Source organism: Algoriphagus sp. (assembly GCF_039969895.1).
Taxonomy (GTDB): domain Bacteria; phylum Bacteroidota; class Bacteroidia; order Cytophagales; family Cyclobacteriaceae; genus Algoriphagus.
In genome coordinates this window covers 1-57671 of the sequence record NZ_JBDVMZ010000014.1, presented here as the reverse complement: position 1 = coordinate 57671, position 57671 = coordinate 1, and the positions used below count along the sequence as shown (strand labels likewise).

Annotated in this window: 43 protein-coding genes and 2 tRNA genes (1 of these 45 running past the window's edge); 26 read left to right on the top strand and 19 right to left on the bottom strand. The window is 42.2% G+C overall.

Annotated features, from left to right (window positions below):
• The 11 genes from ABJH64_RS11655 to ABJH64_RS11605 form a co-directional block, all read right to left on the bottom strand.
• Positions 1–80 carry the 5' portion of an SDR family oxidoreductase gene (locus ABJH64_RS11655; RefSeq protein WP_348276605.1) on the bottom strand. 685 nt of this gene lie to the left of the window's left edge, so 80 of the gene's 765 nt are visible here — the first part of the coding sequence; the start codon lies at positions 78–80; the stop codon falls past the left edge of the window.
• A gap of 120 nt (positions 81–200) precedes the next feature.
• The gene (locus ABJH64_RS11650) at positions 201–1025 is read right to left on the bottom strand and encodes an amidohydrolase family protein (RefSeq protein WP_348276606.1); all 825 of its coding nucleotides are present in this window, start codon (positions 1023–1025) and stop codon (positions 201–203) included.
• The gene (locus ABJH64_RS11645) at positions 1022–1882 is read right to left on the bottom strand and encodes a fumarylacetoacetate hydrolase family protein (RefSeq protein WP_348276607.1); all 861 of its coding nucleotides are present in this window, start codon (positions 1880–1882) and stop codon (positions 1022–1024) included. Before ABJH64_RS11645 ends, ABJH64_RS11650 begins: the two co-directional genes overlap by 4 nt.
• A gap of 184 nt (positions 1883–2066) precedes the next feature.
• Positions 2067–2825 (bottom strand): SDR family oxidoreductase, encoded by a 759-nt coding sequence (locus ABJH64_RS11640; protein WP_348276608.1) that lies wholly within the window; start codon positions 2823–2825, stop codon positions 2067–2069.
• Positions 2826–3021: 196 nt separating this feature from the next.
• On the bottom strand, positions 3022–4101 hold the full coding sequence (locus ABJH64_RS11635; protein ID WP_348276609.1) for a Gfo/Idh/MocA family oxidoreductase: 1080 nt from the start codon (positions 4099–4101) through the stop codon (positions 3022–3024).
• 18 nt (positions 4102–4119) lie between these two features.
• A complete protein-coding gene (locus ABJH64_RS11630) occupies positions 4120–4707 on the bottom strand; it encodes a peptidylprolyl isomerase (RefSeq protein ID WP_348276610.1) in 588 nt (195 codons plus the stop codon).
• Positions 4704–5846, bottom strand: a complete 1143-nt coding sequence (locus ABJH64_RS11625; protein ID WP_348276611.1) for a 1-acyl-sn-glycerol-3-phosphate acyltransferase — start codon at positions 5844–5846, stop codon at positions 4704–4706. Before ABJH64_RS11625 ends, ABJH64_RS11630 begins: the two co-directional genes overlap by 4 nt.
• An 88-nt stretch (positions 5847–5934) precedes the next feature.
• Positions 5935–6780, bottom strand: coding sequence for an alpha/beta hydrolase family protein (locus ABJH64_RS11620; protein ID WP_348276612.1), 846 nt, complete (start codon positions 6778–6780; stop codon positions 5935–5937).
• 135 nt (positions 6781–6915) lie between these two features.
• Positions 6916–6997: transfer RNA gene (locus ABJH64_RS11615), tRNA-Leu, on the bottom strand.
• Between the two features lie 334 nt (positions 6998–7331).
• Positions 7332–8138: an SDR family oxidoreductase gene (locus tag ABJH64_RS11610; protein ID WP_348276613.1), complete on the bottom strand. Its 807-nt coding sequence runs from the start codon at positions 8136–8138 to the stop codon at positions 7332–7334.
• Positions 8139–8652: 514 nt separating this feature from the next.
• The gene (locus tag ABJH64_RS11605) at positions 8653–10536 is read right to left on the bottom strand and encodes a cystathionine beta-synthase (RefSeq protein WP_348276614.1); all 1884 of its coding nucleotides are present in this window, start codon (positions 10534–10536) and stop codon (positions 8653–8655) included.
• A gap of 340 nt (positions 10537–10876) precedes the next feature.
• Between ABJH64_RS11605 and ABJH64_RS11600 the strand changes: the two genes are divergently transcribed.
• From ABJH64_RS11600 to arsB, 4 genes are read left to right on the top strand one after another with little or no spacing between them, the layout of a single operon-like run.
• Positions 10877–11209: a metalloregulator ArsR/SmtB family transcription factor gene (locus ABJH64_RS11600; protein WP_348276615.1), complete on the top strand. Its 333-nt coding sequence runs from the start codon at positions 10877–10879 to the stop codon at positions 11207–11209.
• Between the two features lie 49 nt (positions 11210–11258).
• On the top strand, positions 11259–11729 hold the full coding sequence (locus ABJH64_RS11595) for a DUF6428 family protein (RefSeq protein ID WP_348276616.1): 471 nt from the start codon (positions 11259–11261) through the stop codon (positions 11727–11729).
• 21 nt (positions 11730–11750) lie between these two features.
• Positions 11751–12383: a protein-tyrosine-phosphatase gene (locus ABJH64_RS11590; RefSeq protein ID WP_348276617.1), complete on the top strand. Its 633-nt coding sequence runs from the start codon at positions 11751–11753 to the stop codon at positions 12381–12383.
• 2 nt (positions 12384–12385) lie between these two features.
• Positions 12386–13438 carry an ACR3 family arsenite efflux transporter gene (gene arsB, locus ABJH64_RS11585; protein ID WP_348334475.1) on the top strand — a complete coding sequence of 351 codons (1053 nt, stop codon included), beginning with the start codon at positions 12386–12388 and terminating at the stop codon, positions 13436–13438.
• A 43-nt stretch (positions 13439–13481) separates the two neighbouring features.
• On the opposite strand, the gene ABJH64_RS11580 is transcribed toward arsB, so the two are convergent.
• The 3 genes from ABJH64_RS11580 to ABJH64_RS11570 form a co-directional block, all read right to left on the bottom strand.
• Entirely contained in the window at positions 13482–13994 is a 513-nt protein-coding gene (locus ABJH64_RS11580) for a DUF4943 family protein (protein WP_348276050.1), read from the bottom strand.
• 40 nt (positions 13995–14034) lie between these two features.
• The gene (locus ABJH64_RS11575) at positions 14035–14280 is read right to left on the bottom strand and encodes a hypothetical protein (protein WP_348276051.1); all 246 of its coding nucleotides are present in this window, start codon (positions 14278–14280) and stop codon (positions 14035–14037) included.
• A gap of 175 nt (positions 14281–14455) precedes the next feature.
• Entirely contained in the window at positions 14456–15886 is a 1431-nt protein-coding gene (locus tag ABJH64_RS11570; protein WP_348276052.1) for an alanine/glycine:cation symporter family protein, read from the bottom strand.
• 243 nt (positions 15887–16129) lie between these two features.
• On the opposite strand from ABJH64_RS11570, the gene ABJH64_RS11565 reads away from it, so the two are divergent.
• Positions 16130–17392, top strand: a complete 1263-nt coding sequence (locus ABJH64_RS11565; RefSeq protein ID WP_348276053.1) for a hypothetical protein — start codon at positions 16130–16132, stop codon at positions 17390–17392.
• A gap of 89 nt (positions 17393–17481) precedes the next feature.
• Here ABJH64_RS11565 and ABJH64_RS11560 read toward each other — a convergent pair whose 3' ends face one another.
• Positions 17482–17838, bottom strand: a complete 357-nt coding sequence (locus ABJH64_RS11560; RefSeq protein ID WP_348276054.1) for a VOC family protein — start codon at positions 17836–17838, stop codon at positions 17482–17484.
• 258 nt (positions 17839–18096) lie between these two features.
• Here ABJH64_RS11560 and ABJH64_RS11555 point away from each other — a divergent pair, with 258 nt between their 5' ends.
• From ABJH64_RS11555 to ABJH64_RS11540, 4 genes are all read left to right on the top strand, one after another.
• On the top strand, positions 18097–19440 hold the full coding sequence (locus ABJH64_RS11555; RefSeq protein WP_348276055.1) for a Gfo/Idh/MocA family oxidoreductase: 1344 nt from the start codon (positions 18097–18099) through the stop codon (positions 19438–19440).
• A gap of 379 nt (positions 19441–19819) precedes the next feature.
• Positions 19820–21169: a DUF3748 domain-containing protein gene (locus tag ABJH64_RS11550; protein WP_348276056.1), complete on the top strand. Its 1350-nt coding sequence runs from the start codon at positions 19820–19822 to the stop codon at positions 21167–21169.
• Between the two features lies 1 nt (position 21170).
• The gene (locus ABJH64_RS11545) at positions 21171–22115 is read left to right on the top strand and encodes a dihydrodipicolinate synthase family protein (protein ID WP_348276057.1); all 945 of its coding nucleotides are present in this window, start codon (positions 21171–21173) and stop codon (positions 22113–22115) included.
• 105 nt (positions 22116–22220) lie between these two features.
• Entirely contained in the window at positions 22221–23705 is a 1485-nt protein-coding gene (locus tag ABJH64_RS11540; protein ID WP_348276058.1) for a sodium:solute symporter, read from the top strand.
• A 636-nt stretch (positions 23706–24341) separates the two neighbouring features.
• Here ABJH64_RS11540 and ABJH64_RS11535 read toward each other — a convergent pair.
• The 3 genes from ABJH64_RS11535 to ABJH64_RS11525 form a co-directional block, all read right to left on the bottom strand.
• Positions 24342–24415: transfer RNA gene (locus ABJH64_RS11535), tRNA-Pro, on the bottom strand.
• A gap of 164 nt (positions 24416–24579) precedes the next feature.
• A complete protein-coding gene (locus tag ABJH64_RS11530; RefSeq protein ID WP_348276059.1) occupies positions 24580–24960 on the bottom strand; it encodes a hypothetical protein in 381 nt (126 codons plus the stop codon).
• Positions 24961–25026: 66 nt separating this feature from the next.
• Complete coding sequence (locus ABJH64_RS11525; protein ID WP_348276060.1) at positions 25027–27489, bottom strand: TonB-dependent receptor; 2463 nt, start codon at positions 27487–27489, stop codon at positions 25027–25029.
• Between the two features lie 528 nt (positions 27490–28017).
• On the opposite strand from ABJH64_RS11525, the gene ABJH64_RS11520 reads away from it, so the two are divergent.
• The 6 genes from ABJH64_RS11520 to ABJH64_RS11495 all read left to right on the top strand — a co-directional run bounded on the left by ABJH64_RS11520 (position 28018) and on the right by ABJH64_RS11495 (position 38323).
• On the top strand, positions 28018–29760 hold the full coding sequence (locus ABJH64_RS11520; RefSeq protein ID WP_348276061.1) for a GMC family oxidoreductase: 1743 nt from the start codon (positions 28018–28020) through the stop codon (positions 29758–29760).
• Positions 29761–29763: 3 nt separating this feature from the next.
• Positions 29764–30471 (top strand): gluconate 2-dehydrogenase subunit 3 family protein, encoded by a 708-nt coding sequence (locus ABJH64_RS11515; protein ID WP_348276062.1) that lies wholly within the window; start codon positions 29764–29766, stop codon positions 30469–30471.
• A gap of 230 nt (positions 30472–30701) precedes the next feature.
• Entirely contained in the window at positions 30702–33305 is a 2604-nt protein-coding gene (locus ABJH64_RS11510; RefSeq protein ID WP_348276063.1) for an alkaline phosphatase D family protein, read from the top strand.
• 125 nt (positions 33306–33430) lie between these two features.
• Positions 33431–34975 (top strand): sulfatase-like hydrolase/transferase, encoded by a 1545-nt coding sequence (locus ABJH64_RS11505; RefSeq protein ID WP_348276064.1) that lies wholly within the window; start codon positions 33431–33433, stop codon positions 34973–34975.
• A gap of 78 nt (positions 34976–35053) precedes the next feature.
• Positions 35054–36463, top strand: coding sequence for a sulfatase (locus ABJH64_RS11500; RefSeq protein WP_348276065.1), 1410 nt, complete (start codon positions 35054–35056; stop codon positions 36461–36463).
• A 75-nt stretch (positions 36464–36538) separates the two neighbouring features.
• Positions 36539–38323, top strand: coding sequence for an arylsulfatase (locus ABJH64_RS11495; protein WP_348276066.1), 1785 nt, complete (start codon positions 36539–36541; stop codon positions 38321–38323).
• Positions 38324–38416: 93 nt separating this feature from the next.
• Here ABJH64_RS11495 and ABJH64_RS11490 read toward each other — a convergent pair whose 3' ends face one another.
• Entirely contained in the window at positions 38417–39037 is a 621-nt protein-coding gene (locus tag ABJH64_RS11490) for a phosphoribosylanthranilate isomerase (protein WP_348276067.1), read from the bottom strand.
• A gap of 128 nt (positions 39038–39165) precedes the next feature.
• Between ABJH64_RS11490 and ABJH64_RS11485 the strand changes: the two genes are divergently transcribed.
• From ABJH64_RS11485 to ABJH64_RS11435, 11 genes are all read left to right on the top strand, one after another.
• Positions 39166–39825, top strand: coding sequence for a hypothetical protein (locus ABJH64_RS11485; RefSeq protein WP_348276068.1), 660 nt, complete (start codon positions 39166–39168; stop codon positions 39823–39825).
• Complete coding sequence (locus ABJH64_RS11480) at positions 39812–41476, top strand: S8 family serine peptidase (RefSeq protein ID WP_348276069.1); 1665 nt, start codon at positions 39812–39814, stop codon at positions 41474–41476. Before ABJH64_RS11485 ends, ABJH64_RS11480 begins: the two co-directional genes overlap by 14 nt.
• A gap of 50 nt (positions 41477–41526) precedes the next feature.
• Positions 41527–42186, top strand: a complete 660-nt coding sequence (rpe, locus tag ABJH64_RS11475) for a ribulose-phosphate 3-epimerase (RefSeq protein WP_348276070.1) — start codon at positions 41527–41529, stop codon at positions 42184–42186.
• Between the two features lie 113 nt (positions 42187–42299).
• Positions 42300–42809, top strand: a complete 510-nt coding sequence (locus ABJH64_RS11470) for a hypothetical protein (protein ID WP_348276071.1) — start codon at positions 42300–42302, stop codon at positions 42807–42809.
• 94 nt (positions 42810–42903) lie between these two features.
• Entirely contained in the window at positions 42904–43926 is a 1023-nt protein-coding gene (locus ABJH64_RS11465; protein ID WP_348276072.1) for a hypothetical protein, read from the top strand.
• A 96-nt stretch (positions 43927–44022) separates the two neighbouring features.
• Positions 44023–46584 (top strand): DNA gyrase subunit A, encoded by a 2562-nt coding sequence (gene gyrA / locus ABJH64_RS11460; protein ID WP_348276073.1) that lies wholly within the window; start codon positions 44023–44025, stop codon positions 46582–46584.
• Positions 46585–46611: 27 nt separating this feature from the next.
• The gene (locus ABJH64_RS11455) at positions 46612–47823 is read left to right on the top strand and encodes a tetratricopeptide repeat protein (protein ID WP_348276074.1); all 1212 of its coding nucleotides are present in this window, start codon (positions 46612–46614) and stop codon (positions 47821–47823) included.
• A 157-nt stretch (positions 47824–47980) separates the two neighbouring features.
• Positions 47981–49111: an acyloxyacyl hydrolase gene (locus tag ABJH64_RS11450; RefSeq protein ID WP_348299591.1), complete on the top strand. Its 1131-nt coding sequence runs from the start codon at positions 47981–47983 to the stop codon at positions 49109–49111.
• Positions 49112–49193: 82 nt separating this feature from the next.
• Entirely contained in the window at positions 49194–51650 is a 2457-nt protein-coding gene (locus ABJH64_RS11445) for a PIG-L family deacetylase (protein WP_348276076.1), read from the top strand.
• Between the two features lie 103 nt (positions 51651–51753).
• Positions 51754–53469, top strand: coding sequence for a sodium:solute symporter (locus tag ABJH64_RS11440; protein WP_348276077.1), 1716 nt, complete (start codon positions 51754–51756; stop codon positions 53467–53469).
• 267 nt (positions 53470–53736) lie between these two features.
• A complete protein-coding gene (locus ABJH64_RS11435; RefSeq protein WP_348276078.1) occupies positions 53737–57282 on the top strand; it encodes a PAS domain S-box protein in 3546 nt (1181 codons plus the stop codon).
• Positions 57283–57671: the final 389 nt, after the last annotated feature.

Here is a 57671-nt window from a genome sequence, read left to right as displayed (position 1 = left end):
AGTCCTCTGGAAATAGCTCCTCCAATTCCTTTGGCCCCGCCAGAAATTAGGATGACTTTATTAGTTAGGTTGAGGTTCATTGTTTATTTATTTGTCCACGATCCACGGTCCACTGACAACAGAAGACAGAAGAATATTCTAAAATTTTAATTTGTCCTTCAATAGCTGTCGTCTGAGGACTGTGGAGAGTTGACTACCTTTCAAATCCCATAAAACTCCGCCGCGGTATTCCCCATGATTGCTTCTTTCTCGGCTTTGGAAAGCCTATCGGTGAATCGTTCCATGACTTCTAAAACTTGTTCATATTCTCCAGCAATCTTACAAACCGGCCAATCGCTACCAAACATCAGTCGTTTCGGACGGAATAGCTCTAGAACCACATCTAAATAAACTTGTAGCTCTTTAGCATTCCAATTTTTCCAATCTGCCTCGGTGATCATTCCCGACACTTTGCAGAAAATGTAATCCCGCTCTGCCAGAGGTGCCATCTCTTTTTTCCATTCTCTCCAGATTCCCAACTTGATATTAGGCTTTGCGATATGATCGATTACAAAAGGCTGTTCTGGAGCTTTTTTGATGAAATGATAGGTGGCTTCCAGTTGGTTGTGAAAAATTAAAATATCGTAGGTGTAGCCTCGCTTTCCGAGTTTCTCTATTCCTCGGATGAAATTTTTTCGAAGCATGTACTCCACAGGTTTGGATTGCAGGATCTCCCGATAGCCTTTGAGTTTTTTTTGGGAAGCAAACTGATCCAAATCCTTATCCAAGTCATCTGATGCCAAATCTGCCCATCCCACCACGCCCTTGATTTGCTCGTGTTCTTCTGCTAGATCACAGAGAAAGGCTGTTTCTCGAATGCTTTCATCTGCCTGAACAGCGACACAGCCATCGATAGCATGCTCTTTCAAAATAGGCATGAGGTCATCGGGCAAAAAATTTCGCTGGATCACCTTCATTTCGTCGGTGATCCAGGAATGTTTTTCAGGATTGTATTTCCAAAAGTGCTGGTGCGAATCCAGTCTCATGCTTCGGGATCGTTTACTGCCGTTTGCTTGGCTTCACCAAGTCCTTCGATACCTAGCTCGACCACATCGCCTTCTTTGAGGTAGGTAGGAGGGGTCAAGCCCAGCCCAACACCTGCTGGAGTTCCGGTAGAAATCACGTCCCCAGGCAATAAAGTCATGTATTGGCTCAAGTGAGCTATTAGGTAAGGAATGTCAAAAACAAGGTCAGAAGTGTTGCTGTCCTGAAGCATTTTGCCGTTCAATTTCAGCCATAGTCTCAGGTTATGTGGATCTTGTATTTCAGTTTTGGTGACCAAAACCGGCCCAAGAGGTGCGAAGTTGTCTGCACTTTTGCCTTTCACCCACTGACCACCATGATGGAGTTGGAAGTCCCTCTCGCTGACATCGTTGTGAACGCAGTAGCCCGCCACGTAGTCCATCGCATCTTCCTGACTTACATATTTAGCCCGCTTGCCGATGACTACAGCTAATTCCACTTCCCAGTCAGTTTTAACTGAGTTTTTTGGGATTAATATATTGTCAAATGGTCCGCATAGTGAGGAGGTTGCTTTCATGAAAATGATAGGAATCTCCGGCACTGGCATGCCGGATTCCAGGGCATGTTTGCGGTAGTTCAAGCCTATGCAGATGATCTTGGAAGGTCTGGCGATGGGCGAACCCAATCTTGTGCCTTCAGGGATTTCGTTGAGGTTTTCCTCGTTTGCTTCCAGCCATTCCTGAAGTCTGGCCAAACCATTATTGGCAAAAAAATCCTCATTCCAATCTTCTTGAAATCCTGAGCAGTCCAGGTATTTGCCTGCTGCATTTTGGATTCCTGGTTGTTCTTTACCGGCTTCGCCAAATCGTATTAGTTTCATATAAGTATCAAGTAGTTAGTGTTAAGTATCAAACAGTTAGATTTTAGTATCAAGAATCAAGAGTTATGAGTCTGGAACAGATTAGGAATTGGGGTGCTTTAATGTCATTCCTCTATTTCTCCATTACGTTGCGATTAAAATTCAAACAATCAACAACGGACATCAGCAACCCTCACCCAATATCTTACATTTTCAGACCCAAGAATCCTCCGTCAATTGGAATGTTGGTTCCGGTGATGAAGCTGCCGGCATCTGAACTCACAAAATACGCGAGTTCTGCAATCTCCGAAGGACTAGCCATTCTTCCTATGGGCTGAGTTGCGGCTAGTTTGTCAAACATTTCCTTTTCTTGCCCGGGATAGTTTTTTGCCAAAAAGCCATCCACAAAAGGTGTATGAACTCTTCCCGGCGAAAGGCAATTGCAGCGAATACCTTCTGCCACATAATCTCTTGCAATGCTCAGCGTCATTGAGAGTGCAGCTCCCTTGGTCATGCTGTAGGCAAATCGATCCGGAATTCCGATCGTCGCTGCGACAGAAGCCATATTCAAGATGGATCCGCCACCCTGTTCCTTCAGCTTCGGAAGTGCTGCTTTGGTGCAGTTGAACATACCTTTCACATTCACTTGGAACACTCGATCGAAATCTTCTAAGGAAGTATTTTCTACTTTTCCTATGTGAGATACTCCTGCGTTATTGATCAGCGTATCTAGTTTCCCTTCGATAGAATTGACCAAGGCTTCTGTTTCGGCAAAATCCGCTACACTTCCACATAGAAAAGTCACGTCAAAACCCTTGTCACGCTCGGTTTGAGCTACTTTTTCTCCTACCTCTGGATTTAGATCTATGAAATAAACCTTGGTCTTCTTGCTAGCAAAAAGCTGAACCATAGCCAGGCCTATTCCTGAAGCTCCACCCGTAATAAGTACTGTTTTGTTATTCATGTGATTTTATGTTGACATTCAGCAGCATCCCAAAACATGAGGAATAAGCTCGCTTGTTTTTCTTTCAGCTATCGGTAAACTCCAGAGATTTAGGCCAAAAAAATCCTTTTTCTAGTTCAAATTGATTCGATTTAATAAGGTTTTCAAAATGAAAAATAGGGTGTATGGCCTAAATTCCCAAAATAAATTCAATGGATTATAGCTTAACTGTGTTTCCGGTCTTGACTGATTCATCGCAGGCAAAAGCTATTTTCAAGCTGTTCACAGCATCTTCCAAATGATCATCTAGGTTGATATTTTCCTGGATGGCTTTCAGAAAATAGGCTTGTTCCCGATTACAAAGTTCTTGATGTCCAGGCTCGTCCTTCAGATCTATCCACTCATCAGTTCTGGTAAACTTATTTTGTGCGTCTATCTCTGCATGGTGAACCCGGATGGATTCGGTCTTGGTATGAGCATCTACATTATCAGATTGTCCACTCGCTCCAGCGTCTTTGGCGGTGATGGAAACGGCTCCTTTAGGTCCAAAAACATCCTTTACAAAGAAAGCTGTTTCGCTCACCATCGGTCCCCAGCCTGCCTCGTACCAACCTACAGATCCATCTTCAAAGCGAATCTGGAGTTGTCCATAATTGTAATTGTCTTCAGAAATATCCTCTGTAAGTCGCGCCCCAATCGCTGAAACAGAGACTGGTTTTGACCTCGTCATCTGACACATCACGTCTATATAATGCACGCCACAATCCACAATGGGACTGAGGCTTTTCATGAGATTCCTGTGGACGTCCCACATATAGCCCTGGCTTTGCTGATTGAGGTTCATGCGCATCACGAGGGGTTTGCCGAGTTTTTCTGCCTCTTCTATAAATCGAATCCAAGAAGGATGATGCCTCAAAATATAGCCTACGACCACTTTTTTGCCTGTTTCTTTTGCTTTGGCAATAATCCGCTCACAACCAAGAATGGTATCAGCCAGCGGCTTTTCTATGAATATATCACAGCCTGCTTCCAGAGATTTCACGGCAAATTCTTCGTGGGTGTCGGGATACGTGGAAATGCAGACGGCATCTGGTTTTGAATTGCTTAACGCTTCGTCAAAATCTGCATAGAGTGGGTAGTTAGCTTGGAGTTTATCGTTCAGTTTTTGGTTTGAATCTCCACGGGACACGAGGCCGCAGATTTCAAATTCCGGGAAATTGTGGTATGCTGTAGCATGGGAAATTCCCATATTTCCACAACCGACTACAAGGATTTTGATAGGTTTTAGGGTATTCATTTTAGGTCTTTTAGCTTTTTAATTTTTATTAAGTTGGCTTGTAGCGAGGGCTGTCACATCAGAAGCTTTCATTTCAATTATTTCCACTTTCATAGTTATTTGTTTAATCGGTTCGTCTAGACTGTCCCTTTTTACTCGCACGATTTGCTCGATCACGCTCATGCCTTTGATCACCTGTCCAAAGATGGTATAATCTCCATCCAGCCTAGGAAGTCCCTCGGGCTTTTGGACAATGTAAAACTGACACCTTGCAGATAATTTCCCGGGATTATCGTCTCGACCAGCTCCTACAGCCCCATAGACATGCTTTAATTCAGGGATAAATTCCGGCTCCAACAAGTATTCCGGATCTTTGAAGCCTTCTTCGGTGTCTGGACATCCGCCTTGCGCTACGAAATTTGGGATGACTCGATTGAAAGTCAGCGAATCCCAATAGCCAGCATTTGCCAACTCTATAAAACTTTCCTTGTGGTTAGGCGTGCGGTCATCCAGAGCGATCAGAATATCTCCGTATGGGGTGGTGATTTGTCCCACGGGGACGGTTTCCTGTGCTGCTGCATAGCCTATGAAAAGAAAAACGAAGGCACAGGAGATGAAGCTTTTCATGAAATAGAAGACTTGAGCGCGTTTTTTTGATTGTTTACCGGATTGGCGTACATGGCCAAAAAGCTTTTGATTAAGAATTCATTGCTGGTATTCACTTTTTCATTCATTCGTGTTTCGAAGGAATTTTTCTCCTCAGCTGTGTAGAAATTCACATATTCCTCATCTCCGTAGAGCAGATCATGAGCGATGTAGTTGCTAGGCCATAGTTTATATCCTGCCCATATTTTGTGATCTATGGTTTCGGCGAGTTTACTTAGTTTGTCGGGTTGAGTAAGATCCAATGCTGAGATTTCCTTGATTTCTTGGTTAAGGATTCCATTGGCCTGAAGGTGAATGCGTTTTTTAGTTCCCATGATTCCTCTGAGTAGATTGACGAAATCCTCATGTTCACCTTTCACGTATTTTTCGTCCCTAGATTTGGCTAGCCATTCTGGCATTTTCAATACGTCAGTTGGGTCATACTCATAAGAAATGGAGATAGGTACTACTTTGATTTTCTCGAAATAGCCAAAAGGATTATTACCTTCTTCGGAAAGGGTCAGCATTTTCAACACTCCCCGATGGGTGGCGTCATTGCCATCCTTTGTTCTTCCCTCTCGCTGTGCAGTCCAGACAGACCTATTTTCGGAAAGGAGCGACTTCTTGATATAGGCTGAGGCCATTTGAGAACTTTCAAGTAGGGCCCGACCTTGCAATCCTCGTTTGATAGCGAAGTTTCGATTCAATCTAGAAAGGGTATGCAAAAAGGGTTTCTGAATCAAATTATCACCGATAGCTGAAGTCGTGAGGACGAGGCCATTTTCGTACAGTACAGCATTCAACAACGAAGTGTCCAAGATGATGTCCCTATGATTGGATATAAAAAGGTAAGCGGTATTTGGTTCTAATTGGTCAAAACCACCCGTGGTCAATCCATCGGAGCTTTTCTCCAAAATCTTTTGAATTCCTGGATAAATGAAGTTGATCTGAAAATCTCTCAGCGAATGAGTGTGAACCATCAGATCTTTCCAATGTTCCTTTGAATCAGTTGGAAACGTAAATCCCATCATTGCTTCCATCATGGGGTCATCTACAATTTTGCGGATGGCAGCATTGGCTTCGGAGTCGTATAAAGGCCTGATTGAGTCAAATTGAGACATAATTTACTATTGGATGAACTGCAAAAAGCAAATTTTAGCTTAGAATTCTAAGCTAATTTACATAGAGCGAAGTTAATAAAACTATATTTCAACGAGTGAGATGCTGATCTATGAAGAGCAAATGGAAGGGGAGCGCATCCGTCCAATAGCTCCATGTGTGAGCGCCAGGCCGCTCGGTATAATCGTGCGGCGTACCATTCTCCAGGAGTAATTGATGGATCAATCGGTTTGTTTCCAACAAGAAATCATCAACGCCACAATCGATAAGCAAAGCAAGCTTATTGGATTTCATTTTGTCCACCAGACCTACAGCAGTATAGGCGCTGAATGGTGCGTCATAGATTAGATCGTCGCCAAGCATGGCTTTTTGCTGAGCTTGACGCGTAGAAGCTAATTCACCCGCAACGTTCCAGGTTCTGGTATCTATGTTCATCACTCCGCTCATACTCGTGGCAGCTGCGAAAAGCTCCGGATGCTTGGCAGAAAGTGTTATCGCACCATGACCGCCCATCGATAGGCCGGTGATAGCTCTTGATTCCTTGCGAGCCAGCGTGCGGTAAGTTTTATCTATATGAGGGATCAGCTCTGAGGTGATGTAGGTTTCATATTTCACCGAATCCATCAGCGGGCTGTCAAAGTAGTAGCTAGAAGGCCCTACTCCAGGTGTGACGATGATCAAGTCGTACTGTTCGGCCAGGCGATTGACGAGCCCTGGCTCAGTGACTTTCTGATGCCAATCACTAAAAGCTCCACTGCCGCCATGTAATAAATAGAGGGTGGGAAACTGTTTGTTTCTATCATAACTCGACGGCGTGGTGACTGCAGCTTTGAGGCTTTTGTTCATTGCCTTGCTATAGACTTCTATGGTATCGACTTTGGCTTGCGCAAAAAGTAGGGTAGGGGCAAAGAAAACCAGGAGTAGGAATTTTTTCATAAGTATAGGTAGGTAGGGTAAATTGATCCCACAAAATAAGGATTCTGATCCAAGAATAGGACAGATCTAGGAATAGTGGAAAAATTGTGAGGAGAGAGGAATAAAAAAACCTTCCGATTTCTCGGAAGGTTGCTGTGCGGATAGAGGGACTCGAACCCCCATGCCTCGCGGCGCTAGATCCTAAGTCTAGTGCGTCTACCAATTTCGCCACATCCGCAGCTGTTTTCAATTGGGATGCAATTTTAGTGATTTTAAGTGTGAAATACCGCATCAAATCCGAGAAAGTAATTGGCAGGAGTGGAACCCATTCATTCTCAAGGGAATTGTTTTTCCTCCTCCATCCTTGATGATGTCCGTCAATGTAGATTCTTTGCTTATTGGGAAGGTGGGCCTGTGAAAGTTGGCGAATGTTCTACAATTTTTGCCTGAGACTTATTCTAAATTGTTTGTCTTAAGTTACTGGCAAAAAACCGACAATTTATTTTATCAAATGTGTGGAATGAAAAGTAGTTCATCGTTTTGAAACTCAACTTTTCCACTGAGATGAAACCTTACTTCTTTCTTCCCACGAAATTCTCCATGGTCTTGTAGATTCCCAGCACTGAGCCAGCAAACCAATCAAAGGCATTAATTGACAATAAGCCCTGGCCGAGGCGAGTTAGTCGGTAGATATAGCCAGGCATGGTCAGCATTCTGGTATTTTTCTCTATAGCCTGCACTATGGTAAGTGCAGCTGCTTCGGGTTTTAGTATGGGTAACCTTGATTTTACGCCATCAAACATGCCGGTATTGATGTAGTAAGGCATAATGGTCGTGATGGTTATATTTCTTTCGAGTTGTTTCATTTCCAACCGCAAACTATCCGACCAGCCTATCATCGCCCACTTACTCGCAGCATAGATGGACATTTTTGGATTGGAGATGAGCCCTCCTGAAGAAGCGATATTGCAAATGTGACCTGCGTTTTTGGTGATCATTCCACCTAGAAATTCCCGGGTGACCTGCATAGGTGCGCTGGCGTTGATATCCATCGTTTGGGAGATGTCATCTGCTGAATGCTCATGAAAATACTTACCTACCACTATTCCTGCATTGTTAATCAGCACATCTACCACGCCGATTTCCTGCTTCACCCTCTTCCCGGTTTCACTTACCTGATCTACCTTAGACACATCGATTTGGTAACCAGCGATTGAACCTTTGCTGGAAAATTCAGCGATAGTGGCATCTATGGCCTCTTGACTAATGTCCCAGATCACCACTCTCGCCTGCCGCTCAAGCATCAGCCGAGCCATTATTTTGCCGATTCCAGAAGCTCCTCCAGTGATTAAAACTATTTTCTTTGCTAGATCTTTCATGTAGTTATTAGATTGACTGTGCCGAGCTAAGGAATTTTTTCCTGAGTTCATACCCCATCATTTACTGTAGAACTCTGATTAACTGTCCAAAATACTTCAAAATTAGTTGCTACGCTGCAATTGGCTTAGTTACCGGAATGCTACTATGGACCGCTTGCTATTTACCTGGTTTTTAGTTGTTTTTGATGTTCAGGACTAATCCCAATGCAAAGCCTTGGTTAAAATACCAGATTAAAGTTCCGCGGGCAATATTTAACAGGAAGTCTGAGATAAGTAAACAAGCTAAGTTGAAGCTGGTTTGAAATACCTTGAATTTGGGTAAGAAACTTCGGGCATGCTATCTAAAGGACTTTTTAACTTGTCTGGTTTTATATCAGGAAAGAACCATCACTTCGTAAGAGTTGATTACCTATAGAATTCATGCCGCGTAGTTTTTCTAGGCATTTAGAGGGTAGATGATTGGCTGAGCAAGGGACTTTTACCATCTGGAAAAAAATCCCCAAACTCACCTTCTTTAAAGCTCCTCTACGAATTCTCGAAATACTTTTTTGTGAAGCTCCAGATCCAATTTTGGTGAAAGCGCAGCCCGTATGATGTAATCCTTGTCCCCTTCCTTAGTCGTGCCCTGAGTAGAAGTGGCGGGGATAGTCCAATAGCATCCTTTCAGCTGTCCGTAGCTCACACAGTATTTGCTTTCATCGGGAATCTCAGTGATCATCTTATTGATCAATTTTAGATTGAGCGCTCTTTTGTAAGCTTCTTGTTCTTGAGCAGTTTCTCCTTTGGTAGGTAGATCGAGGGAAAAAACAGAAGGTTTGAAACCCAGCTCTGCCAGTTCTTCGGACACAAAGTTGATTTTGGCAGCAGGTAAGCTTTCACGGATGAAATTCACAAACTCTCTGGTATTGACGTAGGCGTCCTCGATTCGCTGATTCATGGATGGTAATTGCTCAGCCAAATGGGCATATTGCAGTGATGTGGCTTCATTGTCGCAGAGGTTTAGGTGAGTTTCTATTTTTGGCAATAGCTCCTCCGCAAGCGAATTTGCCACACAATAGCCTGCGGTGCATTTTCCTCCAGAGGGGAATTTGGATCCGCTGGCATAGGAAATAGCCTTTACAGTAGAGAGGATTTTTCCCTCTCCCAGAAAGCTGAAATCCGGGCAAAACGTCTGATCCAAAATGAAAACCGGGGCCACTGCATTTTCACCTGTCTCTGTTTTGCGCGAAGCACTAAGCGCTTCCTTCAAACTGAAAAGATCCGGAACTTCCACCCTTGGGTTGGTTGGGATTTCGGCGATGATAAAAGGAACTGCATCCTCAGTGGCCAGCTGTGCTAATACGCTATTTATGCTTTGCACCATGTCATTTTCCCCATCTACTAACAAATCAACGATTTCCACATCGGGCAGGCAAGCAGCCACCCGACGTGCTTGATCGTTGGTTCCTCCGTAGCAATTAGGAGGTACAATAAACCTAATTTTCTTGGAGGGGTGCTTTTGCTGAGCCTCGTCAATGAGTCCCATCATAATCGCATACTGCATGGAAAGTCCGCTCGAAGCCACCAGAGGAGTGGCGGTGGTTCCAGTTATCTGTTTGATAGATTCGAGAACCGCTTTTTTGTCAGTTTCAGAATCAGTTTCTAGGTGCTTTTGGTCGTTCTGACCTATCAGCATATGCAGAGCACTGAGGCAGTTGGAAGGCGTCATGGCTATGGTCTCCCGTCTTCTGACATGCTGTATTTCTGAAATATAACCTTGGTTTTGATCTCCATTTACCAGCATTACACTCCCCTTATCTGGGTAGATATTGAGGAAAAAATCAATTCCAGTTGGTAGCTTATTTTCCTGAGAAACTGAATTTTCGGAAATGAAAATTGTGCTTTTCGTAGCCGATGTATCTTGTGAAGCAGCCATGATTTTATGGAGCTCTTCCTCATTTTCTACCCAAGTCATTTGGAACTGATACCCGTAAACTTTTCTTACAAGCTCCTCATCAAATGATGCCGGTAACTGATAAGAATAGAAGATTTCGGTAGCTTTTTTCCCAAGTAGATTTTTTCTCAATACTGCCATCAGAGGCATGGTGTAAGAAGAAAAACTGATGACATGATCGGCAGGAAGGGAGGCAGATTTGGCTAGTGCCCACTCCAAAATACAGGAGAGGGGATGTCCCAGTCTGATGTAATCGTATGCCGTGGGCATGTCACTTAATGTCTTGTTGATTTGATCCTGTGCTGGAAAACCAGACGTAAAAAAGTTTTCTATTTGAGCGAGAAACTCAGTTTTGGCCAGTTGTTCATCGTAAATGTCCAGCCTATGAGTGGTCAGTTTCAACCAGTCATCAGGCATATTTTCTAGTACTAATTTGATGAAGTCTGTGAGTTTCTTGTTTTGCATAGGATGGTTCTGAATGAATTTGTTGTTGAAGTTTTCTTGGGTAGAATTCTGATTTAGTTGTGTAGGGTAACACCTTTTTCTTTACCTGGATTTTAAGGATGGGTAATCCCAATCGCTAAAGTAAAGATCATTCATTTCTATAGCCAAGGATTCAGGATTGATATTTTTCCAATGATAAAATCAGCCTTGGGATCGGGGAGAAAACCGATTTTTGGCAGGGATCGTTCGCACTGATAAGTTGATTTAGATCATACAATTGGAGTCAAGCAGAAGTTTTTCTAGGAGAAAGTTGAAATTAGAAGTCTTGTATCGTAATATTGCAATGAAACAATGGTTAATCATGGGACTTACTAAATCTGAGTTATTTACTGAAAGGCAAAATGAGATAGCTCTTTTTGCAAAAGCATTTTCTCACCCAGCTCGAGTGGCTATTCTGGAGCATTTATTTCAGATGGACACCTGCGTATGTGGGGACCTGGTCACACAGATCGGTTTGGCGCAGCCCACTATTTCTCAGCATCTCAAGGAGTTAAAGCAACTCGGACTGATCAAAGGAAATATAGAAGGAACGAGCGTCTGCTACTGTATTCACAGGGAAAACTGGAACAAAATGAAGCAAATTCTCAATGATTTTTTTGACCATGAAGTAACAACAAAGGGAGAGTGCTGCTAAAAAAATGTACCCATTTAAAGCTTATAATCACATTAAACCTAATAGAACTATGAAAATATCTGAAGTAAAATCAGCCCTGAACCAATTGGACAATATAGCTTTCCAACTTCCTAATGGAGACTTGGTTCCAACTCACTTTCACGTCACTGAAGTAGGCAAAATCACCAAACATTTTATTGATTGTGGTGGGACAGTGAGAACTGAGAATGTTGCGAACTTCCAACTTTGGAATGCGGATGACTACAATCACAGGCTTCATCCTGAGAAGCTGGTTCACATTATAGAGCTTTCTGAAAAAGTGCTGGAACTGGAAGATCTGGAAGTAGAAGTGGAGTATCAGGCAGAAACAATTGGGAAGTTTGGGTTGGACTTTGATGGCAAAAACTTCCTTTTGACTAACAAGCAAACAGATTGTTTGGCCAAGGAGAAATGTGGAATTCCCGAGCACAAGCCAAAAGTTAGGCTTTCTGTTTTGAAAGCTTCTGAGGAATCTTGTGTCCCTGGTTCTGGCTGTTGTTAATTCATTTCCACCCCATCTCGTATGAACACGGAAAAAATTGAATTGCTGCCAGCATTGGCAGAAACTATGGAGAAAGCGCGGCAGCTTCCCATTTCAGATGAAAGAAAAGAAATCTTGCGCGTGCTTATCGACTACATTCAGCAAAAAGTGGATGCTCACGAAGCGCTTAATCTGAACTTCATCTGCACTCATAATTCTAGGAGAAGTCAGTTTTCTCAGATCTGGGCGCAGACTGCTGCCGATTATTTTGGAGTACCTGCCCACTGTTTTTCAGGTGGGGTAGAAGTGACAGCTTTCAATGAGCGAGCGGTTGAATCCATCAAAAGAAGCGGATTTAGAGTAAGTAAAAAAGGTGAAGAAAACCCAAAGTATTTCGTGTTTCACTCAAATGAAGCTGATCCGATCGTGGCTTTTTCTAAGCTTTTTGATGATCCTATCAATCGCTCCACCCAATTTGCTGCGGTGATGACTTGCTTGCATGCCGATGAAAACTGTCCTTTTATACCTGGCACAGAATGTCGGATTCCGGTGCGTTTTGAAGATCCAAAAGCATTTGACGATACGCCGGAAGAGGCAGACAAATACGACGAACGTTCCATGCAAATCGCGTCTGAAATGTGCTACGTTTTTGCTAGTATTTCCATTGCTCACTAATCATGGCTCATAAAAAATTAAGCTTCTTAGATCAATACCTGACCGTATGGATTTTCCTTGCGATGATCGTAGGAGTGGGGATTGGTTATTTCTTTCCATCCAGCTCTACATATATCAATTCATTCAGCGTAGGATCTACGAATATTCCCATCGCTATAGGGTTGATTTTGATGATGTATCCGCCATTGGCAAAGGTAGATTACCGGCTATTGCCCAAAGTTTTTAAGAATGTTAAAATTCTTTCTATCTCGTTGGTTTTGAACTGGATAGTCGGCCCGGTTTTGATGTTTAGCTTAGCCCTCATTTTCTTACATGACTATCCAGAATACATGGTGGGATTGATTTTGATTGGCTTGGCGAGGTGTATTGCGATGGTGTTGGTGTGGAATGATCTGGCGGAAGGAAGCAGTGAATATGGAGCAGGGCTGGTGGCTCTGAACAGTATTTTTCAGGTGTTTGCGTATAGCTTTTATGCCTGGATATTTATTACAATTCTTCCTCCGTATTTCGGTTTTGATGGAGCGATAGTCGATATATCAATTGGGACTATAGCAGAAAGTGTAGCGATTTACCTGGGGATTCCATTTTTGATGGGGATTTTGAGTCGAGTTATTTTGGTGAAATCAAAAGGTGAGAAATGGTACAATAACACCTTTATTCCGGCGATTTCACCCATGACTTTGGTGGCTTTGCTTTTCACGATTGTGGTGATGTTCTCGTTGAAGGGTGAGCTCATTGTGGAGATTCCTATGGATGTAGTGAGAATCGCGCTTCCGCTACTGATCTACTTTGCGTTGATGTTTGTGATTGGATTCTTCTTGACAAAAGCCATGGGAGGAACTTACGATAAGTCTGCTGCGGTGGCATTTACAGCAGCTGGAAATAACTTTGAACTGGCGATAGCTGTGGCGATAGCAGTTTTTGGATTGAATTCAGGCCAAGCATTTACCGGAGTTATTGGGCCATTGGTGGAGGTTCCCGCGCTGATTCTGCTAGTTCGAGTGTCGTTTTGGTTGAAGGAAAAGTATTTTGATTCAGCTACCCGGGAATTATGACAGATTTCGAAATTCAAACTACATGGTTGATAGGGTAGTCAAATTAATGCCAGCGATATTCAGTAGAAAGTAAGGGATCAATTGCTTTGAAATTTTCGAAGCCTTTATCTTGGTTGTTCTCCCACCAGTCAAAGTAGGATTGAGCTACTGTTGCACGAACAGCATCGCTTTGTTCTATCCATCCAAAATCTACCTTAGTTTCTACAACTGGATTTTGGGATGGGAAGGTTTGAAAGAGGAATTGAGAGTTTGTAGCGCGAGCTCGGACAGATTCGATGGTCCATAGAACATACATGCCTAATGAGCATTCTAAAGTCAATGAGGATGAAAGCGTATTGACAGGAAAGTCTTTGATTGGTTGGCTTTCATTTCTATAAGCTAGAAGTGCTGGTATGTCACTAGAAGAAAAATCTGGCAACTGGTCAGCAGTGTACTTTCCTTGCTTTAATAACTCTACATATTTTTCCACTGAAATAACGGAGGGATCAGAATCATCCTCACATCCTAGAATTGTGAGCAGAAAGAGGCAGGTGAGGAGGGTTTTTAGAGTTTTCATAGTTTTAATTCATTACTTGACAGAAAATTCTCATTTTATTCTAGATTGAAATATGAAGATTTCTACCTGACTTCATTGCACTGATATTTCTCTTGATTTCCAGCCATATACGAGTTTTGAGGATCAAGCGCTTGAACCAATTTTTCTCCAATGACAATTCAGGCTTGTATTTATCCTGTATCTGTCTCTTCAGTTGATGGATTTTTTTTCTGAATTCGCCTGAACTTTCCCAACCTTCTTTACCTCCCTCAAAAATGCTGACTGTTCGTTCGCTGTTAATTTTCATTTCTTTGATACCTTAGTGCTCAATGTCTTACGGGTAATACTTCAAAACAAATTACTGCTATTGGTTAAATAAATTCAAAAAAAGCCGACAAATTAGTTTGCCGGCTTTATATGTTCTTTTGAGAAATTGATTGTGTCCTCCGCGTTGTCCTCTGCGAACACTGCGGTTAAATTATCTAATTCTTTTTCACCCAGAAATCAGCATTATCAATCCCTGCATCCTTGGAAATAAACACAGGATCCTTGCCTTCTTTTTTCTGACGCTGGTAATCTTTCAGCGCTTTGAAAGCTGGCTTTCGAAGCAGGATAATTGCAATAATATTCAGCCAGGCCATCAAGCCCACGCCTATATCACCCATGGTCCAAGCCATCTGTGCAGTTTTGATCGTTCCGTAGAAAGTGGCTACCAATATTGCAAGTCTAAGGACCCATATAGCCCATTTATTAGTGGTGTTTCTGATCAAATAGCTAAGGTTGGTTTCAGCGATGTAATAATATGCCATGATCGTGGTGAAGGCGAAAAACAATAGAGAAACTGCAATGAAACCTGCTCCAAGAGATGGAAACTGAGATGCCACAGCAAACTGTGTGTACTCTGGCCCGAATGCCACGCCCGGAAGATTCTCGACTATAAAGCCACCTTCGGGATTCACTACATTGTATTGCCCAGTGAAGAGAATCATCAAAGCTGTAGCAGTACAGACAAACAAAGTGTCCACATACACAGAAAAAGACTGTACCAATCCTTGTTTCACAGGGTGGCTCACTTCAGCTGCAGCTGCTGCATGCGGAGCAGTTCCTTGACCTGCCTCGTTGGAGTAAATACCTCTTTTGACTCCCCATGCGATAGCCATACCAAAGACGCCACTAAATGCTGCCTCTAGGTTGAAGGCAGATTTGACGATCAAAGCAAAAACAGCTGGCACTTCAGTGATATTGATTGAAATAATGATCAGCGCCATCAGGATATAGGCTCCAGCCATAAATGGAATAACTACCTCAGCTACTTTGCTGATTCTTTTTACCCCTCCAAGGATAATCAACCCCATCAAGGCTGTAATGACAATCCCGGTGTACATCACTGGAATTCCGAAGGCATTGTCCACGCTTAAGGCGATACTGTTACTCTGTACACCTGGCATGAAAACCGCCGTAGCCAGGATGGTAGCAAAGGCAAACAACATGGCATACCACTTTTTGCCAATGCCTTTTTCTATGTAATAGGCAGGACCACCACGGTATTCTCCGTCGTTTACTTCTTTGTAGATCTGACCCAACGTAGATTCCACAAATGCCGAAGATGCGCCCAAAAAGGCAATCACCCACATCCAAAAGATGGCTCCAGGGCCACCCATAGCGATAGCAGTAGCTACGCCTGCGATGTTTCCGGTTCCTACTCTTCCTGAGATCGCTATGGCAAATGCCTGAAAGGAGGATACTCCCTTCTCGGATGATTCTCCATTGAAAAGGAGCGTGACCATTTCTTTCAAATAAGTGACTTGAAGAAATTTAGTAGCAAATGAAAAATAAACTCCGGCAGCCAGGCAAAGAAAAATTAGTGCGTTACTCCAAACGACCGCATTTATTGATTCTATAATTTCGTTCATAGTGTGTTTTTAAACTAACAGTTTTTAATTATTAGTGAGATTTGGGCTTTTTTAGATCTTCGAAGAAAGTAAAAATTATGCGAAGTAAGCAGAACATTCGTTTTAAACGGGTGTATTTTTTGATTGATAGCCTTTGAAAATTAGGCGATATTAGAAAAAGCTTACTTTTTATCTAGCTTATTTACTCAAGGTTTTTCACGTGATAAAGTTAGTTTTGCTTTCTCAAGTAATTACTCTTCATCCATGAATTCGGTAAAAACTTCTGCTCAATTTCCAACACCTGAAAAAAGTTATGTACGCTGGGGGCTTTGGCTCTTTTTGATCTCAGCGCTGTTGGGAGCAAGTATGCGGTTGTTTTGGGTGGTCGAGTTACCCTTTTACGAATATACCCATGTGCTTCATGCGCATTCTCATCTTGCCATGCTCGGGTGGGGATTTACGGTCATTTGTACACTTTTCATCTTTTTTCTATCTCCGCATCTCCGCCACCCAAAAGCTTATCGCAGGCTTTTGTTGACCAATGTCCTGGTAAGTTTATTAATGACAGCTGCCTTTGTGGTGAATGGGTACACGATTTTGAGTATTTCATTGCTTACCGCACACCTGTTGATTGCTTACAGAATTGCCTATTTGCTATTCTATGATCTCAATAAACTTCCGAACAAAACGGCTTATGTATTTGGGAAATGGGCGATTTTTTGGATGATTATCTCTACGATTGGCGTCTGGTTTTTGCCCGTGGTGATTGTGAATTTCGGCAAACTCGATCCCTTGTATTTCGCCAGCATAGAGTTTTTCCTACACCTACAGTTCAATGGTTGGTTTGTATATTCGGTGTTGGTATTTCTGTTTTTGACCCTAGAGAGAAAAGGGATTCTGCTGATTGTCCGGAACGCTGAGTTCTGGTTATTGCAACTTTCCCTTGTGCTCACCTATGGTTTGCCTGCGTATTGGTCCTATCCAATTCCCATACTTAACTACCTCAATGGAATAGGTGTGGTGATTCAGCTGTTAGTTTTTGGGAAAATATTTCTTCCAGTCGTGAAAAAATGGATGAATTTAAAACATGAAAAAGCAGACCTGAGCGATGTCTTGATAAACGTAGGTTTGCTGTCTCTATTGATCAAAACGGGAATTCAATTCACGCTAATACTTCCTTCTTTTTTAGCTGCCTCGGCTGAAATCCGCCAGTTTTTTATCGGTTTTATTCATTTAATAATGCTGGGTGTATTTACCTTAACCTGCTTAGGTGTATGCCTGCGGTTTGGTCTTATTCCAGCCAATAAAGTTTCCAAAGCGGGGTTATGGATGCTTATGTTCGGGTTCGTTTCCACCGAGCTAGTCCTGTTTTTGCAAGGGATTTTGCTTTGGAATTCGCTGGGGTTACTTCCATTTTATCCGCTAGTCATTCTGGGATTTACTATTTTTCTCCCCGTAGGTCTAGCTTTTGTAATTGCCTCCTACTACTCAAACTCCAAAAACACAACAGCTATTTCTCTGCACTGAGGGTGAGGATTTTTGATTTAAGGGGAAAAGCTAGGAGTTGATTCATGCGTTCTCTACTATCATCCTCGATAGTGTAAGGCAAGAATCAATTAATCAAATTCAATCAACTCAAATCTATTTCCCCAGGGATCTCGAAAAAAGCAGCGGTCGCGGCCTTCTATCGCTGAGGAAAAGCTGATTTCAATAGCTTCTTGTTGCAAGAATAATTTGATCGCCTTGAGGTCTTTGACCACAAATGCAGCGTGTCTTGCCGAATTGCTTTGATGCACGTCTTCCTCACGAATATGCAATTCTATGTTTCCCATCCATACCCAAATCGCACCGCTAGGATGATCGCCCGGAATTTCTTTTAAAGCAAGTTTTTCTACATAGAAGCGTTTCGCCTCTTCTCGGGTTCCTGTTGGGATGATGATTAAAACATGGTCTATTTGCTCAATTTCAAACATTTTGAATAGGGGGAAATGATTATGGGTTGTTCGGGCTAAGTTAGAAGTTCATTTAGGAATAATTTATTCAATTACTGAATACTTGAAATAATTACTAAGTCTCCTTTGCTTTTGTGTTCATTTTGATAGACCGTTGCCAGTATTTACCAAACATCCTATCATTTTTTACTTTCTATTCTGAGATCAAAGTTGCAGATTGTGTTTCCAGCAAAAATGCTGAGTATGATCCTACAACCAAACCCCTAACAGCCTAAGATTATGAGCAAAGAACCATCAAGAAGAACTTTCATCAAAAAGACAGCAATTGCTGGATCGGCAGCTTTGGTGCTGCCTACCTTTATTCCCGCCTCCGCTTTTGGAGCGAATGACAGAATCAATGCCGCTGTACTGGGAATCAATGGACGGGGCAAGAGTCATATTCAGGGATTTATGGCTCAAAATAATGTGCAGGTCACTACGCTCTGCGATCCTGACATGAACTTGTTGACTGCCGGGCAGAAGACATTTAAGGAAAAATACGGAACAGATGTAGCGCTGGAGCAAGACCTGAGAAAAGTGTTCGACAATAAAGATATCGATGTAGTCAGTCTAGCTACCCCAAATCACTGGCATGCATTGGCTACGATCTGGGCTTGTCAGGCTGGGAAAGATGTCTATGTAGAAAAACCAGGCTCCCATAATATTTCCGAAGGTCGAAGAATGATAGAGGCAGCAGAAAAATACGATCGAATCGTGCAGCATGGAGTACAACTTCGTAGCTCTCCAGCGGTGCAGCAAGCGATCCGATTGATGCGGGAAGGTTATATTGGAAGAGTTTATATGGCTCGCGGGTTAGTTTTTAGAATGCGTGGAGATATTGGTATCAAAGGCCCATCTCCCGTACCAGCAGGTTTGGATTATGACTTGTGGACTGGGCCTGCACCTAAGGCACCTTTTACCCATGATTTAGTTCACTACAATTGGCATTGGCATTTTGACTATGGCAATGGAGATGTAGGGAATCAGGGAATTCATGAGACGGACCTTTGCATGTGGGGTTTGGATGTAGGTTTTCCTACCAAGATCACCTCTATGGGTGGCAAATACCTTTGGAAAGATAGCAAAGAGACACCTGAGGTGCTGACTTCCATTTATAATTACCCTGATGAAGATAAAATCATCCAATTCGAAGTTAGGCCTTGGTACACCAATACAGAGGACGGTGCGACAGTGGGTAATATTTTCTATGGGGATAAAGGCTACCTGGTGGTCGATGGTTATGATAAATTCAAGACCTACTTAGGAAATGACCGTACGCCGGGAATATCCGGCGACGATGGGGGAGCCGCAGCTTCAGGCATGGATCGGGGAGCCGGAGGTACTGATGGTCATTTCACCAACTTCATAGAGGCTGTTCGAGCACATGATAAGTCTATTCTCAATGGCCCGGTAGAGACTGCCCATCTTTCTTCTGGATTGGCTCATTTGGGTAATATAGCTTACCGACTTGGACGCGTGCTGGACTTTGATCCTAAATCGGAGACCTTTGTCAATGACCCCGAGGCAGACAAGATGCTGACTCGAGAATACAGGCCCGGATTTGAGGTGCCGGATAAAATTTAACCAGTAAAGGAATAAACCAAACAACGGCAGAGTCAATACTTCTAGGGTCAAAATGAATTGAGCTTTTCCAACGAAATGTCACCTCAATGACTTTTGGAAATTGATCTCTGCCTTTGTTAAGATTACCACTGGAAAGCGTATCTGTACCAATCATCTGTTTTTGAATTCATCCAATGCGTATTCCAAAGTGGCTTTATCAAAAACAACAGGTAAGAGACAGTCTCCTTCTCACCTGGTCACTAAGTATGGATTACTATGCTCTTCGACAGATGGACTTTTTGTTCAGCAAGGGCAATTATCCCTCATAGCAATGTTGAATTCAAGGCTAGTTCCTCTACTGTTTTTAATTTTTGTACAATGCAATACCAAGACTCCAAGCATGAGCAGTGATTCTTTTTCCAGAGAAATACATGAAGTCCAACTGACCAATGTAGCAAGCGGTCACTTTTTGAATCAGCGTCAGGCTTTTTCTCGGGATGATCAATGGCTCGTCTTTGACAGTAGAAATGACGAAACGAAGATCGGGGAGAATGGCGCCATTCAGCTAGTGAATGTGAAAACAAAAACTATTCGAATGATTTACCAGCTAGATAACCAAACTGTTTTTGGGCCAGGTGTAGGAGCTGCAAGTTTTCATCCTATCAAAAATCAAGTGGTTTTTATTCATGGATTAAGGAATGCCTCGGAGCAAACTCCTTATGGATTCACCAGAAGATTTGCGATGCTAAGAGATCTGGATGATGCCAAAAAATCGATACCCTTAGAAGCTCGGAATGTGCGGGAACCTCTTACAGCTGGATCCTTACGTGGAGGTTCGCATGCTTATTCCTTTAGCGCAGATGGACAGTTGGTTAGCTTTACCTATAACGATGCTATTTTAGAACAGGAGTCCAAAACAAATCCCGCCATCGTGGACCTGCGCACGGTGGGAGCATTTCTGGTTGGACAAGGTGTGAAAATCCATGGAGAAGTGGATGCAGAGAACTTTGATGGCGCTGGTTTCGCCATCTTGCTGGCGGAAGTTTATCCTAATCCTGAGCCTGGATCAGATACTATTAGCAAGGCTTATGAAGAGGGTTGGGTAGGGAACTCAGGCTATATTACTGCAGCTGGTACTACTCAAAAATATGCGTTGGCATTTTTGGGAGATGTGGTTTCTGCTTCTGGTGAGAAAGTGACTGAAGTATTCATTGCTGATATTCCTGATGATTTTCAAAGTCTGAGGGGATCTGTGGAGGCTGGAAATAGAATGATACTGCCTACTATTCCCAAAGGTGTGAAACAACGCAGGCTGACATTTACCACGACGAAGAAAAACCCTGGAGTGCAAGGTCCCCGGCAATGGATCCGAAGTTCTCCCGATGGATCTGAGATTTATTTTTACCAAAGAGACGATGCAGGAATCCTTCAGATCTGTGCTGTTTCTCCAAATGGAGGTGAAGTCAAAGCTATCACAGCGAATAACTTTTCTGCAGATACTGGTTTTGCGCTCAGTTCAGATGGTAAATATCTCGCGTATGGGTCAAATGAGGCTATCTATGTAACTGCTGTGGCCAATGGAAAAACTCAGTTGGTTTTGACTGCGCCCACAGATTCCGCTCAAGCATTGAGCAATATTAACTGGTCCAACACCGGCTACTTGCTCGCTTATAACCGCAAAGTTTACCAAAATGCTACTTTCTTTTTCCAGATATATACCGTAGATCTCTCCACCTTACTCAACTCCTAACATGTCGATTTCATCTAAAAATAGAATTCCACTTCGAGGAATTATCCCGCCCATGATCACGCCCTTGAATACTGATGGATCTTTGGATATTCAAAGCGTGGAAAAACTGATTGAACACCTGATTTCTGGTGGAGTTCACGGGATATTTATTCTCGGTACTACGGGTGAGTTTTCGGGATTGAGCTATAATCTACGTCGAGAACTTATCGTAGAGACGTGTAATCGCGTGGCCGGAAGAGTGCCTATTCTAGTTGGAATCACGGATGTAGCCTTGGAGGAAAGCATTTCTTTGGCAGCTTTTGCAGCTAGTGCTGGAGCCTATGCGGTGGTAGTGGCTCCACCATTTTACATGAATATCGATCAGCAAGAGCTCTGTGTGTATTATGAAAAGTTGGCTGATGCGATATCCCTTCCTATGTATCTCTACAATATGCCTTCTCATACCAAGCTTACGCTGGACCTAGCTACGGTCATCAAACTTTCAGCACATGAGCGAATTATTGGGCTGAAAGACAGCTCTGCACATGGAGTTTATTTTCAATCGCTTTGCCACGCTTTCCAGGATCAACAGGAATTCATGTTGATGGTAGGCCCAGAGGAGATGATGGCAGAAACGGTTCTGATGGGCAGTCATGGTGGGGTTTCCGGTGGAGCAAATCTTTACCCGAAACTTTATGTGGCGCTGTACACTGCGGTGGTAGATAGGGATTTTAAGAAAATTAAAACGTTGCACGCCTGCGTGATGGAAATCAGCAGAAATATTTACCAGGTCGGTGATTATAAGTCCAGCTATCTGAAAGGATTGAAAACAGCGATGTCCTTTGCAGGTCTATGTCAGGCAGCTTTTGCATCTCCATTGTATATCTTTTCAGCCCAGGAAGAGGCGGAATTGAGAAAAAGAGTTGAGAAGATTGAAGTGATGTTGAAAGAGAATGAGCTTGTGTAATCGTAGTCATTATCAATTAAGAATTTTATTAATTGAGTGGCAAGATTTCGTAAAATCATAAATCTAAAGCTGATTTCTCCTACACCCTAAAACACCTAAACCCACATGGATTTGCCAATTATAGATTTAGTCGTTTTCTTAATTTACATGGCCGCGATCGTGGGATTTGGGATTTCTTTTTCCTTCCGGAAAAGAACTGCCTTAGAATACACTACGGGTGGGGGAAGGCTTCCGAGTTGGGCGATTGGGATGTCAATTTTTGCTACGTTTGTAAGTAGTATCAGTTTTTTGGCTTTGCCTGGAAATGCGTATTTGTCCAATTGGAATGGCTTTGTGTTTAGTCTTTCTATTCCTTTTGCAGCGTGGATAGCAGTTAACTATTTCGTGCCACTGTATAGAAATCTCAAAAGCGAGTCTGCCTATTATTATTTGGAAACCCGCTTCGGATCTTGGGCGAGAATCTATGCTTCGATCTGTTATTTACTTACACAGCTCGCTAGAATGGGTGCGATTATGTATTTGTTGGCACTTCCTATGAATGCCTTATTTGGCTGGAGTATTCCGATGATTATTAGCTGCACGGGGATTTCAGTGATAGTCTATGCGATGCTTGGAGGGATTGAAGCGGTGATTTGGACGGATGCGATTCAGGGAATTGTGCTGATAGGAGGGGCGTTACTTTGCTTGGTAGTGATTTTATTTGCCATGCCGAATGGCCCAGGAGAAGTTATTACCATCGCTGCCGAGGCAGATAAATTTAGTCTGGGAAGTTTCAACTTCAACTTTGTGGAATCCACCTTCTGGATGATTTTGATATATGGCTTATTCATCAATCTTCAGAATTTTGGGATTGATCAAAGCTATGTTCAGCGGTACATCACTGCCAAAACAGAAAAAGAAGCGGTAAGATCCACTTGGTTGGGGAGTCTGCTGTACGTTCCGGTTTCCTTGCTTTTTTTCTTTATAGGGACGGCCCTGTTTTCCTACTATCAGGCTTTTCCGGACTTGCTACCGGCAGAATTACGGCTGGCAGAGAATGCTGACAAGGTGTTTCCTTATTTCATTGTCTCAGGACTACCTACAGGGGTGACGGGGATTCTGATTGCTTCTATTTTTGCCGCAGGCATGAGTACGGTATCTACCAGTATCAATAGCTCAGCTACGGTATTTCTCTCAGATCATTATCGGAAATATATTCATCCTCATGCCACTGAAGCAGAATCTTTGCGTGTTTTGCGGGTGAGCTCTTTTGTGATGGGCGGATTAGCGATTATGGTAGCGCTCGCTTTCAATGGTGTGACCAGTGCTTTGGAAGCTTGGTGGGCTCTTTCCTCTATTTTCAGTGGAGGGATTTTAGGTTTGTTCTTATTAGGCTTTGTGGTGAAAAAAGCCACGAGCAAAGCAGCAGCGATTGGTGTTCTATGCGGCGTGGTGGTGATCGGATGGATGAGTCTTTCTCCGGTTTTATGGAAAGGGACTAGTTTGGAAGGATTTCAGAATACGCTGCATACCAACCTGACGATCGTAATGGGGACCATGACGATTTTCCTTGTTGGATTTTTGCTAACAGGTTTTCTTACTAAAAAGTAAACCGGTGGAATTGATTTGCTTTTAGAAATGTCGAAATCGATAGCATTTTAGGGAAAAACTAGGCACTGAAATGCAAACTGATTTAACCCGATGGTCTAGGTACATGGGGAAGTTAGCCCTGCTTTTTTTGCAACTTGAATTATTTCCTCAATCAAAATTTCATCAAACAAAAAAGCGCTAAGAGAAGCGTTTAAGTTGGCGATACTAGCAGGTAATTTTTCAGTTAAAAACTTATAGGTAGTTCTGTTTCAATCCTATTTGGTGTGGATTCGGTATTCGAGGGAGTGGTCGGTGAGGACACAGACCAGGGAGAATTAGATTCAATCCTATTTGTTAAAGAAAAGAGAGCGCTACTTGCAGAATTCATCTAATTGGAAAGCGCTTAAGGAGATGTTTTGTGACTTTGGATGACGAATATGTAACCAAACGAAAAGAAATGGGCAAGGTCATTTTTCACTTAGCAAAATTGGCTATCCATCTTGGGGAGGTAGCTCTTTTTTTATTGAGCTATTCGCTAACGAAATGTAGCCTATTGTTAGATGAGGAAGAAAATACAGTAAGCATTTAGAGCCTAAAGATTTTTGGAAAAATAATGAGCACAAAAAAAGCTTCTGAAATTAATCAGAAGCTATAAAGTCGGGGTGGCAGGATTCGAACCTACGACCTCCACATCCCAAATGTGGCGCGATACCGGGCTACGCTACACCCCGAACTATTTAATTTTGACTCTCGACTTGTTCTTGAATCGGATGCAAATGTAGCAAAATTTACTTCTGGCAAACACTTTTTGCTAAATCAAATCGAAAAAAAATAAAGAAATTTTTGATGGTTTTTTGCCTTGATTTCAATCTCCTTGAAAATGAGTTCGATAACTCTAATTCTTTACTACCAGTTCCATTAGTAAATATATATTGTCAGGATTTGAATCATCTATATCGAGCTTGTAAGTATAATAGCCTTTGGAAAGTGGCGTCTCTCCTACGTAATCAAAAGGCTGAATTCTCAATTCTGTACCATTGGCTAGTAGGCTTACGAATCCGTAGCGATAGGCAGATTCAAATTCTTTATACTCTGATTTTTTACCAGCTTTGACATCACTAAATTCTACAGGTGTGGATCCAGAGCTTATCCTGATATCCTTAAAATCTACAGAGGAGGCATTTTCGACGCGAATCAAAATGCCTTCAGGATCTGGATCGTCGATGCAGGCTGTGACTAAAAATAGTGTCAAAAAGAGACCAAAGAAATTTTTCATAACAACAGTTTTCTCCATTACGGGTCAATAGCACGCTTCGCTACTGTTTATCAGTTTGATTTTTACCTAAAACTCCTGCTCGCCAAACTCACTCTTGATGAATTTGGAGTTGTTTTTCAGCTTGTTGAACGTATAGCTAATATTGAGTTGTATCACATCGACCTCATAGACATAATTGGTCGTGGTGTAAAATTCACCCTCTTGCCATGTAGTGATTCGTTGCTCATTTGTAGGAAGTAGTCCCATATCGATATTTTGCCACTGCATAGTTGCGCTGAGTCTTCCATCCAAGAAGGTTTTCTTGATATTCATGTTAGGTGAAAGAAAGCGTGAATCTTCTCCTTGCGCGGTATTGGTAGGAGAAAGGTAATTTACAGCCAACTGAGCTTCCCAGTTTTTGCCGAAGTTAAAGCTGGTGTTTGCATTGATAGAGTAAATCCAGCTTTCGGTATTAATAGGTTGGTTGTCAAATTCTCCCTTAATAGAATAATGATACACATTTGCGCCAGCGAAAATCTGCCACCAATCGGTAGGGTTCAGCTCCAAACCTGCTTCCAAACCAATCGATTTCCCAGTTCCCACATTAGAGTAAATTCTATTTAAGATAGTGTCATTATATACGGTATTGACGCGGTTCACCAGGTTTTGTACATTCCTGAAATAGGAAGTAGCTGTAAATAAATTGTCCCCAAAGTTTTTAACCACACCTAATTCCACCAAGTCAACAAACTCAGGCAAAAGCGTAGGATCACCTTGCTCTAACGTTTCGGAATGCTCTCGCTCCGGAAATGGATTCATCTTGAAAGTAGTCGTTCTTTCTACGCGTCGAGAGTAAGAAGTCTTGAGTTGCAGTTCATCATTCAACGAATAGTGCAGACTTGCTGAAGGGTATAGCTTCACAAAATCATACAAGTAAGTCGTATCTACTGTCCCGGCTTTGTCAGTCAAGTCCAGTGTTCTATCCATGATTTCTAGCCTTGCGCCCGCTGAGTAGCTCCACTTACCTTTAGTGCCTGTTAATTGCCCATAAGCGGAATGCAGAATTCTGTTCAAATCAACTGTACTGGAGAACTCCGGAACCAATTCAAATTCACCCGTTTCATTGTTTTTTCGCTCATAAACGAAGTCGCCGGTATGATTCAGGAATCGGTATTGATAGCCGAATTCCAATGTTCCAAAGGGCTTAGGCGCTGCTTGATAATCAACCTGAAACCTTGTTCCATGCAGAGGGTTGTCGTTGGTATTATACTCGTCTTGATAAATAATACTGGTGTCGGGGTAGCCCAAATTGCGATTAGTAGTAGGCCCGCCTAGCATGGTGTATTCATAGAGAAAAGAGCCTGAAAGCTGAGATTGGTTGGGAAAAATATGGGCGTAGTCCAAGCTGCCAAGTACGAAGTCTCCTCGGCGAATTCTAAGGTTTTCATTATAGTATTGCATCGTATAAAGCCGCTCTCCATTCACTACGGCGTGATTGTCGTAATAAAGTATGTCAGCCGTTCGATCCGCAGTCTTTTTCCCAGCATAAAAACCCAGGCTAAAATCATTCGATTGATTAGGTGTAAATCCCAGCGTGAATCTTCCAGAGTAGGTTTTGGCATCAGTGCTTCTTTCACCGTCCGACGGGAAATAAGTCGTAGTATCTCCACTAATGGTATAGACTTCACCTTCTCTGCGGCCATTAGTATCATTTCGTTGGAAGTTACCGCCTAGAGAAAGATCCCATTTGGCTTTTTTATGGTTCAGCGTGAAATCAGCCCCATAGCGCTGCGGATTGTCTAGATTGTCGTATGGCTGAATGCTTGGCGCTCCTATTTTTGCGTTTACTTGTAGGAATGTTCCGTCAGTGACGCCTTTTTTCGTAATGATATTGATGATTCCAGCTTTGCCTTCCGGATCGTATTTGGCTGAGGGAGAGGTGACCAGTTCTATGCTTTCTAGTGCATTGGCAGGAAGTTGGGAAAGTAACGCTTCGGGGCTTGATTGCGTAGGTTTGCCATTGATCATAACCACAAATCCGCTGCTGCCCCGAACAGCTATTTCCCCTTGACCATCGATACTGACAGAAGGGAGATTTCTTAATACATCTGTAGCTGTTCCTCCTTGACTTGTGAGAAAGTTCTCAGAAGTATATACCAGGCGATCTACCTTATTCATCGTAGTGAATTTCTTTCCAGAAACCTCCACCTCACTGAGTAACTGCTGATCGGGGCTTAAAAAAATTGTACCCAGATCCTGAAGTTGATTTTTCGAAATAGAAATCCCTGAAATTGTTTTTGTGGTGTAGCCAAGAAATTGAGCAAGTAGGTAGTATGCGCCTGGTTTTAGATTTTCAACGACAAACAGTCCATCTTGACCTGTCACCACTCCAGACACTAGGGTGCTGTCTTTGAGAAGATATATTGACACACTAGCGTATTCCAGTGGGTTGTTTTCAGATTGGTCAATAAGCTTTCCTTTTACTCCTGATTGAGCAAAAATAGCCGTGATAAAAAATGAGATTAAAAGGGTAAGTAGTGTTTTTTGCATTTTAATTGGTTTCTAGACCGCAGAGACTGGAGTTTAGGATTGGAGTTTTATTAATAGTGAATCCGTGATAAATGGTTTTCTCGCTTGTCGAATTTAGCCTACACCTTGCAAGAAGGTATGTCGTAGTATCCTGTTTTGATTTATTGAATTCCGCGAATCTTACAAAAATGGAGATCAGAAAATCAGGATTTTATTTAAAAGGCAAGAGCAAGATATTTTTAGTCAATATGTACTCAAACCAATTAGAATCCATTTATCAAAAACTATCATCTTATCTATCAAAAGCCAAAGAAGAGCTTCCATGCCCAGTAGAATTAAGATTCTGCATATTCCAAGGCTATTTCAAATTTAGATTCGATGGGATTTTTTGATTTTAGAAAGTGTAGCGGTTTTGAACCCGGAATTTTTGAAAGGTTCTAAAGAAATAATTGTGTTTATTTAGGATTGGTAGAAATGGAATAGAGGGCAGTGCTACTCTGATTTTCTCTTTCAATCACGTATTCACTTCAAAAAATAAAATTCTATCCAATGAGTTTTCAAATCAAAAATTCTGGTGAAGCCTATGACGTTATTATCGTAGGTTCAGGAGCAGGAGGTGGGATGGCCTCCAAAATTCTCTCAGAAGCAGGACTTTCTGTTGCTGTAGTAGAAGCGGGTGGCGATTTTGACCCAGCCAAAGAGGAAGATCGTACGCAGCTAAGACCACCGTGGGAGTCACCACGTAGAGGCGCCGGCACGAGGATCCGACCTTTTGGCGATTTTGACGCAGCCATTGGTGGGTGGGATATCGATGGAGAGCCTTACACTAGAAAAAATGGAACTCAGTTTGACTGGTTCCGATCCAGGATGGTCGGCGGAAGAACGAATCACTGGGGCCGTATTTCTTTACGTTTTGGGCCTAATGATTTTAAGCGCGCGAGTATCGATGGGTTGGGGCATGATTGGCCTATTGGGTACGATGATTTGAAGCCGTATTATGACAAAGTAGATAAGTTGATCGGTGTATTTGGTACCAAAGAGGGGATTTATAATGAGCCGGATGGCTTTTTCCTTCCTCCTCCTAAGCCCCGACTACATGAACTTTACATGAAAAAAGGAGCAGATAAAGTGGGAATTCCTATGATTCCATCCCGTTTATCTATGCTGACTAGACCTATCAGCAAGGAAAGAGGAGTATGCTTTTTCTGTAGTCAATGCAACAGAGCTTGTCAAGTATATGCAGATTTCTCAGCTGGAACGTGCTTGGTTCACCCGGCCATGAAAAAAGGTAAAGTTGACCTCTACACCCACTCCATGGTAAGGAAAGTGACCACAGATGAAAGTGGTAAAGCAACAGGCGTATCTTTTGTCTCCAAAGAGGATATGAAGGAGTACAAACTGAAGTCTAGAGTAGTTGTGCTAGGTGCATCAGCTTGTGAATCAGCGAGAATTATGATGAATTCCAAGTCTAAATCACATCCGGATGGTGTAGGCAACAGCTCGGGAATGGTAGGCAAATACCTCCATGATTCCACCGGAACAGATCGAATGGCTATCGTGCCTAGCTTGATGGGTCGTGAGCGATACAATGAAGATGGTGTAGGTGGGCTGCATATGTACACGCCGTGGTGGGGAGATAATAAGAAATTGGATTTTGCCAGAGGCTATCATATCGAGTATTGGGGTGGAATGGGCCAACCTGCCTATGGTACAGGAGGAAGTATGGACTCTATGAGAAAATACATCACGGACGAATTCGGCGCACCTAGTCCAAATGGAGGCTACGGCACGGGTCTCAAAAAAGATATCAGGAAGCTCTATGGCTCTACTATGGGAATGTCCGGTAGAGGAGAAAGTATCCCTATGATTGATAATTACTGTGAGATTGATCCAAATACGGTGGATAAATATGGAATTCCTGTTTTGAGATTCAATTACAACTGGACTGATCAAGAGGTAAAGCAGGCAAAACACATGCATGATACTTTCGAAGAAATCCTAACTGAAGCAGGAGGAATTTTGCTTGGCTCAAAGCCAGGTCCTGAAACTAAGTATGGCCTTTTAGCACCAGGAAGAATCATTCATGAAGTGGGTACCACTCGCATGGGTAATGACCCAGCTACCTCCGTACTAAATTCAAACTGTCAGGCACATGATTGCGACAACTTGTTCGTAGTGGATGCAGGTCCATTTGTGTCTCAGGCTGATAAAAATCCAACCTGGACTATTTTGGCTTTGGCATGGAGAACTTCCGATTACATTGTTTCTGAATTGAATAAGAAAAACATTTAAACCATGAATAGAAGAGAAAATCTCAAATTACTCTTTACCGGCTCGGTCGGTACAGGTTTATTATTGGCAGGTTGTTCTCCTGAAGAGCAGGCTTTGCCAGTAAATGCATTATTGGCTGGAGGCACTATTGGAGGCAGGACACAAGAGGAGAAGGAACGTGATCAAGAGTTACTTTCAGAAACGTTTTTCACTGAAGAAGAGCGTAAAAAATTAAGCACTCTAGTGGATATTATCATGCCGAAAGACGACGAATCTCCAGCAGCTACTGAGGTGGGCGTGGTTGATTTTATGGAATTTATCATGAAGGATATGCCTTACTACCAGACACCCATGCGTGGTGGATTGATGTGGTTAGATTTCGAAGCAGATGAGAAATTTGGCAAGTCATTCAATGCGCTAAGCGAATCTGAAGTCATTACCATCGTAGATGAAGTGGCATGGCCGGATAAAGCTACCCCAGCATATGAAGGAGCAGTTCGCTGGTTCAACATGCTTCGCAACCTCACGTGCTCAGGTTATTTCTCTACTCCTGAGGGTTGGAAATACATAGGCTATGTAGGTAACCAGCCTAATGCTTGGGATGGAGTTCCTCAGGAAGTAATGGAAAAGCACGGCGTAAAATTGGAAGAAAAATACATTCCTCAATACCTCAAAATGGCGGATCGTGGTACCGTTATTCAATGGGATGACGATGCAAATATCATTGGGTAATTGAAGTTGCCTAGTAAGAAATAGAAAGCCAATGGATGAGAGTTCATTGGCTTTCTATTTATTTTATTCGTTTAGCTTTTAGTATGAGTTCTAAGTGAAAACTCGACAGAAATAGGTCTAAGAAATGCAGCCTAAAATATTTCCATCGAGTATGTCAGCCATTTATCCTAATTTAATTGGTATTTAGGGCAAATTGCCCAAATTTACTTTTTAACCACTTTCTCAGACTTATGAAACGCAGATCTGCTGTCAAGGCAATGGCTTTAACCACCTTTTCCACGCCATTTTTCTTCTCTCAAGGATTCACTAGTATCAAAAAACTTCTGGGCTCAGAAGAGGCGGGATTCAAGAGCAACTGGGAAAACTGGCCAGATATGAAGTGGATTGGCCCAGAATTTTGGGGCAATAGACTGCAGGACTGGGAGATAATTGGAGGAAAAGCCGAATGTAACATCTCAGCACCCAATCGAGCTTTGCACATTCTTACCCATCAGTTGGGCGAGGAGAAGAAGGACTTTCAGCAGTCAGTGACTATTGATTGGAAAAATCTAAGTTTGAAAGGAATCAGCGGGGCTTATGTTGGTTTTAGGTTGGGAGCGAAGGGAATTTTTGCCGATTACCGTTCGGCAGCTGTATTTGGAAAAGGGTTGGACGTTGGGATTACCGGATCTGGGCAACTGATGATAGGCGATAAGCTAAGTGATGAAAAGTTGGATTTATCCGCACCAATATCACTTACTTTAAAAAGCACCTTTGTTCAGGGGAAATATTCCTTGATCCTGTCAGGATCGAACGAAGGTGATTCCATCGCATTAACTTCTGAAGGGATTGAACATCAGGATCTGCAAGGCAATCTGGCTTTGGTTTCTCATTGCCCAAAGGAAAATCAGGATTTAACCAGTTTAGCTGCATTTTCTGATTGGGTTTTTCAAGGAGAGAAAATCGTAGAATCCCCTGATCAGGTTTTTGGCCCTATCTTTTTTGCTCAATATACTTTACATCAAAATACCCTAAAGCTCACCGCACAACTTGCACCTTTAGAGCAGATTACTGGTTTAAAAGTAGCTTTTCAAATCAAACCTGGAGCTACTTGGGAAACCGCGCAAATTACGGTACTCGATCCGAACGGTAGGATCGCAAATTTTAAAATAGAGGATTGGAATCATGAAAAAATGATTCCTTATCGAATCCGAATAGACATTCCGCTGAAGGATACTAACCAGGAGTTCTTTTATTACGGGGAAATCGCCGCGCAGCCTAAGACCGATGAACCATTAAAAGTCGCTGTCTTCAGCTGCAATGCAGACCATGGTTTTCCGGATCAGGAGGTGGTAAATCACGTGGTAAAACATAAACCTGAGATGGCTTTTTTCCTAGGAGACCAGTTTTATGAAGGCACTGGAGGCTTTGGAATACAGACGAGCCCGTTAGAGAAATCTTACCTAGACTATCTGCACAAATGGTATATGTTCGGGTGGTCTTACCGCGATATCTTTAGGACGATTCCTACTGCTATTATTCCTGATGATCACGATGTCTATCATGGCAACGTCTGGGGTGAAAGCGGCGCGCATGCTCCTACGGATGAAGGTTGGGGTTACGTAGCACAAGATCAAGGTGGCTATAAAATGCCTGCCGAATGGGTAAACATGGTCCAAAATTGTCAGACAAGCCATCTGCCAGACGCCCACGATCCTACGCCCGTGAAGCAGGGGATCAATGTCTATTACACTGATTGGGAATATGGGGGAGTGAGTTTTGCTATTTTGGAGGATAGAAAATTCAAGTCTGCACCGAAAAACGTCTTGCCTGAAGAAGCCAAGGTTATGAATGGCTTTATCCAAAACCCCGAATTTGATATTAAGAAGTATTACGATATTGACGCTGAGCTGTTAGGGAAAAGACAACTTGATTTTCTTCAGGATTGGTCAGAAAAATGGAATTCAGGAGTACAGATGAAGGCTGTTTTGTCGCAGACAAATTTTTGTACGGTCGCTACTTTACCCGAAGGAAGCATTATTGATAGCATAGTGCCTAGTTTGCCTACTCCTGAAAAAGGTGAATATGTCACTGGCGACGCACCTACCACAGATATGGATTCGAATGGCTGGCCACAAAAAGGTAGGGATGAAGCAGTTCGAATTATCCGTAAAGCCTTTGCATTGCACATCGCTGGAGATCAGCATTTGGCGAGTACAGTTCAGTATGGAGTGGAGGAATTCCGAGATGCTGGATATGCATTTGCCGGTCCGGCTCTGAACAACCTCTGGCCAAGACGCTGGTGGCCAAAAGTCCCAGAGGGTCATGAGCCGTTCAGGCAGGGGGCCAAAAATACAGGAGATTTCGAGGATGGCTTCGGAAACAAGATGACTATCATGGCCGTCGCCAACCCTTACAAATCTGGTTTTGAACCAGCCAGGATATACGATAGAGGGACAGGCTATGGAATCATTACGTTTGATAAGAAGGATCGCACGATGAAAATCGAATGCTGGCCAAGAAATGTTGATCCTATTTCCAACCCAACTGGGCAATATGAGGGTTGGCCGCTGACAGTGACCCAGCAGGACAATTACGCCAGAAAGGCTGTGGGATTTTTGAAAACCTTGAATTTGGAAGGTGTTGATAACCCTTTGGTTTCAGTCTATAATCAGACTACCGGGGAATTGGAATATTCGATTCCAGTACATACTACTACGTTTGAGCCGAAGGTCTTTTCCCATGATAAGCACCGAGTAGAAGTGCGAGAACAAGCTAATGGCTCGGTGAAAACCTATGCAGGACTCGTGGCAGGACTCGGTGAACAGGAAGTGATTGAAGTGAAGTTTGGCTAAGAGAAATCTTATTGACAGCTAAGCAAAATCGATCAAGGATGAAAGTTCAAACTAGGTGAGAAATAGCTGATAGTGCTTAAATTTTTAAAAATTTAGATTAAACAAAATAGTGAACTATGAAAATCATGATTAAGGTCGTACTTGGACTGTTAGGGATCACCTTGCTGATGAGCTGCAGCAAGTCAGAGAAGAGTTCCTCCCTAATGGATGACAAAAAACCAAATATCGTCATTATCTACATGGATGATTTGGGGTATGGTGATATGAGTGCGTATGGCGCTACTGAGCTTAGTACGCCGAATATGGACAGGCTGGCGAATGAGGGAATTCGCTTCACCAATGGCTATGCGACTTCGGCCACTTGCACGCCGAGTAGGTATGCTTTGTTGACTGGGGTTTATCCATGGAGAAATAAGGATGCGAAAATCCTTCCCGGCACGGCGCCATTGCTGATCAGTACTTCCCAGATGACTGTTCCTAAGATGTTGAAAGGTCAGGGTTACCAAACTGGCGTAGTAGGGAAATGGCATCTAGGTCTTGGGAGTGGTGACGTAAATTGGAATGAGCACATTAGCCCAAGTCCCAATGAAGTAGGTTTCGACTACAGTTACATCATGGCCGCCACACAGGATCGAGTACCTACGGTCTATATAGAAAATGGGAAAGTAGTGAATCTAGACCCGAATGATCCTATAGAAATTAGCTACGACCAGAACTTCGAAGGCGAGCCAACTGGCAAAGACAATCCAGAGCTAACGACTATGAAATGGCATCACGGCCACAACAATAGCATCGTGAACGGTGTGCCGAGAATTGGTTTTATGAAAGGTGGAGAAGCAGCCAAGTGGTCTGATGTGGACATGGCGGATCACTTTTTGGAAAAAGCTCAGAGCTTCGTAAAATCTCACAAGGACGGTCCATTTTTCCTTTACTACGCTTTCCAGCAGCCGCATGTGCCAAGAACTCCTCACCCGAGATTTGAAGGAAAATCGGGTATGGGGCCACGAGGAGATGTTATTTTGGAAGCGGACTGGATGATTGGTGAATTTATCAAAACATTAGAGGAGGAAGGCTTGCTTGAGCATACCTTGGTGATTTTCTCTTCTGATAATGGCCCGGTATTGAACGATGGCTACTATGATGATGCCGTGGAGAAAATCGGGAATCACAAACCAGCCGGTCCACTCAGAGGTGGAAAGTACAGTTTGTTTGAGGCGGGTACGCGAGTACCTTTTATGGTTTATTGGAAAGGAAAAGTTCAGCCTCAGGTATCAGACGCATTAGTCAGTCAACTTGATTTGCTAAGTTCTCTGGCTTCCTTGACAGGTAGTACGGAAACGACAGCTGATAGCCAAAACCTCCTTTCTGCTTTTCTGGGAGAGGAAAAAAATGGCCGGTCTGAATTGATTTTGGAGGCTACAGGAAGAACGGCTTTGAGAAAAGGCGATTGGATCATGATTCCTCCGTATAAAGGGGCAGCGAAAATAGAATCCGTAAATATTGAGATCGGTAACGACCCCAACTATCAATTGTATAACCTCAGAGATGATATCGGGCAAATCAACAACTTGGCGGAATCAAACCCTGAGAAATTGGAAGAGATGAAAGCTTCTTATGCTACTATTATAGGTGGTAATGAAGCTAAAATCGAAGATGTGGTATTGAAGTAAATCAAATTCTGTATTTTGGAGGAGAAAGTTCCTGACATGGGTGAAATGTCAGGACTTTTCTTTTAAAACCATCAACCTATGAAAATACACCTATTCCTCACTCAGCTGTTTTTTGTATCAGTCCTTTGCTCTTCTCAGCTTTTAGCGCAAGCAGTAAAAGATTCCAAGCCCAATTTTATCATCATTTTTACCGATGATCAGGGGTATGGAGATTTGGGAACTTTTGGTCATCCTACCCTAAAAACTCCTCATATAGACCAGATGGCAGTAGAGGGGCAGAAATGGACGTCTTTTTATGTAGCAGCCAACGTCTGTACGCCGAGTAGATCAGCGATTTTGACCGGGCGACTTCCTGTGAGAACCGGGATGTATAGCAATAATAGACGGGTGTTATTTCCAGATTCTGATGGGGGATTGCCAGCCTATGAAAATACAATTGCAACCCTGCTCAAAAAGGAGGGATATGCGACAGCAGCAATAGGGAAGTGGCATTTGGGACATTTACCTCAATACTTACCCACTAGCCATGGATTTGATTCTTACTTTGGAATCCCCTACAGCAACGACATGGATCGGATAAACGACATCACGACTAAGGAAGCTTTTGGAAATTCGAAAATTGAATACTTCAATGTCCCCTTGATGAGAAATGAGCAGATTATCGAGCAACCTGCAGATCAAACAACCATCACCAGGAGGTATGCCGAGGAGGCAGTCAAATTTATTGAAGCCAATAAGGAACAGCCATTTTTTCTGTACCTCGCCCACAATCTGCCTCATGTGCCGCTTTTTGCTTCGGATGATTTCCTTGGAACTAGTGAGCGCGGCCTGTACGGGGATGTCATCGAGGAGATTGATTGGTCAGTAGGGGAAGTTCTTCAAGCTTTGAAGCAGCATGGACTGGATGATAATACCTACGTCGTTTTCACTTCTGACAATGGGCCTTGGTTAGTTTACAATGAGCAGGGTGGTAGTTCAGGATCTCTGTTTGGGGGAAAAGGAACCAGTTACGAAGGTGGCGTCCGCGTCCCAACGGTGATCTGGGGACCTGGTAATGTGAAACCGGGCGTGGTATTTAAGATGGGAAGTACCTTAGACCTTCTGCCGACTTTTACTTCCCTTGCTGGCGCAAAAGTGCCACAGGATAGAATTTATGACGGGTTTGATTTGAGTCCAGTTTTCCGAGGTGAAAAAGCTATACCAAGAGATGAAATGTTCTATTATCATGGTGACAGACTTTTTGCGGTACGAAAAGGTGAATTCAAAGCTTATTTTTACAGTAACAACCCAGCCGGGTATCCTGAGAAACTTGTCAAACTGGAAAAGCCGACACTTTTTAATCTGGGCCATGATCCATCGGAGCGTTTTGATTTAGCAGATTTGCAGCCGGAGGTCGTAGCGGATTTGGTGGACATTGCGCAAAAACATGCCTCAGGAATGGTGATCGGTAAATCTCAGCTGGAAAAAAGAATAACCAAAGTGGAGTAGGCGATTAGCTAGTTAGCTTACAGGGCATACCCATTTGTTAGTTATTCATACCATATTATCCTATTAAACCAAGCCATGAAAAGTTCACAAAACCTCGTTTATATCAATTTGATTCTACTTGGGATAGGGATGCTTTTTTCCCAATCCTGTACTTCAGAAACGCAAGAATCTCCAAAGCCAAACATAATCCTCATTGTAACGGATGATCAGGGTTGGGGAGATCTGGGGGTCAACGGAAATCCTTATATCAATACCCCCAACATCGATCAGCTGGCCAACCAAGGAGTTCAATTCACAAGATTTTATGTAAATCCTGTTTGCTCACCTACTAGAGCGGAGATTCTGACGGGAAGGTATCATCCTCGCAGCAATATTTATTCTACCTCAGAGGGAGGGGAGCGAATGGATCTGGACGAAAAAACCATTGCTGATATTTTTCAAGCCAATGGATACAGCACAGCTGCTTTTGGCAAATGGCATAACGGCTCCCAATCCCCCTATCATCCTAATGACCGTGGATTTGAGGAATTCTATGGCTTCACTTCAGGACATTGGGGCAATTACTTCAGTCCCATGCTGGAGCGTAATGGGGAAGTGACCACCGGGAATGGATTCATCATCGATGACCTGACAGACCATGCGATGGAATTTATCGAGAAAAGTTCTGACCAACCTTTCTTCGTTTACCTAGCTTACAATACACCGCATAGCCCTATGCAAGTGCCGGATGTATGGTGGGACAAATACAAAAATGCTCCCATAGATACTACGCATCGCTATGCAGATAAAGATATTTTGGATAAAACACGAGCCGCGTACGCCTTGTGCGAAAATATCGACTGGAATGTGGGTAAGATCATGAGCCAATTGGAAAGGTTAGAATTGCAAGAAAATACCCTCGTCATCTACATGTCTGACAATGGTCCGAACGGCTGGAGATGGAATGACGGATTGAAAGGTGTCAAGGGAAGTACGGACGAAGGTGGTGTGCGCTCACCATTCATTGTTTTCTGGAAGGATCATCTGAAGCCACAGTTAATTGCTCAGGTGGCAAGCGCGATAGATATTTTGCCTTCCCTAGTAGATCTGGCAGGGATCACAAATCCTTTCGACAAACCGCTGGATGGTGTGAGTTTGAAACCACTTCTGATGGGATCTGACGAAGAATGGAAAGACCGATACGTCTATAGTCACTGGAACGGAAATGTGAGCATTCGAAATCAGCAATATATCCTCGATAAGGATGGTCAACTTTATGACTTAAGCACAGATCCTGGTCAGCTGAATCCCATAGCTGAACCATCTCAAAACGTAATGTCTGAATTAGTAAGCGCAAAAGATGCGTGGATAAACTCCGTGCTTTCAGAACTCAATCGAGATAGAGAGGAGATTTTTCCAGTAGGATATAAAGAAAGCAAATTCACCTTGCTACCAGCCAGGGATGGTCTGCCGCATGGAAATATCAAGAGATCCAGCATTCATCCCAATTCCTCGTTTTTCACCAATTGGAAAGCCAAAAGCGATAGTGTAACCTGGGATACAGAAATTCTCACTTCAGGGAATTATAAGGCGACGATTTATTATGCCTGTGCAGAATCGGCGGTAGGTTCTTCGATTTTATTGAGACACCAAGGGAATGAAGTGTCCACAGTAGTGACAGAAGCTAATGAGTCAGATTTTGTGGCTGTGGAGTACGATCGTGTAGCCCGCGATGAATCCTTCGAAAAGGATTTTAAACCCTTAGAGTTGGGACTGATACAGTTGGAGAAAGGGCGTCACCCCCTTGTGCTTAAGGCTTCAGAAATCGCAGGGCCAGAATTCATCGAGGTTCGGTTGCTCGTTTTAGAGCGAGTGGATTAGCAAGTATTAGAAGAGTCTTTCTCTCTAATGAGGTACTCAAGTTCAAAGAGTATAGGTGCTGGCGAATCTTCGCTTTAGTTGGTCAATCGTTGACTAATCCTCTACTTCCAATGTCTCGAGGATATCAGCTAACTCGTCGAAGTCTTTCAAACCAGGTTTGATTTCTGTACCACCAGTGAGTGATATTCCATAGAGATTTAGCTCCTTTATGACTTCATGAACAGTGGAGGCGCTAATTCCTACACCCAGAATCACTTTGCAATTTTCGCTAAGGATTTTAATCGATTCTTTGTCATCCTTATCCAATTCCTCGGTTTCTGAAGTGATATGAAAAATTATTCCAGATTGGTCTAGGCGAGTAGCCACTTCCTGTTCGATGTGCCTTACTTCCTTTAGATCCATTTTATAAATCAAGCCAAAACCCTTTCCTTCCAATGCCACTAGAGGCTCTATTCTATCGTGCTCTACCCATTTTATAGTGGGATAATTCTCCAGTGTATTCACAATTTCATCCACACTATAAGTTAGAAATTCTCCTACAAACTCAAGCCCAGAGACCCAGCCTGTGATTTCACTGAACTGGGTAGGTGAGATGAATTTTTCAGATTCGTTTTCTAGGGAAAAACCCAACAAATCAACATACATACCTGAGCAATATCTGGCGTCTGAGAGATTTGTGATACCGCTTATTTTTACAAAAGTGCTTAATGCCATGGTTCAAATTTTGAATCGGCTAAGTTATGCAGGATGATTGGCTTGAAAAAAGTATTTCGAAACTGTATGAACTGAGGCTTACCCGAAAATTGAGAAAATACTAGTATTTTTAGTCTTTGAACGGCACAATGAAGAAACTGCTACCCATTATTTTAGGATTTACACTGCTTCTTTTTTCCTCTTGCGATAGAGAAATAGAAGAAGAGCCAGTGGACTTGGGATATGATTACCAGCCGTTGGAAGTTGGGTTGTTTTGGATTTATGATGCGATGCAGATCACCTATTTCGGGGAAAATGATTCAGAGCAGGAATTTTTTTTCTTTAAGGATCGGATCAGGAGTTTTTATACTAACGAAGTGGGGGAGCAGGTTTTTATCGTCAGTCGTTCCAAATCACTGGATGAGATAACTTGGAACCCTGTTCTGGACTATACCATTATCCAAAGAGAGCAAGCGTTGGTGAGAACGATTGAAAATCAACCCTTGGTTCCTCTGGTTTTTCCACCTAAAGATGGAGTAGTTTGGAATGGAAATGCTTACCGAAGCGAAGTAGAAGATGAGTTCCAGTTGATCAAATCTGGAAACCTAGTTCGAATAGAACAGGAAAACAGTGATGACAAAGTGACCTATCGAGATATACGCTATGAAGTGTATGAAAAAGGCGTAGGTATGATAGAAAAGTATGAGGAAGTATTGACCTATTGCTCTAGGAATGATTGCTTAGGTGAAATGCTGATTGATTCAGGTATTAATCTTAAGATGATATTGACTGACTATGGAAAAGATTAAATTTTTAGCTTGCCTAATACTTGGGATAGTCTTTTCAGGTGAATTGATTGCACAGGATCGCTATGCTGTTTTTTATAAATACAAGCCTCAGGAAACCCTTTCTTTAGCTAGCCCGGGTGAATTTCTAAGTCAAAAAGCATTAGCACGAAGAAATAGGGAAGGTGTTGCTCCTGATAGTCTAGATCTTCCAGTGACTAAGAAATATGTAGATGCTGTCTATCAGAAGTCGAATTACATACTTTATTCAAGCAAGTGGTTCAATGCCACGATTTTGGTCACAGATGCTGCAAGTGCTGTGGAGATCGCTTCTCTGCCTTTTGTAGATAGAGTGGAGCTAGTTGCCAGAGGTTTTATCCCAAGTCCCAATGCACGGATTGGAAGAAGATTATTTGCATCAGTCACTCATAGCTATTGTCCTCCAGAAACAGCGAATGCCCGTGTATTGGCTACGGATGAGGAAGCGTACGACTTCCAGAATTCAATTCTTGGTATTGATAAAATGCATGAAGAAGGTTACACCGGAAAGGGTATAACAGTAGCGGTTTTTGATGCAGGTTTTCCAGGAGCAAATACGGCAAGCTCACTGGCTCACTTACAAAATCCGGGGAGAATACTAGGTACAAAAGATTTTGTGCGACCGTGGAATACCAATGTCTATACTGACAATCAGCACGGGACGAATGTGCTATCTCTGATCGCATCGAATGAACCAGGCAAAATGCTCGCTGGGGCTCCTGATGCCAACTATATACTGGCAATCACAGAGGAAGTGGCCACTGAATATTGGGTAGAGGAATACAATTGGGTGCGTGCAGCTGAGTATGCAGACAGTTTGGGCACAGATATAATCAATAGTTCGGTAGGATATTATGATTTTGATGATCCATCGATGACCTATACCTTAGCAGACATGGATGGTAAAACTACCATTATTGCGCGTGGTGCAGTGATTGCTGCCAGCAAAGGAATTTTGGTAGTGAATAGCGCGGGGAATTATGGGCCTCAACCTTCTACGTTATCTTCGCCTGCAGATGCTCCAGGCATTTTAGCAATAGGTTCTGTCAAAAAAGAGCTGGTGGTAGCGGGTTCAAGTTCGCGAGGACCGACAGGCGATGGACGTATCAAGCCAGACTTGGCCGCTTTAGGCGAAGGGGCTGTGCTCATTAGATCCAATGGACAAGTAGGTTTTGCAAATGGCACATCTTTCTCTGCTCCGCAAATCGCTGCGCTGGCGGCGGGACTTTGGGAAGCCAAGCCAGAATGGACAAAAGATAAATTGATTGAAGCGCTTTTGAATAGCGGCACCCAAGCCGATGATCCCGATAATCTATTGGGATATGGAATTCCAAATTTTCGTGATGCCCTATATGGAGAAATTTTGGCTGTAGAAGAGCCTGAGGAACCTCTCGCGTGGAAAGTTTATCCTAATCCAATCTTGGGCGATGAATTGTTTATTCATTTTGGGAATAGCCTGAGTGCTGAGTTTTCTCTGATCGATCTCAACGGGCGTTTGTTAGAAAGCAAATCCATCATTCGAGGATCAGTTAAGGAGCCTTTCAGGATTCTTTTGGAGGGAGTGAAGCCAGGGTTTTACATGATTCAGATGCAAGATCTTACTTTGATCAAGCAGAGTAAATTAATCCGCCATTAATCCTTTCATGCGGAGTTAGCCTCTGCTTTTACACTATTAAAATCAAAATAATGTCATTACTAATTGCCCCGTCTATTCTAGCAGCAGATTTTGCAAATCTTCAAAAAGAGGTGGAAATGCTAAACTCCTCAGCTGCGGATTATATTCATGTTGATATCATGGATGGGGTGTTTGTTCCGAATATCTCCTTCGGAATTCCTGTGACTGAGGCGATTCAAAAGCATGCACAGAAGCCATTGGATGTACATCTCATGATCGTAAATCCTGATAATTATCTGGAGGCTTTCAGAAAAGCAGGAGCGGAAATGATCTCAGTACACTATGAAGCCTGCACGCATTTGCACCGTACGTTACAAGCCATCACAGCGCTTGGGGCAAAAGCAGGAGTGGCTATTAATCCTCATACGCCGGTGGAATTATTGGCTGAAGTGATTCAGGATATTGATTTAGTATGTATGATGTCGGTGAATCCTGGTTTTGGGGGGCAAAAATTTATAGAAAACACCTATTCCAAAGTATCCCGATTGAAGGAGTTGATTTTAGCTAAAGGAGCTAAGACAAAAATTGAAATTGACGGAGGAGTGAATCTAGAGAATGCTCCAAAATTACAAGCCGCGGGTGCGGATATATTGGTTGCGGGAAGCTTTGTATTCAATTCTTCCGATCCAGCTCATACTATACAACAGCTCAAAGAGATTCCTCTTCTTTAGAATTTGGTCTTACCATTTATCATAAAATACCTTAAAATCGGCCTTTTTTTCTTGATTTTCTGGAGAGTTCGCTTTTTATTGAAGATTATACAGAAATTAAAATCACAATGTTTATGAAAAAAGTATTGCTTTTCGGAGCGTTATTCGCGTTCCTTGGTTTTGCTGCTTACGCACAGGATGAGGAGAAAGTCACAGATGAAGACTTGGCAAAATATGCAAATGTAGAGGTGACATTTGATAATTATGTGAATTCAAAGACTGAAGAATTGAAAGCGATGATATTGGAAAATGAGATTTTCCAGGGGGGCGCTAGATATAATGAGATTAAAGCGGCTTGGGGGGATGAAGCTAAAATGGCTGAAGCTAAAGTTACCGAAGAAGAAAAAACTGCTTTTATCGCCGTAAAAGATTTCCAGGAGTCGCTTCAAAGTGTGTTGAAAGAATATAAGACAGGCTTAATCATGGATGAGGAAATTTTGGGAGCAGGTACTTACAATAAAGTATTGGCAGCAACTAAAGCAGATCCGGCAGTTCAAGAGAAATTAGATACTATGATCGCTGAAATGAAAGCAAAGCAAGCAGCTGAAAAAGCCGATATCCCAGCTGAAACAGACGGTCAATAAGATTAAAATGAAGTTATTATGAAGATGCCTCCTAATTGGGAGGCATTTTTTTTTAATTTCACACCAAGAGTTTCAAGCCTTCGTTTAGAAAAGTATGAATTATAGACAGCTGCCCATCACCCTATTTCTATTTATTATTCTCACCGGTGCTTATGCCCAGGAAGAAGATATTTTTGGAATCTCCGAAAAAGCAAAAAGCCCTAAGAGTGAGTCAGGAATAGGGAATGTGGCTAGAAATGTGTTGGAAATGTTCAGTGTTGAACTTTCCGGAGGAGGTGCCTATCAGCAATTTGGAACAAGTTTTTACTCACCAAATCCAAGCCTTTACCCTTTTTCTCGCTACCAAAATCTGAATGGTGATCCCTTAGATATTTCTGAGGATAATCCCTTGGAAATGAAAGGTGGAGACTGGGTGTTTCCAAATTGGAACGGTGGAGTTCGGGTTAATTTGTTTAACCTACTGACTATAGGAGGAGGCTTCGGTCAGGAGTGGGGTAATCTCGCGCCCATGCAAGGCGGTGATTACCAGTTTGATTTCGAAGGAGCTACTTACCAAGCGGATAAGCTCTACGGAACTGTAGGTTTGGTTCTTTACGATGCGGCTCGAAGGAGATCATTTTTGAATTGGAGATATAGAAACTATTCTTCGTCCAATCTCTACATGCAGTCAGAACTTCGTCAGCGTGCTAGACAGAATTATCCTTGGAGGTTTATTTTAGAAGCAGAATTCGGGAAGTTGAATTTGAAAAAATCGTATGACCCGGCACTTGATGTTGGCCCGGATCCATACACGCCAAGATTAGCAGTGTCTGACAAGAATTATTACGGGTTGGGTTTACGAGTGGAGCGAGATTTCTCAGATTACACGAAGATTTTCATTAAAGGTGGAGCTGATTTCAGGAAGTTTACCTACGCATCTTCGGACTTTTCAGAGGTACAAGACCTTGATCAGCAGGTCTATGCAATGCAAGTAGGACTTGCAGTTCGGTTTCCGGGGACAAAACGGTGCAAAATTGCTGGATGCGGCGTAGTGATGAAGCACATGCACAACGGAATTGAGTATAGGGGAAGTGGTATTTTTAATTTTCAAGACAGGAAAATAGGGCAGTGGTATTAAAGTCTTGATTATCGTCTTTGGTGTTTGTAATCTCTTTTCAAAACCGGTCGCTTTTTACTATCTTGCAAGCTTAATCGACCCCGTGAATAGCATTATATGGCTCAAGGAGAAAACGAAAACATCATCCCCATTAATATTGAAGAGGAAATGCGTGGCGCCTACATCGATTATTCGATGTCGGTTATTGTTTCAAGAGCGCTTCCTGATGTCCGAGACGGACTAAAACCAGTACACCGAAGAATCCTATTTGGGATGCAGGAGCTGGGAGTTTTGCATAACAAACCTTATAAGAAATCTGCCAGAATCGTTGGTGAGGTACTCGGTAAGTATCACCCGCATGGTGACTCTGCAGTGTACGAGACCATGGTTCGTATGGCGCAGCCTTGGTCCTTGAGATATCCCCTGGTGGATGGTCAAGGTAACTTCGGGTCTGTAGATGGAGATAATCCAGCTGCGATGCGTTATACTGAAGCTAGACTAAAGCGAATTGCCGAGGAGCTTTTGGTGGATATCAACAAAGAGACGGTTGACTTTCAGTTCAACTTTGACGATTCTCTGAAGGAGCCGATTGTCTTGCCTGCCAAAGTACCAGCACTACTATTGAATGGAGCTTCAGGTATTGCCGTGGGTATGGCTACGAATATGGCTCCGCACAATCTAGGAGAAGTCATAGACGGGATAATCGCATACATAGACAATAATGAAATCACTGTTGAAGGATTGATGGAGCATATCGTTGCACCAGATTTTCCTACAGGTGGAATTATCTATGGGTACAATGGTGTAAAAGCTGCCTTCGAAACCGGGCGTGGTAGAGTGGTGATGCGAGGTAAAGCTAATGTGGAAACCAAAGACGGTGGAAGCAAAGAAATGATCGTTATCACAGAGATTCCTTATATGGTGAACAAAGCTAATATGGTGGAGAAAACCGCAGCTTTGATCAATGAAAAGAAAATAGAAGGTATCTCTGCCATCCGTGACGAGTCAGATCGCTCTGGGATGCGCATCGTATATGAGCTGAAGCGTGACGCGATTTCTAGTGTCGTCCTTAATAATCTTTATAAGCATACACAGCTACAGACTTCATTTTCAGTGAATAACGTCGCCTTGGTAAAAGGGAGGCCTCAAACATTGAATCTGAAAGATATGATCGTTCATTACGTCAATCACCGACACGAGGTAGTGATTCGTAGGACGGAATATGAGCTGAGAGAAGCAGAGAAAAGAGCGCATATTCTCCAAGGATATCTGATCGCTTTGGATCATTTGGATGAAGTTATTTCCTTGATCAGAAATTCTGCAGATCCTGAGACTGCAAGAAATGGTTTGATAGAGAGATTCGAATTGAGTGAAATTCAGGCAAGAGCTATTCTCGACATGAGATTGCAGCGCTTGACAGGAATGGAGCGTGAGAAGATCATCAATGAGTACAATGAGATCATGGCTTTGATCGAAGAACTCAAAGAAATCCTTGCAAACGAAGATAAGAGAATGGAAATCATCAAAGAAGAGCTTACAGAAATGAAGACTCGCTATGCTGATGACCGAAGAACTGAAATCGAGCATAATGCAGAAGATTTCAGCTATGAAGATATGATTCCAAATGAGGAAGTGATTATCACTGTTTCTCATGAAGGTTATGTGAAGCGTACCGCGCTTACCGAATATAGAACACAAGGCAGAGGTGGAGTTGGCTCACGTGGTGTGAGTACTAAGCAGGATGATTTTACAGAATATCTTTTCACTGCATCCACGCATAATTACCTCCTGATCTTTACCGACAAAGGGAAATTGTTCTGGTTGAAAACCTACGCAATTCCGGAAGGATCAAAGACTTCCAAAGGCAGACCAATTCAGAACCTAATCAGTATTGAACAAGACGATAAGATTCGTTCGATCATTCAGGTGGCTGATCTGAATGACCAAGATTACCTGAACAATCACTTCCTGGTGATGGTGACTAAGCGAGGTATTATTAAGAAAACTACCCTTGAACAGTATAGTCGCCCTAGAACAAACGGTATCATTGCACTGAATATTCGCGAGGATGACCAATTAGTCAATGTAGAAATGACCAATGGGAATCAGCATATCGTGATCGCTGTGAACTCTGGTAGAGCAATCCACTTCAATGAAACTGCAGTTAGGCCTATGGGACGTACAGCCACAGGCGTAAAAGCTATCAGGTTAAACGATGATAACGATTATGTGATTGGCATGGTATGTGCATCTGAAGAAAATGCGACGTTACTCGTAGTATCTGAAAAAGGATACGGTAAGCGCTCTAACCTCGATGAATATAGAATCACCAACAGAGGAGGTAAAGGAGTAAAAGCAATGAGTGTCACTGCGAAAACAGGCGCTCTTGTCGCAATCAAGGAAGTAGTTGAAACAGATGATTTGATGATTATCAACAAATCAGGTATCACCATTAGAATTTCCGTAGATGGACTTCGTGTAATGGGTAGAGCTACTCAAGGAGTTAGATTGATTAAAATAGGAGAGAATGACGAAATTTCTTCTGTAGAAAAAATATCAAAAGAAGAAGTAGAAGAGATAGAAGATGCCACAGTAATCACAGGAGAAAATACTGAGGATAACTCTTCTACTAGCGACTCAAAAGATTCCTCTGATGATGCAAGTGAAATTAAAGAATAACCAACCAAACAAGAAAAATACGCTAAAATGAAGAAGCTAATTCTATCAATGGCCTTGATCGGTGCAACGACCTTGGCTTTTGGACAAAAAAAGGTAGTCCGCTCTGCAGAGAAAAACTTTAAATCTGGAGATCTAACTGCTGCAATGGCTGATATAGAAGCCGCTAGTGCTGATCCAGAAACATCAGGTGATCCTGCAACTTACCTTCTAAAGGCCCAAATCGAGACCAAGATGTTTGGTTCGGATTCATCTAATACTGCATCTACTCTAGAAATCGGTGAGGCTGCATTGGCTACTTACAATAAGGCCTTTGAAATGGCTGGTAGCGATAAGGAAGCAGGAGTAGGCGAAGAAATTTACGCTGATGATATGCCAGGAGTTCCTGGCAACCTTCGTCCATACAATATCAATACGCTGAAAAACACCGCTTTTGACAAAGGAGGAGAAAGATACAATGCCGGTGATCTAGAAATGGCTTACGAATTCTTCAATCTTGCCGGTGATATAGATCTTTCTGATACTACTATTCATTACAATGCAGGCTTTATCGCTCAAGAAATTGGGAAATATGACGAGGCTAAAAAGCATTATGAGTACCTGCTCGATGTAGAGGATTACAATAAATTGACGGTTTATTATCTAATGGTTCAAATCATTAGTGGTGAAGATTCTGATCCAGAAGCTGCCTATGACATCATCATGCGCGGTAGAGAAGATTATCCTGAGGATAAAGTTTTGGCTGAATATGAGATTCAACTATTACTTCAGCTGAACAAAATGGATGAAGCAATGGCATCTATTCAGGAAGCATTGAAAAATGATCCTAACAATCCAGGGATTCTCTTGAGATCTGGATACTTGAAAGAGCAGGCTGGAGATATTGACGGAGCTTTAGCAGATTACAAAAAGTCAGTTGTTGCTGACCCAGAGTTTTATGATGGTAATTATTATACCGGAGCGCTTTTGATAGAGAAATCAAGAGAGATCGTAGTAGCAATCGGTGGTTTATCAGATGCAGAATGGGAGGCAAAAGCGAGCTCTATGACAGAGGAGGCTAATCTTTATTACAAAGAAGCAATCCCTTACTTCGAGAAAGCACTTGCGATCAGACCAGACAATACTGACATCATGGGTATTTTGTATCAAGTACACACCAGATTGCAGAATGAAGCTGAAGCTGAAAAATACAATAAGAAACTGGTGGAGCTGAAAGGTCCAAACTGGATGGATGGTAATTAATAGCCATCAATAAAAAATTGTGGAAGCCTCTGAATTTAACTTCAGAGGCTTTTTTATTTTAAAAGGTGAAACTTATACCCTAGGGAGATATGCTCAAAAAATGATTGTCAGCTTTTTACTTAAGTTTTATATTTGCCACTTGAAAAGTGAAATTGCGATGAGATTGAAATTGTTTCTGGCGGTAGTCTATGGTTTTTTTGGTTTAATGCCCTTCTTAGTCAATGCACAATCAGAAAAATTCATTGATATTTCTTACGATCGAGGCCCGATGATAGGGAATAATAAAGATTGGGCAGACGAACTCATTGACAAAATTGATTATGCCGGTGTAGATGTGAGATTTGGATGGAGAAGTAATCAAAACACTTATTATAATTACATCAATAGATTTCCTAGCTATGGCCTCGGATTCACCTCAGCCCTCAATTATTACTCCGAGATAGGTCGCCCCATGGGTATTTATGCCTTTGGGGAATTTCCTTTTGGGAAAATCAACGTTGATAGAAAGTGGAATTTCAGCTATTATTCCCAAGTGGGTATAGGCTTCAACATGAATCCCTACGATGCCGAAACCAATCCATTAAACCGCTTTGTAAGTACCGCAATCAATGCTCACATTCATTTCGGCATCAAGGCTGCGTATAGGTTGACCAACTCGCTTGAAGTATTTTCGTCTATTGGCACGAAGCATTACTCGAATGGCTCCATCAAAAAACCGAACGCTGGAGTAAATTTCGTTCCTATTGCATTAGGCCTGCGATTAAACTTGGATAACCAACCATTCAACCCCGGCTCAAAACCGGAATTTCCTCCTTTAGAGAAAAGAGGTTTTTGGAATATAGCGGCGTACACGGGGTTGAAAAGCTATGAAATTGGAGAAAAAGCTTATTTCCGTGGGGGTGTAGGTGTCAATTACCTCTGGGAAATATCCTATAAATATCGTGGTGGTATAGGCATAGATTGGTTTTATGGCGCAGGTGCTCATGAGCGTTTTCCTGATGAAAACATCTCTTTTACTGACGTCAATTCTTTTGCAGTGGTGGGATCATGGGAGTGGAAACTGACCGAAAAACTCTATATGCCTATTGCCTTTGGCGTATATTTAAGCAAAGCTGACCTCAACCAAGAAATTGCTGGTTTCTACGAGCGAATTGGCGTTCGCTATCGATTAACTGATCATGTATTCGCGGGCGTGCAAATAAAGGCACATGAGGCGAAAGCAGACTTTTTTGAATTCACTCTAGGATACACTATACCCGGAAAAGTGAGGAAAATTGTGAATCCTTAACTGCTTCTTTTTCCTTTAATCAAAAAGTATTTTTATTTCACTTCGGCTTACTCTAGCTTGTGGCTACAAATCGTGCCCAACTATGTCAAAACCTTTCTTTCTTAAAAGCATAGCTTTTTTTATCCTCTCGCTACCTAGTCTGATCTGTTTTTCACAATCTGTTCCTTCTTCAATTATTTATCACCAGCTTCAGCAACTGAAGGAAACTAAACGAGTGCTATATGTGGCTGCTCACCCCGACGACGAGAATACGCAGTTAATTGCGGCCTTAAGAAATGGGGAACATGTCGAGGTTGCGTATTTGAGCTTGACTAGGGGTGATGGGGGACAAAATTTAATTGGTAAGGAACTAGGAATTGAGCTAGGGCAAATCCGGACGCAAGAATTGTTGCAGGCACGTGCTACAGATGGAGGAAAGCAGTTTTTTACGCGCGCGATGGACTTTGGCTATTCCAAAAATCCTGACGAAACGCTTCAAAATTGGGATAAACAAAAAGTGCTCTCAGATGTGGTCTGGATAGTACGAAAATTTCGTCCGGACATTATTATCACTCGCTTTAATACGGAGCCAGGTGGAAATCACGGACATCACACCACTTCAGCGATTCTGGCAGAAGAGGCCTTTGACCTAGCTTCGAATCCATCGGTTTTTCCGGAGCAGTTGGACTATGTACAAACTTGGCAACCGAAGAGAATCTTTTGGAATTCCTACAATTTCGGAGGGGAATTCAAAGCCGACAAAAACGAGCAATATGCAGTGTTTAAAGTGGGAGAATTCAATAGTCTCCTAGGCCAAACTTATAGTCAAATCGCTGCTGATAGCCGTACCATGCACAAATCCCAAGGTTTTGGAGCTACTCCAAGAATTGGTGCAGCAGATGACAACCTTCAATTTATTAAAGGGGAACCCTTTAAGACCTCAGCATTTGAGGGAATTCCAAACCGATGGGCGCAACTAGAGGGAGGAAAGGAAATCGAGACTATGATTCAACGTGCAATTGATAAATTCAATTTTACTGAACCTGTAGTCAACTTAAATGCCCTTACTGATATTCGCTCGAAGCTTTTGCAACTAAACACTAAAGAAGCTTGGGTTGAAGAAAAGACAAAGAAAGTGGATGAGTTGATTTTTGAATTATTGGGATTGAAAATGGAGTTTGTGACTGATCAAGAACTTGGCTATGCGGGTGAAAAAATTCAAGCCAGGTTGGTAGTCAATAACCCTTCTGCTGTTTTGCTCACCGACGTTTCGTTGCAACTTTATGATACATACTATGTATCTGACAAGAAAAGCGTAACCAATAACGAACCTGCCCAAATTCCTGTGGAATTTACAATTGCAGACAACACACCTTTATCGCAACCCTATTGGTTAATCAATCCCGTAGTAGATGCGATCTATGACGTCGAAGAACAGCAAATGATTGGTAAACCCTTCAATGATTTGAAAATGGGTGGTGATTTGATGTTCAAAATCAACGGTCAGAATTTCAAAATAATCATTCCCCTGGAATACAAATACAATGATCAAGTAGATGGCGAGGTAAAGCAGCCGTTTACCATTGTACCGGAGATTGATCTGAACGTCTCTGACCAGAATGTCTTTTTGATCCCCGGTGTAGATCCAGTCGTTAGCATTTCTGTCAATTTCAATGGGGAAATGAAAAAAGGTAAATTGACTTTTAAAAACCTTCAGGAGTCAGAATTCGAAATTCTGGGAACTGAAGAGAATATCGCTCAGAAAAAGCGAATTTATCAGGTTTCTTTCAACTTGGATAAAAATGAAAAACGGGAAGTTATAGCTGAGTTTACTACTTCAGAAGGGAAACTTTATGACCAAATAACGCATAGAATTTCCTACAAACACATTCCAAACCTTACTTATTTTTCTCCGGCAGCTATCAATTTGATACAGGAGAACTGGAAAGTATCTGGGGCAAAAATTGGCTACATCATGGGAGCTGGGGACGATGTGCCAGCTGTGCTTACCTCCTTAGGTTATCAGGTGGACGGAATCATTGACTTTTCATTAGAAAATCTTTCCCAATACAAAAGCATAGTAGTTGGAATCAGAGCCTATAACACCAATACAGAACTAGCCGCAAACCAACAGAACCTGATGACGTATGTGGAGAACGGAGGAACTTTAGTAGTGCAATACAATGTGAGTCGTCCGCTTTTGATAGAGAATCTAGGTCCTTATCCATTTTCTATCAGTCGGGATCGGGTGACAGTAGAGAATTCACCTTTCGAAGCGGATTGGGAGCATCCAATTCTTGCTGAACCAAACCAAATCACCGTTGCGGATTTTGACGATTGGATTCAGGAAAGAGGATTGTATTTTGAATCTGATATCGCTCCTGAATATTCTACTCCGTTGTCTTTCCAAGATCCGGGAGAAGATCCCTTGAATGGCTCTCTGATCTATGCTAACTATGGTAAAGGAACCTACATCTATACAGGGATTTCATTCTTCAGAGAATTACCGGCGGGAGTTCCTGGCGCCACTAAATTATTTATAAACTTGATCGAGCAATAGTTTTGGAAGAGAAGCAGATTCGCTGGAAATATCTATACCTAGGGCTGATTGCAGCACTAGTATTACTCATGGCTCTATTTTATTGGCTTCAAATTGCTTACGCATGAGCACCTTAGATTGGGTAGTACTATTTGGCACACTGGCACTAATAGCCACCTACGGGATTTATAAAACCTATGGGCCAAAGAGCTTAGACTCCTACCTACGTGGTAAAAACTCCATGAATTGGTGGTCTATTGGTTTGTCAATTATGGCCACTCAAGCTTCAGCCATTACCTTTTTGAGCACTCCTGGCCAAGCTTACGAAGACGGAATGCGATTCATTCAGTTTTATTTTGGATTGCCTCTAGCGATGATTGTCATTTCGGTGGTTTTTATTCCCATCTATTACAAACTGAAAGTTTATACCGCATATGAGTTTTTGGAAAACCGATTTGATCTGAAAACGCGGACACTTGCCGCGCTGCTTTTTATTGTGCAGAGAGGATTGGCTGCGGGTATTACTATTTATGCACCAGCTATTATTCTGTCCACCTTGCTAGGCTGGAACCTCACCGCTACAAATATTCTAATCGGATCAGTAGTGATACTTTATACCGTCTCTGGCGGAACAGAGGCTGTTTCAATTACCCAAAAGCAACAAATGGCGGTAATGATGGGAGGTATGATTTTGGCAGGAATAATCGTGATTCAAATGCTCCCGATCTCCTTCCAAGAAGCCATGCATGTGGCTGGGAAAATGGACAAATTAAATATGATCAATTTGGAATTTGATATTTCAGATCGATACAATGTCTGGTCAGGGATGACTGCGGCAGTGTTTCTTTTTCTGTCCTATTTCGGCACTGATCAAAGCCAGGTTCAGCGCTATCTATCTGGTCAGACGCTCGCGCAAAGTAGGATGGGTTTGATCATGAATGGCTTCCTGAAGATCCCAATGCAGTTCATTATCCTGTTTATAGGAGTGATGGTTTTTGTTTTTTATCAATTCTTTTTACCTCCGGTAGTTTTCAATACCGTTCAAACTGACAAGCTCCGAGAGAGTGAATATGCCAGCGAATTTGAAGATTTGGAGACAGATTATGCTGCCAATTTCAAGCAAACTAAGACATCCTACCTAGAGATGCTTGAGGCTATCGAACAAAAGGATCTGAGTCGGGAAACTGAAATTCGTGAACGACTGAGCCAATTGAAATCTGAACAGCGTACGATTCGCGAAGAAGTCAAAGACCTCATAGTTACTAACGATCCTATTGCTGAGACTAGGGATACAGATTATGTGTTCATGCGCTTTGTGATGGATAACCTACCGAAGGGGATTATTGGGTTGCTCTTCGCGGTGATTTTCTCTGCGGCTATGTCTTCAACGGCTTCGGAACTGAATGCTTTGGGCTCTACTACTACCATAGATTTGTACAAGAGATCAATCAAAAAAGCAGCTAGCGATAAGCATTACTTAAAATCATCGAAGTTGTTTACCGCTTTCTGGGGAATCGGGGCTATTCTTTTCGCTACTTATGCATCGTTATTTGAGAATTTGATTCAGGCGGTGAATCTACTTGGTTCGCTGTTTTATGGAACTATTTTGGGCATATTCCTAGTCGCTTTCTTTATGAAATGGGTGAAAGGGCAAGCCGTGTTCCTCGCGGCACTGTTGTCACAAGGACTAGTTTTATTTGTTCACTTCAACAACGGAGATGTGACGGATGGAAACCTTTGGGACATTGGGTTCTTGTGGTACAATCCAATAGGTTGTTTAGCTGTTATGCTTTTTGCAGCCTTGATACAGCTACTTATTCCATCAAAAAATCCAGAGTAAAATTTTAATTCATGGTGGGAGGGATACCACTTATCAGTTGTGCCACATTTATTTTTGACGAGCTCATAGTATCCAGATTTTCAAAATAGATGACTAATTGCTTTATACTATGTACCAACTACATTTAAATACAGGCTTCTTCTATTTTGACATTAAATCGGCTATATGGAGGCTTTTTAAGTGAAAATATAATAATACCGCAATTTTTTGTTTATAAACTCAGATATCTAATTTGCGTAAGCTTAATTGTCTTTCCCAAGTTTATTTATGAGTAATCTTCCTTTGTTGGATAGTGATGTTTTCGAAAATTCCCTCTCTAGCTTTCAAAATTTCCACCCTAATCAAGACAGTTCATTCATCCGAATCAATCAATTAGTATCAATTTCATGTGGTACTGGGAAGTCGATAATCGCGGTGAGGGATTCGGAGATGCAATGGTATAGCGATGCAGTAGGGTTTACTTTTCAGGATGATTTACTTTTAAACTTAATCAAATTCATTGCTGTCCAATCTTCTGGGTTTTTTGAATATCAGGATATATCTAAATGTCAATTTCCTTCAAAAGTTAACTCGGTCCTTGCCAATCAAGCTATTGGATTTTTGGCAGGATTTCCGATTCGAAATGCAGCTAACGAGATAGTTGGATTTTTGGCTGTCTTGGACACAGATCCAGGGAAACTGGATGACGCTAAGAAAAAGGTGTTAGAATTGCTAGCAGAGGAAGCTGCAGCAGTTTTGAAAGAGAGAAAATACCTTCTTGAATTTAGCAATCTTGAGGTACTTTTTAATATATCCAATGATCTGATTTGTATAGCCGGTACAGATGGCTATTTCAAAAAAATCAACCCATCTTTCACAAAATTGCTGGGATGGACGTCTGAAGTATTATTGACCACCTCATTTTTTGAGCTTGTTCATCCGGATGATTTAGAAAAAACGCAACAAGAAATTCAAAAATTAGCCAAGGGAGATCCAACAGTAAACTTCTCTCACCGATTTCAGCATGAGAATGGAACCTATAAAATACTGGAATGGGTAGCCACTCCTGATGAAAGCACAGGTAAGCTTTATGCCATAGCTAGAGACATTACGGAGATAAGTATCAGAGATGCTGATCTTGCTCAGCGAGAGGAGAGACAGCGTATCTTTTTTGAGAATTCACAGGGATTCATGGGGACTCACGACCTGGATGGTAATTTTCTCACCGTGAATAGTTCTGGTGCTGCGATGCTCGGCTATACGGTAGAAGAGGTGTTGGGAATGAGTTTATATGATTTGATTCCTGAATCGCGACATGAAGCAGTAGGCGAATACCTGAAAGCTATAGAAGCAGAGGGGAAATTGAGTAGTCAAATGATCACTAAGCATAAGAATGGTGAGCGATTTATTTGGATGTTTAATAATGTGCTGGAGAAAAATAGTACGGGAGACGGTTATTATGTGATTGGTAATGCGATAGATATAACGAGTAGAGTGAGGCTAGAGGAGGATTTAAGGCAGACCAAATTGCTACTTGAAGAGACTGGTAGAATAGCCAGAGTGGGGGGATGGAACATTGACATGGAACACCAGAAAGTCACTTGGACTCCAATGACTAAGCTAATCCATGAAGTAGATTTGGATTATAAACCAGATGTGGCAACAGGTATTAATTTTTATAAAGAAGGGTCAAGCAGAGATACAATAATCAAAGCGCTTGAGTCTTCTGTCAATGAAGGGAAATCATGGGATTTGGAACTCCAGCTAGTTACTCATTTAGGAAATGAAATCTGGGTACGTGCCCTTGGGCATGCTGAATTCAAAAACGGAGTTTGCAAGCGCGTTTTTGGGACTTTTCAAGACATAGATGCCTCAAAAAAAGCGCAGCTTGAACTTGTGCGAACTAAGAAGCTTGCCGAAGAGGCGAGTGTCGCCAAGTCTGAGTTTTTGGCAAATATGAGTCATGAAATACGGACTCCCTTGAATGGAGTCATTGGTTTTACAGATTTGGTCTTGAAAACTGAGCTGAATGAAACCCAGCATCAGTATTTGTCCATTGTCAATCAATCAGGAAATGCCTTATTAAGTATTATCAACGATATTCTTGATTTCTCTAAAATAGAAGCAGGCAAATTGGAGCTGGACGTAGAGAAGTGCGATCTGTATGAGATTTGTTCACAAGCTACAGATATCATCACCTATCAAATCCAAAGCAAGGGATTGGAAATGCTTTTGAATATTTCCACGGAAATTCCACGCTTTGTTTATACAGATGCAGTTCGGTTAAAACAGATACTAGTCAACCTTCTGGGTAATGCCTCTAAATTTACTGAGAAGGGTGAAATAGAATTGAAAATAGAAATACTCGAAAACCTAGGTGAAGAGCATTGCATTCGTTTTTCAGTTAGAGATACAGGAATAGGGATCAGTCCTGACAAGCAGTCAAAAATCTTTGAAGCTTTCTCACAAGAAGACAGTTCTACTACCAAAAAGTATGGCGGAACAGGTCTTGGCCTGACTATTTCGAATAGTCTGCTGAGATTGATGGATAGCCGCTTGCATTTGCAAAGTTTTCCGGGTGAAGGCAGTGTCTTTTACTTTGATGTAAAGTTGAAAACAGAACAGGGAGACGCTATTGCTCTGACTGATCTGGATACGATCGGAAAAGTGTTAATTGTGGATGACAATGAAAACAATAGATTGATTGTCAGACAGATGCTATTGCTTAAAAATATTAAATCTGTAGAAGCGAAAAATGGTTTTGAAGCCTTGCAAGTCATGGCAAGTGGAGAACCATTTGATTTGATCTTGATGGATTACCATATGCCGTTTATGGATGGCCTGGAGACCATTAAGAAAATAAGAGAGAGTTTTCCGGTGGCAGAGCGAGAGTTGCCGATTATGTTACTGCACAGTTCTTCAGACGATCATAAAATCATTGAGAGCTGTAAGGCGCTTCATGTGAAGCATAGATTGATCAAACCTATCAAAATTCATGACTTCTTCCATGCGCTTTCAAAGGTGAACAATCCAGAGAGTAATCAGCAGGGTAAGATTGTGCGTGAGGTAGATGCACCATCCAGAGCATTCACGGTATTAGTTGCCGAAGATAATCTAGTTAATACTCTTTTAGCACGTACCATCATAAGGAAAATTGCTCCTAACGCGACTATAGTAGAAGTGAAGAATGGTCTAGAGGCTTTGGAGTTTTGTAAAAAAGAATTCCCAGACATCATTTTTATGGATGTCCAAATGCCTGAGATGAATGGTTATGAGGCTACAAAGAACATAAGGCTGTTAGAGCAAGATACCCATGTTCCTATCGTCGCCTTTACTGCGGGCAATGTCAAAGGCGAGCGGGAAAAATGTTTGTTTTCTGGAATGGATGATTTTGTGGTAAAGCCAATAGTGGAGGAAACTGTATTGACGGTATTGAATAAATGGCTTGGTCCTTCGGTGAACTCCAAGCGAGAAGATGAGGGAATAAAAGCCTCTCAGGTGGATTTTCATTATAATCCGTCCAAGCTGCAAAACTATACCGACCATGATCCTCAGGTCCTACAATCAATCCTGACAATAGTAAAATCTGAATTAGTGGAGACGTTGAGAACAGTGCGAAAGTTGATCGAAAGAGAAAATCTAAAACAGCTTAAAGAAGCTGGTCATAAGCTTTATGGTACGGCTAGTTCTGCAGGGATGAGCCTATTAGCTAAAATGGCGACTGAACTAGAACACTTAGACACTTTTGACGCTGAATATTTGAATTCTTTACTTGAAGAGTTGGAAGGAGAAATTACGCTTGTGTTGGATTTGATAGAAAGTAGAAGCTCTTGAAGTTTCAGCTTAAGTGAGAATTCAAAGTAAATAACCCGAGCAGTAGGTGTTGACTCAAAAAAATATCTCATTGAGATAGAAGTTAATACGAATTAATCCTGCAAAATTTTGGATCTACTTTTGCAAAGACGGATCAAAAACATACCTTTGCATCACTCAAAAACGGGGTAGTTGAAGAGAAGTCTAAGATGATCGTGTTGATGAGAAAAACGGAGTGGTAGTTCAGCTGGTTAGAATGCCTGTCCCGATACATCGGGAAGGTCTCAGGTTAGCATCCATCATTCCGCTTAGCATTGATGAAAAAGTTCATCAACTAGTGACAAATTAAACTATTGGAGTGGTAGGTCAGCTGGTTATAATGCCTGTCCCGATACATCGGGAAGGTCTCA

Coding starts and splice junctions, on each gene's coding strand:
- ABJH64_RS11455 (WP_348276074.1), top strand. CDS start 46,612: ATGAAGAAGCTAATTCTATCAATGGCCTTGATCGGTGCAACGACCTTG.
- ABJH64_RS11450 (WP_348299591.1), top strand. CDS start 47,981: ATGAGATTGAAATTGTTTCTGGCGGTAGTCTATGGTTTTTTTGGTTTA.
- ABJH64_RS11495 (WP_348276066.1), top strand. CDS start 36,539: ATGAAAAGTTCACAAAACCTCGTTTATATCAATTTGATTCTACTTGGG.
- ABJH64_RS11470 (WP_348276071.1), top strand. CDS start 42,300: ATGAAAAAAGTATTGCTTTTCGGAGCGTTATTCGCGTTCCTTGGTTTT.
- ABJH64_RS11445 (WP_348276076.1), top strand. CDS start 49,194: ATGTCAAAACCTTTCTTTCTTAAAAGCATAGCTTTTTTTATCCTCTCG.
- ABJH64_RS11440 (WP_348276077.1), top strand. CDS start 51,754: ATGAGCACCTTAGATTGGGTAGTACTATTTGGCACACTGGCACTAATA.
- ABJH64_RS11610 (WP_348276613.1), bottom strand. CDS start 8,138: ATGAAAGATCTAGCAAAGAAAATAGTTTTAATCACTGGAGGAGCTTCT.
- ABJH64_RS11625 (WP_348276611.1), bottom strand. CDS start 5,846: ATGTCTCAATTTGACTCAATCAGGCCTTTATACGACTCCGAAGCCAAT.
- ABJH64_RS11515 (WP_348276062.1), top strand. CDS start 29,764: ATGAATAGAAGAGAAAATCTCAAATTACTCTTTACCGGCTCGGTCGGT.
- ABJH64_RS11645 (WP_348276607.1), bottom strand. CDS start 1,882: ATGAAACTAATACGATTTGGCGAAGCCGGTAAAGAACAACCAGGAATC.
- ABJH64_RS11550 (WP_348276056.1), top strand. CDS start 19,820: ATGAGCAGTGATTCTTTTTCCAGAGAAATACATGAAGTCCAACTGACC.
- ABJH64_RS11640 (WP_348276608.1), bottom strand. CDS start 2,825: ATGAATAACAAAACAGTACTTATTACGGGTGGAGCTTCAGGAATAGGC.
- ABJH64_RS11650 (WP_348276606.1), bottom strand. CDS start 1,025: ATGAGACTGGATTCGCACCAGCACTTTTGGAAATACAATCCTGAAAAA.
- ABJH64_RS11465 (WP_348276072.1), top strand. CDS start 42,904: ATGAATTATAGACAGCTGCCCATCACCCTATTTCTATTTATTATTCTC.
- ABJH64_RS11520 (WP_348276061.1), top strand. CDS start 28,018: ATGAGTTTTCAAATCAAAAATTCTGGTGAAGCCTATGACGTTATTATC.
- ABJH64_RS11565 (WP_348276053.1), top strand. CDS start 16,130: ATGAATTCGGTAAAAACTTCTGCTCAATTTCCAACACCTGAAAAAAGT.
- ABJH64_RS11505 (WP_348276064.1), top strand. CDS start 33,431: ATGATTAAGGTCGTACTTGGACTGTTAGGGATCACCTTGCTGATGAGC.
- ABJH64_RS11500 (WP_348276065.1), top strand. CDS start 35,054: ATGAAAATACACCTATTCCTCACTCAGCTGTTTTTTGTATCAGTCCTT.
- ABJH64_RS11490 (WP_348276067.1), bottom strand. CDS start 39,037: ATGGCATTAAGCACTTTTGTAAAAATAAGCGGTATCACAAATCTCTCA.
- ABJH64_RS11540 (WP_348276058.1), top strand. CDS start 22,221: ATGGATTTGCCAATTATAGATTTAGTCGTTTTCTTAATTTACATGGCC.
- ABJH64_RS11435 (WP_348276078.1), top strand. CDS start 53,737: ATGAGTAATCTTCCTTTGTTGGATAGTGATGTTTTCGAAAATTCCCTC.
- ABJH64_RS11525 (WP_348276060.1), bottom strand. CDS start 27,489: ATGCAAAAAACACTACTTACCCTTTTAATCTCATTTTTTATCACGGCT.
- arsB (WP_348334475.1), top strand. CDS start 12,386: ATGGCTCATAAAAAATTAAGCTTCTTAGATCAATACCTGACCGTATGG.
- ABJH64_RS11595 (WP_348276616.1), top strand. CDS start 11,259: ATGAAAATATCTGAAGTAAAATCAGCCCTGAACCAATTGGACAATATA.
- ABJH64_RS11510 (WP_348276063.1), top strand. CDS start 30,702: ATGAAACGCAGATCTGCTGTCAAGGCAATGGCTTTAACCACCTTTTCC.
- gyrA (WP_348276073.1), top strand. CDS start 44,023: ATGGCTCAAGGAGAAAACGAAAACATCATCCCCATTAATATTGAAGAG.
- ABJH64_RS11620 (WP_348276612.1), bottom strand. CDS start 6,780: ATGAAAAAATTCCTACTCCTGGTTTTCTTTGCCCCTACCCTACTTTTT.
- ABJH64_RS11605 (WP_348276614.1), bottom strand. CDS start 10,536: ATGCAAAACAAGAAACTCACAGACTTCATCAAATTAGTACTAGAAAAT.
- ABJH64_RS11570 (WP_348276052.1), bottom strand. CDS start 15,886: ATGAACGAAATTATAGAATCAATAAATGCGGTCGTTTGGAGTAACGCA.
- rpe (WP_348276070.1), top strand. CDS start 41,527: ATGTCATTACTAATTGCCCCGTCTATTCTAGCAGCAGATTTTGCAAAT.
- ABJH64_RS11635 (WP_348276609.1), bottom strand. CDS start 4,101: ATGAATACCCTAAAACCTATCAAAATCCTTGTAGTCGGTTGTGGAAAT.
- ABJH64_RS11530 (WP_348276059.1), bottom strand. CDS start 24,960: ATGAAAAATTTCTTTGGTCTCTTTTTGACACTATTTTTAGTCACAGCC.
- ABJH64_RS11480 (WP_348276069.1), top strand. CDS start 39,812: ATGGAAAAGATTAAATTTTTAGCTTGCCTAATACTTGGGATAGTCTTT.
- ABJH64_RS11575 (WP_348276051.1), bottom strand. CDS start 14,280: ATGAAAATTAACAGCGAACGAACAGTCAGCATTTTTGAGGGAGGTAAA.
- ABJH64_RS11555 (WP_348276055.1), top strand. CDS start 18,097: ATGAGCAAAGAACCATCAAGAAGAACTTTCATCAAAAAGACAGCAATT.
- ABJH64_RS11560 (WP_348276054.1), bottom strand. CDS start 17,838: ATGTTTGAAATTGAGCAAATAGACCATGTTTTAATCATCATCCCAACA.
- ABJH64_RS11580 (WP_348276050.1), bottom strand. CDS start 13,994: ATGAAAACTCTAAAAACCCTCCTCACCTGCCTCTTTCTGCTCACAATT.
- ABJH64_RS11630 (WP_348276610.1), bottom strand. CDS start 4,707: ATGAAAAGCTTCATCTCCTGTGCCTTCGTTTTTCTTTTCATAGGCTAT.
- ABJH64_RS11600 (WP_348276615.1), top strand. CDS start 10,877: ATGGGACTTACTAAATCTGAGTTATTTACTGAAAGGCAAAATGAGATA.
- ABJH64_RS11590 (WP_348276617.1), top strand. CDS start 11,751: ATGAACACGGAAAAAATTGAATTGCTGCCAGCATTGGCAGAAACTATG.
- ABJH64_RS11485 (WP_348276068.1), top strand. CDS start 39,166: ATGAAGAAACTGCTACCCATTATTTTAGGATTTACACTGCTTCTTTTT.
- ABJH64_RS11545 (WP_348276057.1), top strand. CDS start 21,171: ATGTCGATTTCATCTAAAAATAGAATTCCACTTCGAGGAATTATCCCG.